Source organism: Micromonospora sp. NPDC002411 (assembly GCF_053592955.1).
The window spans coordinates 1-42,030 of the sequence record NZ_JBSFBM010000014.1 but is presented as its reverse complement, the minus strand read 5'-3'; the positions used below and the strand labels follow the sequence as shown (position 1 = coordinate 42,030).

Sequence of the window (42,030 nt, the reverse complement as noted above, 5' to 3'; positions counted from 1 at the left end):
GGGGCGCAGTCGACCGGTGCGCACGGACCCGCTGATCTGGTCGCAGAGCTGCTGTTGCAACGGAATCGAACTGTCGCGGTCCAGTGCGACGAGCCAGGCCGCCGACCAGGCGGGCGACGCTGTCGCCGAGCCGCGCCAGGTCTGACCCCGCGCCCACCGGCACGCCGGAACCGGCCTCGTCGGCGTACGCTGGCGGCACGGTTCCGGCGCCGCCGGTGCCGGCCGGGGACGGCGAGCGTGGAGAGGGTGACGCGGAGGTCATGATGACCGACGAGGGCAGGGTGTCGCTGCGGCGACTTCTGCAACGGTTCACCGCCAGCGAAGCCGAGATCGACGCGCAGGAGCTGCGTCGGGAGAGCGCCGAGTGCGGCGGCATCCCGGCCCAGATGTGCTCCCGGGGCCAGTTGGTGTCGGTCGCCGGCCGGCTGCGCACCGTGGTCTACACGCCGCGCACCAATCTGCCCACCCTCGAAGCCGACCTGTACGACGGCACCGACGTGGTCACCCTGGTCTGGTTGGGGCGACGGCACATCGCCGGGATCGAGCCGGGTCGGCACCTGACCGCCCGTGGTCGGGTGGCCGTCCGCGACGACCGCAAGGTCATCTACAACCCCTACTACGAGCTGGACTCGCCGAAGTGACGGCGCTGCGGACGGAAGGCCGGCGATGACGACGGGACAGGACCGGGCGGCGCAGCCGGAGATCGACCCGCAGGACGAGCCGCTGCCGACGATCGCCGAGCAGATGGCCGACCAGCTCGGCGGCTGGCGGGGCCTGGTCGAGTCGAGCATCCCGGTCGTGGTCTTCGTCCTCGCCAACATCATCGGCGAGTTGCGGCCTGCGGTGATCGCCTCGGTCTCCGTCGCGCTGCTCATCGCCGGGGTGCGGCTGGCCCAGCGTCGGCCGATCCGGCACGCCGTCAACGGCCTGTTCGGCGTCGGTGTGGGCGCGGCCATCGCCTGGCGCACCGGCGACGAGCGTGACTTCTACCTTCCCGGCATCCTGTACGGCATCGGGTACGGCGTCGCCCTGTTGATCTCGGCGGCGATCCGGCAGCCCCTGGTCGGCTGGATCTGGTCGGTGCTGGTCGCGAAGGGCCGCTCGGAGTGGCGGGCCGACCCGAAGCTGGTGCGCACCTTCACCCAGCTCACCGTGCTCTGGGGCGTGGTCTGGCTGGCCAAGGTGGGCGTGCAGGCCGGGCTCTACCTGGCCCACCAGGACACCGCGCTGGGCGTGGCCCGGCTGGTGTTGGGCTACCCGCCGTACGCGCTGTTGCTGCTGATCACGGTCTGGACGGTCCGCCGGGTCACCCGGGAGGCTCCGCCGACCCCGGTGCCCGGCGCCTGAGCGCGGCGGGGCAGCCGGGGGCGGCTGCCTGTCGGGTCAGCGGGAGCTGCGGGTCCGTTCGACGCTGTCCGGCCCGAGGATCACCACGCGGACCTGGTCCTCCACCTCGGCGGTGCAGACGAAGATCAGTTCGTCGCCGGCCTCGATCGGGTCGTCCGGGCTGGGCACCAGGACCCGCTTGCCGCGCAGGATCGCCACCAGTGCGGCGTCGCGCGGCAGTGGCACGGCGTGGATGGGCTGACCGACGTACGGCGCGGTAGGCGGCAGGGTGATCTCGACCAGGTTGGCCTCACCCTGGCGGAAGGTCATCAGCCGGACCAGGTCGCCGACGGTCACCGCCTCCTCGACCAGCGCGGCCATCACCCGCGGCTTGCTCACCGCGACGTCGACGCCCCACTGCTCGGTGAACAGCCACTCGTTCTCGGCCCGGTTGACCCGGGCGACCACGCGGGGCACCGCGAACTCGGTCTTGGCCAACAACGACAGCACCAGGTTGGTCTTGTCGTCGCCGGTCGCCGCGACCACCACGTCGCAGCCCGCGACGTTGGCCTCCTCCAGGCTCGCCACCTCGCACGCGTCGGCAAGGACCCACTCGGCGGCCGGCACCCGGTCCGGGCGCAGCATCTTGGGTTGGCGTTCGATCAGCATCACCTGGTGGCCGTTGTCGATCAGCTCCTGGGCGATCGAGCGGCCCACGTTGCCCGCGCCCGCGATGGCGACCCGCATGGCTCAGTGCCCCCCTTCCGGCGGCGCCGCCGCCACCGACGTGACCGTCGCCACGATGTCATCGCTGACCAGCATGAACACCTGGTCACCCTCCTGCACGACGGTGGAGCCGGTGGGCAGCGTGCCGATGCCGAAGCGGATCAGGTAGGCCACCCGGGCGCCGGCCGCGTCCTCCAGGTTGCGCACCGACCGGCCGATCCAGTCCTTGTGCACCGGCACCTCGACGATCGACACCGTGCTGGTGGGGTCACGGAAGATCTCCACGTTGCCCTCCGGCACCAGGTGCCGGAGCATCCGGTCGGCCGTCCAGCGCACCGTCGCGACGGTGGGAATGCCCAGCCGCTCGTAGACCTGCGCACGGCGCTGGTCGTAGATGCGGGCGGCGACCCGGGACACGCCGAACGTCTCGCGCGCCAACCGGGCCGAGATGATGTTGGAGTTGTCGCCGCTGGACACGGCCGCGAAGGCGTCCGCGCGCTCGATGCCGGCCTGTCGGAGCACCTCGCCGTCGAAGCCCGCCCCGGTCACCGTGATCCCGGCGAAGTCGGGGCCGAGCCGGCGGAAGGCGTCGGCGTCCTGGTCGATCACCGCCACCGAGTGCCCTCGGGACTCCAGGCTGTGGGCGAGGGTCGACCCGACCCGGCCACATCCCATGATCACGACGTGCACGCTGTCCCTCCCAAGGTGCGTACCGCCCCCGCTGCCGGTGGCCCTCCGAGTGCGAGCCTGCCACGTTCCGGTGGGGAGCGGGGACCGACCGTACCCCGTCGTCGCGGGCAGCGGTGATCGCCCACCCCCGCGTTCCCGCCGTGGTGGTCGTACTCTTGGCGTTCGTGGCCAGTCCCACCTCGCTGGTGAAGCGACTTCTCCTCGGTCGACCGTTCAGGTCCGACCGGCTCCAGCACACCCTCCTGCCGAAGCGCATCGCGCTGCCCGTGTTCGCCTCCGACGCGCTGTCCAGCGTCGCGTACGCGCCCGACGAGATCCTGCTGACCCTCTCCATCGCCGGGGCCTCCGCGTACGTGTTCTCGCCATGGATCGCCCTTGCGGTGGTCGTGGTGATGCTCACCGTGGTGGCGAGCTACCGGCAGAACGTCCACGCCTACCCCTCCGGTGGCGGCGACTACGAGGTGGCCACTGTCAACCTTGGCCCGAAGTTCGGCGTCGGGGTGGCCAGCGCGCTGCTTGTCGACTACGTGCTCACGGTGGCGGTGTCGGTCTCCTCCGGGGTGGCCAACCTCGGCTCGGTGGTGCCGTTCGTGGCGACCCACAAGGTCCTGATCGCGGTGAGCGCGGTGGTGCTGTTGACCGCTGTCAACCTGCGCGGTCTGCGCGAGTCGGGCACCGCGTTCGCCATCCCCACCTACGGCTTCGTGATCGTGATGGGTGGGATGCTGTTCACCGGGCTGTTCCGGGTGTTCGTGCTGGGCGACGAGCTCCGCGCGCCGAGCGCCGACCTGGTGATCCAGGCCGAGCACAGCGTGACCGGTTTCGCGCTCGTCTTCCTGCTGCTGCGGACGTTCAGCTCGGGTGCCGCCGCGCTCACCGGTGTGGAGGCGATCTCCAACGGAGTGCCGGCGTTCAAGGCGCCGAAGAGCCGCAACGCCGCGACCACCCTGCTGCTGCTCGGCACCATCTCGGTGAGCATGCTGGTCGGGATCATCTGGCTGGCCCGGCTGACCCACCTGCAGTTCGTCGAGGACCCGGGTCTCCAGATCATCTCCGGCCCCGACGGGTACGTGCAGAAGACGGTCACCACCCAGCTCGGCGAGACGGTCTTCGGCTCCGGCTCGGTCCTGCTCTACGTGGTGGCCGGAATGACCGCCCTGATCCTCTTCCTGGCCGCGAACACCGCGTTCAACGGGTTCCCGGTGCTCGGCTCGATCCTCGCCCAGGACCGTTACCTGCCCCGCCAGTTCCACACCCGGGGCGACCGGCTGGCCTTCTCCAACGGCATCAGCTTCCTCGCCCTCTTCGCGATCGTGCTGATCGTCGGCTTCCAGGCCGAGGTGACGAAGCTGATCCAGCTCTACATCGTCGGGGTCTTCGTCTCGTTCACCGTCTCCCAGGCCGGCATGATCCGGCACTGGAACCGGCGTCTGCGTACCGAGCGGGACCCGGAGGCGCGCCGCCGGATGTATCGCTCCCGGGCGATCAACACCTTCGGCGCGGGTCTGACCGGTACGGTGCTGGTGATCGTCCTGATCACGAAGTTCCTGCTCGGAGCGTGGATCGCGATCGCCGCGATGGCGGTGATCTACGTGCTGATGCTCGCCATCCGCCGGCACTACGACCGGATCGCCGTCGAGCTGACCCCGCCGGACGAGGGCCGGGCCGTGCTGCCCGCCCGCAACCACGCGATCGTGCTGGTCAGCAAGCTGCACCAGCCGACGCTGCGGGCGATCGCCTACGCCCGGGCCACCCGGCCGGACACGCTGACCGCCGTCACCGTGAACGTGGACGAGAACGACACCCGGGACCTGCAGGCCGACTGGGAGCGGCGGGAGATGGCCATCCCGCTCACCGTGATCGACTCGCCGTACCGGGAGATCACCCGGCCGATCCTGGACTTCGTGGCCTCCACCCGCCGTAAGTCACCCCGGGACGTGGTCACCGTCTTCATCCCCGAGTACGTGGTCGGCCGCTGGTGGGAGAACCTGCTGCACAACCAGAGCGCACTGCGCCTCAAGGGCCGGCTGCTCTTCGAGCCGGGGGTGATGGTGGTCAGTGTGCCGTGGCAGCTGGCGTCGACGGCGAGCAAGAACCTGGACCGGCTCGACGCCACGCTGTCGCGGACACCGGCACGCGGGCCACGCGGCACGGTGCCGCCGGTCTCCGACCCGCCGCCGGTCTCGGCGGCGCCGGTCTCCGCCCCGCCCGGCGAGGGCGGCCCGGCGGGCGGCGGAACGGGAGGCAGTGGCCGTGACTGAGCCCAGCGAGCGTGGACTGGCCGAGGCGGAGCGGGTCGAGCTGACCGTCGACGCGGTCGCCCCCGGCGGGCACTGCGTGGCCCGGGTGGATGGGCAGGTGGTCTTCGTCCGGCACGCGCTGCCCGGTGAACGGGTGATCGCCGAGGTGACCGAGGTGCACCGCGGGTTCGTCCGGGCCGATGCGGTGACAGTGCTGGACCCCTCACCGGATCGGGTCGAGCCGCCCTGCCCGTACGCGAAACCGGGTGCCTGTGGTGGCTGCGACCTGCAACACGTCGCCCCGGACGCGCAACTGGCCTGGAAGACCGCCGTGGTGCGCGAACAGTTGGTCCGCCTCGGCGGGCTGACCGACGTCGAGCTGGACCGGCTCGACGTCCGGGTCCAGGCGTTGCCCGGCGGGCTGCTCGGCTGGCGCTCCCGGGTCCGCTACGCCGTGGACGCCGCGGACCGGGCCGGTCTGCTCAAGCACCGTTCGCACGAGGTGGTGCCCATCGACCGCTGCCGGATCGCCCACCCGGCCATCCAGCAGTTGCCGGTGCTCACCCCGACCGGCGCGCGCTGGTCGGCCGCCGAGGCGGTGGAGACCGTCGCCAGCACCGGCGGCGACGTGACCGTCACGGAGATCCGTGAGGGCGTACCCGCCCCGGTGAGCGGGCCGGCCGAGGTCCGCGAGGTGGCCGCCGGACGGGACTGGACGCTGCCCGCGTCCGCGTTCTGGCAGGTGCACCCGGCCGCGGCGAGCACCCTCTCCACCGCGGTGCTGGACCTGCTGGACCCGCAGCCGGGCGAGATCGCGTGGGACCTGTACGGCGGCGCGGGGCTGTTCGCCGCCGGGTTGGCCGAGCGGGTCGGTGCGACCGGCCGGGTGACACTGGTCGAGGCGGCGGGGCAGGGTGTCGCCGCAGCCCGGGAGAACCTCGCCGACCTGCCCGCCGTCGAGGTCGTGTCGGCCCGGGTGGAGACCGCGCTGGCCCGTCGGCGGATCACCGGCCCGGTCGACGTGGTGGTGCTCGACCCGCCGCGCTCCGGGGCCGGCGCCCCGGTGGTCCGCGCCCTGGCCGCCGCCGGCCCGCGCGCGATCGCGTACGTGGCCTGCGACCCGGCGGCGTTCGCCAGGGACGTGCGTACCTTCGCAGGGTTGGGCTGGCGGTTGGCCGCGTTGCGGGGCTTCGACCTGTTCCCGATGACGCAGCACGTCGAGCAGGTGGGGTTGCTGCTCCCGCCGACCGCCTGACTAGCCTGGCCCGATGAAGATCGTCGGGTTGATGTCCGGGACGTCGTACGACGGGGTGGACGTCGTCGCGGCGGAGTTCGAGGTCGAGGGGGACACCCTCTGGCTGCGGCCGTTGGGGCACCGTGGCCTGGACTACGACGAGGAGTTGCGCGCCGAGATCGCGGCGCTGCTGCCCCCGGCGACCACGACCGTCGAGGCGGTCTGCCGGCTCGACAACCGCCTCGGCGAGGTGTTCGCCGACGCGGCGGCGGTCGGCCTGGAACTGGCCGGTGGGCGGGCCGACGCGGTGGTCTCACCCGGTCAGACGGTGTTCCACTGGGTCGCCGACGGGGTGGCCCTGGGCACTCTGCAACTGGGCGCGGTGGCCCGGGTGGCCGCCCGGGTCGGCGTACCCGTGCTCAGTGATCTGCGCTCGGCGGACATCGCCGTCGGCGGGCAGGGCGCGCCGCTGGTGCCGGCCTTCGACGCGTTGCTGCTCGACGCCGCCGCCGGGCCGCGCGCGGCGCTGAACCTCGGCGGCATCGCCAACCTCACAGTGGTCGCCCCGGGCGCTCCGGTCCTCGGGTACGACGTGGGCCCCGCCAACGCCCTGCTGGACGCTGCCGCCCGGCGTTTCCTCGGCCAACCGTGCGACGTCGACGGCGCGCGGGCCGCGGCCGGTCGGGTGCACCCCGGGTTGCTCGCCGCGCTGCTGGCCGAGCCGTACTACGCGGCGGCGCCGCCCAAGTCCACCGGCAAGGAGCTGTTCCACGCCGGCTACCTAGACCGGCACCTCACCGCGCTCGGTACGCCCGTGCCGGTGGACGACCTGCTGGCCACGCTGACCGAACTGACCGCACGGGTGGTGGCCGCCGAGTGCGACAGGCACGGCGTGGCCGAGGTGATCGCCGCCGGCGGTGGTGTGCGCAACCCCACCCTGCTGCGGCGGCTCGCCGCCCTCGGCGAGGGCCGGTGGCAGCTGCGCGGCACCGACGAGTTGGGCGTACCCGCGCAGGCCAAGGAGGCGTACGCCTTCGCGCTGCTGGGTTGGCTGTCCTGGCACGGGCTGCCCGGGTCGATCCCGTCGGTGACCGGTGCCACCCGGGGTGCGGTGCTCGGGTCGTGGACACCCGCCGGGCCGGCGTACCCGGGCCGCCCGACCGAGCCGCCCCGGCGGCTGCGGATCCGGCCCTGATCAGGCGCTCAGCTCGCGGCCGCGGGTGCGCCGGGCTCGGCCCGGGCTGCGGAGTACCACAGGGCCGATAGACTCTCCGGTCATGAGTGTTGAAGAGGACACGGCCAACCACGGCCGGCTGCTCGGGACGGTACGCGGTCCGCAGGACGTCAAGCGGATGTCCGGCGAGGAGCTGGACGTCCTCGCGGCCGAGATCCGGGACTTCCTGATCGCCAAGGTCTCCCGCACCGGTGGGCACGTCGGGCCCAACCTCGGTGTGGTCGAGCTGACGCTGGCCATGCACCGCGTCTTCGACTCGCCCCGGGACCGGCTCCTGTTCGACACCGGCCACCAGGCGTACGTGCACAAGATCCTCACCGGGCGTCAGGCCGGCTTCGACAAGCTCCGCCAGCGCGGTGGCCTCTCCGGCTACCCCAGCCAGGCCGAGAGTGAGCACGACCTCATCGAGAACTCGCACGCCTCCACCGCGCTCTCCTACGCCGACGGCCTGGCCAAGGCGTACGCCCTGCGGGGTGAGCAGCGCAGCGTCGTGGCCGTGGTCGGCGACGGCGCGCTCACCGGCGGCATGTGCTGGGAGGCGCTGAACAACATCGCCACCGCCGGCAACTCGCTGGTGATCGTGGTCAACGACAACGGCCGTTCCTACTCGCCCACCATCGGCGGGCTGGCCGACCACCTCTCCTCGCTGCGGCTCAACCCGGGCTACGAGAAGGTGCTCGACACGGTCAAGGACGCGCTCGGCTCCACCCCGCTGGTCGGCAAGCCGATGTACGAGGTGCTGCACGCGGTCAAGAAGGGCATCAAGGACGCCGTCGCGCCGCAGGCCATGTTCGAGGACCTCGGCATCAAGTACGTCGGCCCCGTGGACGGGCACGACGTGGCGGCGGTCGAGGCGGCGCTGCGCGCGGCGAAGAACTTCGGCGGCCCGGTGATCGTGCACGCGGTCACCCGCAAGGGCTACGGCTACCGTCCGGCCGAGGAGGACGACGCGGACTGCCTGCACGGCCCGAGCAGCGCCTTCGACGTCGAGACCGGCGCCCTGCTGGCCGCGCCGTCGGTGAAGTGGACGCACGTCTTCGCCGACGAGCTGCTGGCCATCGCCGACGAGCGCCCGGACGTGGTGGGCATCACCGCCGCCATGGCCGAGCCGACCGGCATCGCGAAGCTGGCCCGCAAGTACCCCGAGCGGGTGTACGACGTGGGCATCGCCGAGCAGCACGCCGCCACCTCGGCGGCCGGGCTGGCGCTCGGTGGTCTGCACCCCGTGGTCGCGGTCTACGCCACCTTCCTCAACCGCGCGTTCGACCAGGTCCTGCTGGACGTGGCGATGCACAAGCTGCCGGTGACCTTCGTGCTGGACCGGGCCGGCATCACCGGCCCGGACGGTCCCAGCCACTACGGCATCTGGGACATGTCGGTCTTCGGGGTGGTGCCCGGTCTGCGGATCGCCGCCCCCCGCGACGCCGCCACGCTGCGGGAGGAGCTGCGCGAGGCGATGGCCGTCGACAACGGCCCCACAGTGCTGCGCTTCCCGACCGGTTCGGTCGCCGCGGACCTTCCGGCGCTGCGCCGGGTCGGCACCGTCGACGTGTTGGCCGAGTCGGCGCGTACCGACGTGCTGCTGGTCGCTGTCGGCTCGTTCGGCCAGCTGGGCATGGAGGTGGCCGCCCGGGTCGCCGAGCAGGGCTACGGAGTCACCGTCGTCGACCCGCGCTGGGTGCGTCCGGTCCCGGCGGAGCTGGTCGACCTGGCCGCCCGGCACCGGCTCGTGGTCAGCGTGGAGGACGGCGTGCGGGTCGGCGGGGTGGGCGACGCGCTCGCCCAGGCGATGCGCGACGCCGACGTCCGGGTGCCGCTCAAGGACCTGGGCGTACCGGCCGACTGGCACCCGCACGGCACGCGGGCGCAGATCCTCGCCGACCTGGGCCTGACCGCCCAGGACGTGGCCCGCGACGTCACCGGTTGGATCTCCGGCCTGGACGCCACGCCGGACCGCCTCACGCCGAGCGACGCGGCCGCGCAGAACTGACCCGACAACGACGGCGGGCGCCCCCTCCCGGGGACGCCCGCCGTCGCGTTGTGCGGGTCGGGGTGGGTCAGTTGGCTGGTTCTATTGAGCGGTAGTGGGTCTTGTCGGTGTTGGCGAGGCTGTAGGTCTGGGAACGGGACGGGCTGGGGACGACCGCCAGACCGGGTCGTTCGACCAGCAGGGGAGTCCCCGGCGGCACGGACAGGGAGCTGTCCCGGGTGGGCCGCCAACTGAGCACCACCAGCGGTTGACCGGGTACCGGCAGTTGGTACGCCTGCAACGGGGTGGCCCGGTCGGCGGGCGAGACGACGGGGGCGCCTCCGTCGGCCGGCCGGTAGACCACCGCGGTCATCGCGCCGGCGTCGGTGTCCCAGCTGAGCTGCTGCAACTCGGCCGCCTCGCCACCTCCGAGGGCGACCTCGCCGAGCGAGCGGACGGTGAGCTTCGCCATCGGCCAGGACGTCGGCACCGAACGCGGCGCGTCCCGGTCGCCGATCCGGCGGGGGATGCTGCCGAACGGACCCCGGTCGCCGGCCAGCACGCAGGTGTCCAGGCCGGTGAGTGCCCGCCGTCCCGTGCCCGACTCGTCGCGGACCAGCGGATAGCGCGGATCGACGGTGCCGGTGCCCAGGTCGAGCAGCCGGTCCGCAGCCCGCCCCCGAGGCAGCGACTCGGTGGTGCGCAGGGTCGCTGTCACCCCGACCGCCGTGCACGACGGCACGTTTACCGGCGCGCTGAGGCCGTCCGTGACGGTCAACGTCCGATCCTGTGGCCCGACCAGCGTCTGCACCCGGGCGGAGACCAGGTAGCGCCGGCCGGCGGCGGTCTGCACGGGCAGCACGTCGGAGTAGACGAGGTAACCCGGGTCGGTGTACTCGGTGGCGCGGGTCACCGCGTAGCGGTCGCCGTCGCGGGTGAGTTGCAGCAGCCAGGAGGCGCTCTCGCCGGGCACGTCGGCGGCGACGAGAGCCACCGGGGCGCCGTCGACCCGACCGGAGAAGAGGATGCCGGACGAGGGCAGGTGCGCCCGGTCGTCGTCCGGTGAGCGCCAGTCGCGGACGGCCCGGGTGACAGCTGTCGTCGCCGTGGCGTCAGTCGACAGGTCGCCCCGGGGCGGCCACACGGCCAACGACCCGTCCAGGCTGTCGTACCCGACCCGCAGGTCCTGCGACTTCCTCTCGGCCACAGGACCGCAGGCCGTGCTGGCCAGCAGTGCGCTGAGCAGGACGGGGAGCGCCCTGCCGTACCGACGGCCTGGAGTCACCTGGCCCGCCCCCGATCGCCTCACCGTCGCTGTCGGAAAGCGCCATAGTACGAGATGTCCGACGCGAGGCCCCAGTTGCCCGCCGCTGCACTCACCACATTGGACCACACCGGGGCTTTAGTGCGTTTTCGTTGCTCCGGTAGACTCCGCCGACTGTGACGCCTGCCGAGTCCCGCGCCCTGTCCGCGCCGCACCCGGAGGCCGCAGCCGGCCCCGACGAACTGGTGAGCTATCGCACACCGGTCGGCATCCTCGCCGGCCCCGCCGCCCTGACCGGAAGGTCCACCGCCCCGGCCGACTCCCAGGGCACCGCCGGCGGCGCACCCGTCGCCCCAGCCGAGGCCGCCGCACCGGCCCCCACCAAGACGCCCATCGAGCCGGACGTGCCGGACATGCCGGTCGAGCCGGAAGAGCCGGTCGAGCCGGCTCAGGACGCGGCACCGGTCGAGCCCGAGACGGCTGCCGACGACGCGGAGGCGGCACCGACCAGGCGGTGGTGGCATCGTCTTCCCCGGCGGAGGCAGCACCTCGCGGTGGGCGGGTTGTTCCTGCTCGCCGCACTCTGGGTCACCAGCCGGATCTGGCTGGACCCGTCCGGTCGGGTGGCCTCGCTCTACACCGGTGACCCGGCCCAGGTGCAGTTCTTCCTCGCCCACTCGGTACGCGTGGTGCTGCACGGCGAGTACCCGTTCTACACCGAGCAGTTCAACTATCCGGACGGCGTCAACCTGATGGCCAACACGGCCGTGCTGGCGCTGGGCATTCCGATGGTCCCGGTGACGCTGCTCTTCGGGCCGGCGGTCTCCTTTGTGGTGCTGGTGACGCTCGGCCTCGCCGGCACCGCGATGGCCTGGTACCTCATGCTCTCCCGCCACCTGGTGCGTACCCCGCTCGCGGCGGCGGTGGGCGGCTGGTTCTGCGGTTTCTCGCCCGCGATGCTGTCGCACGCGAGTTGGCACCCGAACATCATCAGCCAGTTCCTGCTGCCGTTCATCGTCTGGCGCGTGCTGGTCCTCACCCGGTCCCGTCGGCCGATCCGGGACGGGGCGTTGCTCGCCCTGCTGGTCACCGCGCAGGCGTTCATCAACGAGGAGATCCTGCTCTTCACGGCCCTGGCCTGCGGGGTGTTCCTGCTGGCGGTGCTCGCTCAGGAGCCGGCCCGCTGGCGGGCGGCGTGGCGACCGCTCGGCGCCGGCGTGGTGACCTGCGCGCTGCTGGCCGGGGCGCTGCTGGCGTATCCGCTGTACGTGCAGTTCGCCGGGCCGATGGCGTACCACGGGCTCAGCGACGCGGTGCGGGACTACGGCAACGACATCGCCGCGTTCTTCGCCCAGGGCTCGCCCACCCTCGGCGGCAACCAGCGGGCCAACATCAACCTGGCGCCGAACTACTCCGAGGAGAACGCCTTCTTCGGCTGGAGCCTGTCCCTGATCGCCATCGGCATCGTGGTCTGGCTGCGCCGGGAGTTGATCGTGCGGGCGCTCGCGGCGACCGGCGTGTTCTTCGCCGTGCTCTCCCTCGGCGAGCGGGTCTCCTGGTGGGACCGGGAGTTGTTCACCGGGCCGTGGCAGTGGCTGGTCCACCTGCCCCTGCTGGACGCGGTGGTGCCCACCCGGTTCGGTCTGATCACCAGCGTGGTGATCGGGTTGCTGCTCGCGCTCGCCGTCGAGCGGGCCTGGGCGCTGCGCCCGGCCGAGCGGAGAACCGTACGGACGCTCACCGCCGCCGGCCTGGCGTTCGCGCTGCTGCCGATCGCTCCGATGCCGCTGCGGATGGTCTCCCGACCGCCGGTGCCGGACTTCATCACTGCCGACCGCTGGCGGGCGTACGTCGGGCCGGACCAGACGCTGGTGCCGATCCCGGTGCCCAGCATGGGCAACACGCACGGCATGCGCTGGGCGGCGGCCACGAACCTCGACTTCAAGATCCCCGGCGGTTACTTCCTCGCCCCCCGCAACGGCAACACCGGTGACGCGGGCCGGTTCGGCGGTCGACCCAGCGGTGTGGGTCAGATGCTGGAGGAGGTGGCGACCACCGGGCGTACGCCGAAGCTCGACGACCGGCAGCGCCGCCGCTTCAGCGACGAACTGCGCCACTGGCGGGCCGCGATCCTGGTGCTCCCGGTCCGTCAGCAGAACTCCGAACCGCTGCGACGTGCCGTCGAGGACCTGGTCGGCCCCGGCCGCCAGGAGTTGGACGTCTGGGTGTGGGACGTCCGGGCGCTGACCGACCGTTCGGTCTGATGACCACCGGGACGACGTCCCCGACCACGTCGCCCCCGCCGACGGTCCGCCCATCCCGTGCGGGCCGGCTCCGGGACCTGCTGGTGGTGGCCGGTTACCTGGCCCTGGCGGTCGTGCTGACCAGCGCCCAGTGGGGGCACCCGTGGCGGCTGTTCCACCAGGCGGGCGACCAGATCCTCTTCGAGTGGATGCTGGCCCACGCGGCGCACGCCGTCGTCGACGGGCATAACCCGCTCTTCAGTGCCGGGTTGAACGCCCCCGACGGGGTGAACCTGATGGCGAACACCTCGGTGCTCGGTCTGGGTGTCCCGTTGACCCCGGTGACTCTGCTCTTCGGCTCGCAGGTCGCGTTCTGCGTGGCGGTCGTCTGCTGCCTCGCCGGCACGGCCGCGGCCTGGTACGCGTTGCTGCGCCGCCGCCTGGTCACCACCCGGTCCGCAGCTGCGGTCGGTGGCCTGATCTGCGGTTTCGCTCCGGGCATGATCGCCCAGGCGGGCGCGCACCTGCACATCGCCGCGCAGTTCCTGGTGCCCGCGATCCTCGCCCTGGTGTTCCGGCCCGCCCCGGAGGCGGCGCACCGACTCGCCGGAGTGTGGCGACCCGGAGTGGTCCTCGGGCTGCTGCTCGTCTGGCAGGTCTTCATCGGCGAGGAGGCGCTGGTCTTCCTGGCGCTCGCGGCCGGCGTGTTCGCGCTCGGCTACGCGCTCGCCGACCGGGTGGCCGCCCGGCGGCTCGCGCCGGCCCTGTTCGGCCGGCTGGCGGTGGCTGCCGGGGTGGCGGGCGTGCTGCTCGCGTACCCCCTGTGGTTCCAGTTCTACGGCCCGCAGCACTACGCCGGGATGGCGTTCGCCGCGCATGCGTTCCAGTTGGACGCCGCGTCGTTCACCGCGTCGGCACGGCAGACCGTCCTCGGTGACGACTGGTTACCGGGGTTGCTCTCGCCGAACCCGACCGAGGAGAACTCCTTCTTCGGCCCCGGCTTGCTGGTGCTCGCCGTGGTGATCGTGGTCTGGCTGTGGCGGCGGCCGTTGGTCCGCGCCCTGGCCGGTTGTGGGCTGGTGTTCGCGCTGCTCTCCCTCGGCGTCGAGGTGCGGGTCGACGGCACCGCCACCGGTATCCCCGGGCCGTACCGCCTGGTCGCCGGGCTGCCCCTGCTCGACCTCGCGGTGCCGGCCCGGTTCGCGCTGGTCTGCGTACCGGTGCTGGGGGTGCTGGTGGCGCTCTCCGTGGACCGGGTGTGGGCGGCGCGCAAGCTGTCGGCCGTCGCCGGGGTGCCGGTGCGGTTGCTGTGGGCCGGAGCGGTGGCCGCCGCGTTGCTGCCGCTGGTGCCGACGCCGATCCGGGTGGTACCGGTCATGCCGGTGCCGGGGTTCGTCGCGGACGGCGGGTGGCGGCCCCTGGTGCCGCCGGGCCGGACGGTGGTCGCCGTACCCCCGGTCACCGGCGCGGCGCGCAGCCCGGTGATGCTCTGGTCCGCCCGCACCGGCCTGGCGTTCAGCGCGCCGGGCGGCTACTTCATCGGTCCGAGCGGCCCGGACGACCCGGCCGCCCGCTGGGGCGCGCCGGACCGCCCCACGTCCGTGCTGCTGCGGCGGGTGGCGGAGACCGGTGCGGTGCCGGTGCTGACCGACGCCGACCGCCGCAGCGCGGTCGAGGACCTGCGGCACTGGCGGGCCGCCGTGGTGGTGCTCGGCCCGTTGACGAACGGCGACCCGGTCCGTCGCACCGTCGACGACCTGCTCGGCCCGGGCCGCCCGGTGGACGGCGGTTGGGTGTGGGACGTCCGGGACCAGGTCGGCTGATCAGCCCACCAGGGCGCGGACGTCCCAGACCCAGACGTCGTCGACGCGCTGCGGCGGCCCGATCAGACCGGTGACCAGATCGCGTAGCACCGCCTCGTCGGGGTGCGCACCGAGCACCACCACCGACGCCCGCCAGAACCGCAGGTCCTCGACGGCTTGACGGCGGTTCTCGTCGGTGAGCGCCGGGACGGCGTCCTTGTCCATCGTGGAGTAGATGAGCGTGCTGGTGGGCCGGTTCGGCGCGCCGAAGACGCCTTCGCCGACCTCGTTCGGGCCGATGAAGTAGCCGCCCGGGATGGGGAACTCCTGCCCGGTCAGCGCGCTCCAGCGCAACGTCGGAAGGCCGTGCACGTTGCTCGGGATCGGCACCGGCACCAGGGTCCGGCCCGCCGGCACGTACGGCCGCCAGCCACCCGCGGTGATGAAGTGCGGTGGCGGGTCGATCTGCTGGGCGGGCAGCGGCCGGGGGAAGAGCGGCAGCACGGCGAGGGCGACCGCCGCGTACCCCACCGGGCGCAGCCAGCGACGACGCGCCGCGACGGGCGCGGGATCGTCCGTCGCCGCCGGCTCGTCGGCGACCGCCGGGGCCGCGTCGCCCGTGCGCTGCGCCGGCACCCGCGGCTGGTCGACCACCGGCCGTCCCTGGCGGTGCGCGGCGTCCCAGGCGAGCGCGAGGAGTACGCCCACCGCGGCGCCCACCACCAGCGTCAACCGGGTCGGCATCATCATCTCGACCAGCGGAAGGTCGTCCGACACGTACGACCACGGGCCAAGCACGCCCGTCTCCACGCCGTTGAACCGGACCCGTGGCCCGATCGACGCCACGGTGAAGACGACGATCAGCACCGCGGCGATCCGGGCGGGAAGCGAGCGGCGGACGAGCAGCACGAGGGCGACCACCGAGAGCAGCACCAGCGGCCAGCCGAACCAGGTGTTCTGCTCGGTCAGCCCGATCGTCTTCTCCACCGCCGGGTCGCCGGCCCAGGTGTCGCGGGCGAAGGTGACGAAGGCGACCAGGTCCTCACCCCAGTTGTGGAAGACGCCACCCTGTAGGCCCCGGTAGGACTGGGGGCCGTTGAACTGGAACCAGATCGGGTACGCCGCGAGCGCCAGGGCCAGTCCGCCGGCGACGCCGAGCCCGGCCAGGAACGTGCCGGCGGCGGCCCGGGTGGCGGCCGGGCGCTGCACGGCGTACGCCAGCACGATGACCAGGCAGGCCAGGGCGGTGAGGAGCAGCATCTCCTCGTTGATGAAGATCTGGTACGTCACCAGCGCGCCGAGCACCAGCCCGTTGCGCCGCCACCGACCCGGCTCACCGAGGCGCAGCACCCGCACCACGATCAGCGGCAGCAGGAAGTTGGACACGAAGTTGGGTTGGCCGTTGGCGTGGTGGATGATTCCCGGCGCGAAGCCGAGGAACGCGCCGCCGACGAAGGCCGCCGCGCGCGAGCGCACCAGGTGGCGGGAGAGCATCCAGTAGCCGGTGCCGGCGGTGGCGGCCAGCGCCCCACCCAGGTAGAGCGCGTACATCACCTGGGGGCCGAGCAACATGGTCAGCGGGGCCAGCGGCAGGGTCACCCCGAGCAGCGAGGTGTTGGCGATCATGTTCACCCCGTCCGGGGCGTTCTGCCGGGCCGTGAACAGCGGGTTCTCCAGGTGCCGCACCGAGTACGCGCCGTGCGCGAACAGCCATTCGAACCAGCTGTGGTCGGTGGGCAGGTGCGAGGAGACCCGGCCGTTGATGTCACCCCAGTAGTTGAGGCAGACGAATACGCCCAGCAGCACATAGGCTCCGAGGGCCAACAGGTCGGCTCGGGCCGGGCGGCGTCGAGGCCGTCGAGTCGACTCGGCCTCGGCCGGGTCGGCGTCGGTCAGGGAATTCAGCGAAGGGTCTACCACCGGCACGGCCACGACGGGCCATCGTACAGGCGCGGTTCCGTCGCTTTTGCCGGCCCGGTGCACCCACGGCCGGTTTGCCGGACGGTGACCCATCGGTGACGGAAGGACGATCGTTGTCGATCATCGAGCTGGGCGAGGTTCGGGACGAGCCCGCGTCGACGCCTGTGGCTCGTCGACCGCGCGCCGCCGGTCGACCGCTGCGCAGCGCGGCGGTGCTGGTCCTCGCCCTGGTGATGCTGAGCGCTGCGACACCGCAGCCGCGGCGGGCGGTGAGCGTGGTGCCGGCGTCGCCGACGTCCACTGCCTACCTCGGCGGGGACAGCGTCTTCGTGGTCGACCCGCCGGCACCCGAGGGCGACCGGTACCTGACCGCGTACGCCCAGCCGTCCCCGACCCGCACCGGTGTGCGCCGACGGTGGCAGGCCCCGCTGGCCCGCCTCGGTGACTACCTCGACGTCCGGGTCGAGCAGGGGCTGGTGTTGGCGATGGCGGTCAACGCTCCGGGCCGGGTGTTCCAGACGATCGCCTTCGACATCGCTTCGGGCGAGCAACGGTGGCAGCTTCCCGGGGCGCCCCAACCGACCGCCGACGACGGCCTGCTGCTGACCGACGTCCGGGACGACGGGTCGGGCGCGCTGAACCGGATCGAGCCCGACACCGGCCGTGTGCTCTGGTCCGTGCCGATCCCCGCGGCCGCCAACCACTCCTACCACCTCCAGGAAGGCCTGGTCGACAGGTTCGTGCTGCTCCTGGCGACCGGCGAGGTGCAGGTGCACGACGCCGGCACGGGCCGCCTGCTTCGCAGCGTCGACACGCTGCCCGGTGACCGGGAGGCGTACCAGCGGGCACAGGTCGTCGACGACCTGGTGCTGGTCGTCCCACCCGGCAGCACCCGGCTGGTGGGCTACGGGCTGACCGAGCTGGAGCCACTGTGGACGGCCGAGGTGCTGTTGATCTCCTACGTGGTCAGCTGCGCCGGTCTGCTCTGCGCGGTACCGCAGACCGGTGGACTTCAGGTGCTCGATCCGGCCACCGGCGTCGTACGGTGGTCGGACTCCGGTCCGGACATCCTCGCGGACGTCCGGCAGGGTCAGCTGCTGATGGCCAAGCCCGGCCGAGGGTACGAGGTGTGGGATGCGGCGACCGGTCAGGTGCGCACCGGGTTGGGTGAGTGGGCTCTGATGCAGGTGCTCGGGCCGGGCACCCCCCTGGTCGGGGTGCGGCCGGGTGACGACGGGCGGGTGGTCGTCGCCGAGCTGGATCTCGTCGCCCGCCGGTCGCGGATCGTCGACGTGTTGCCGGCCATCGCCGGCAGCTGCCAGGCGTCCCTGCCGATGCTGCTCTGTCAGCGTCTCGACGGCACCACCGCGCTGTGGCGGTTGACCCGGTGAGCGACTCGGTGATCGACCTCGGTGTGCTGCGGCACGGCCCGGACCCGGACCCGTTGCCCCGCCCACCCCGCGCAGACGGTCGGCAATTGCGTGCCGCGCTGCTCGCGCTGCTTGCGCTGCTCACGCTCGCCGCCGCCGGCGCACCGCCGCCCCGGCGGGCCGTGGTGACGCTACCGGTGCGGTCCGGGGCCGACGTGCTCGTCGACGGCGACCTCGCCGTGGTCATCGAGCCGACCAGCACGTCCAATCCGCAACAGCGACGACTGGCGGCGTATCGGCTGCCCGGCGGCGAGCCGGTCTGGCAGCTGCCACTGTCGGCGGAGGCCCGGTACTGGGGGATCTTCCCGCTGGGTGAGCTGCTGATCCTCACCGGGTACGAGATCGGCCCGCAGGGCCGGGACACGACGACAATCGCGCTGGACCGGGCGACCGGCGCGTACCGGTGGCAGCAACCGGGGAGCGCCAACCGACTGGTCGACGGCAACCTGCTGCTGCGCTCCGGCGGCGAGAGCGAGCCGAGCGTCCTGCGGGTGGTCGACCCCTGCTGCGGCACCGTGCGCTGGCAGTTGCCCGCCACCACAGCCGGAATCAGCCCGCGCGAGACCGAGCGTGGGGTGGATCGGCTGATCCTCAGCCCGACGGACGGGCCGGTCGAGGTACGCGACGCGACCACCGGAATCGTGCTGGCCCGTGCCGACCTGCTACCAGCTGACGGTGGGCGATTCGGGCTGGAGGTGTTGGACGACCTCCTGCTGGTCATCGACCGAGGCTCGGGCACTGTCACCGCGTACGGCCTGGACCAGCTCGACCGGCGCTGGATCCGCCCGAACGTTACCGTCGACTTCGCGCTGGACTGCGGCCTCGTCCTGTGTCTGCGCACCGGTTCCAACGCGTTGCAGGCGCTCGACCCGGCCACCGGCGAGGTGCGCTGGCGCAGCAGTCGCTGGGGGTGGGCGTGGGCGACCGGGGATCGGCTGCTGGCCAACGTGCTGGGCGGCGGGGACTCGCCCGAGCATTTCGTTGCGCTCGACGCGCTCACCGGTCAGGAGGTGGCCGACCTGGGCCGGTGGGACCTGTACCAACTGCGCCAGGGCGGCCTGCTGATCGGCACCCGTAAGCATCCCGACGGCGGGGTGCTCGTCGGCGAGCTGGACGTCCTGGCCGGGGAGGTACGCGTCCTCGACGTGATGCGCGATGCCACCGGGGAGTGTCAGGTGATCGACCATCGCCTGCTGTGCGTGAATCCCGACGGCACGTACCGGCTGTGGCAGTTGCCCGACTGACTACCAGTTCGCCTGGGCGGGCGGCGGGGGCAGCGGCACCGACGGGGGCCGCAGCACGTACGCCACGCCGCCGCTGCCGCGCTGCCAGACCGCGCCGAACCGCTGCCGGGGCACGGTACGGCGGACCGCGTCGTCGTCCGGGGCGTACGGGTCGTTGAGCACCGGGTCGCCGTCGGCGGTGAAGCCGACCAGGACCATGAGGTGCCCCCGGGTGTCGTAGGCAAGCCCGGGCACCTCGTCGGCGCGGAACGCGGCGGACACGATCAGCGGGATGCCGGCCGCGACGAACGCCTCCGCCTCGGCCAGGGACCGGAGCCGGGTGACGAACGCGTCCACCCCGAACCGACCGGCGTAGGCGGTGTTGAACGGCCAGTTGCCGGCCCCGGCGTACGCGTGGTCGTAGCAGTGCCGGGCGGCGTGCACCACCACCGGGCGCGGGCCGGGCGGCTCCACCCAGGCGTAGTGCTCCTCCGTCGGCCCGAGACCCCAGTAGGCGAGCACCATTGAGGTGCAGGTGGGGCTGCACCAGGAGTCGCCGCCCCCGCCCCACTGCGGGTACTGGCCGGCGTGCAGCCGCTGCGAGTAACGGGGGACCTCCAGCACCCGCCCGCGGGCAGCGGACGAGGCGGGCGCTGGCGCGTCGGTCGGGCCGGTCAGTGCGGGGCCGGTGGCGACAGCGCCGAAACTGCGCAGCACCGGGCCGCTCGGGCTGCCGGTCGGTTGGCACACTGTCACCCGCGCCTGCCAGCCGGTGACCGTCGCCCCGTTCACGATCAGGGTGTCGGTGTCGACAGCGGCGTCGCCGTCGCGCTGCCCGGGTACCGAGGTGCGTCGTACCGCCCGGTCGTCGGCCGCCCAGCGGGCCAGCTGGTACCAGCCGGTGGCGGGGGCGTCGTCGTGCCAGCCGCGCAGCTCGACCTCGATCCAGCAGCCGTCGGGGGTGTCGGCGGTCCAGGACGGCACCACCTCGGCGACGGCGAAGCCCACCGGCACCGGAGGCGACGTCCAGGTGCGCCGCCCGTCGACACCGCCCTCGTCGCTGTCGAACGCGCCGTCGGCCGGCAGGTGGAAACCCCGGTAGGCGATGTCCCGCCGGGTGGGTGGTGCCGCGATGGTCATTGCAGGTCCGTCCGTCGCTCGGTGCCGCCGGACAGCATCGCGTACGCCGACCGGGCCCGCAACGCGGACCGGCACGGGCGGCGAGGGACGATGGTTGCCGGCCGGCACTAGGTTGTCGGTGGTCAGCAGCGAGGAGGCCGGGATGCGGGTACTGGTGGTCGAGGACGAGCGCAACCTCGCCGACGCGATCGCGCGCGGGTTGCGCAAGCGGGGGATGGCCGTCGACGTGGCGTACGACGGCGACGCCGGCCACGAGGCGGCGTTCGTCACGCGGTACGACGTGGTGGTGCTCGACCGTGACCTGCCGGGCGTGCACGGTGACCAGATCTGCGCCGACCTGGCCGCCTCCGGCGCGCTGACCCGGGTGCTGATGCTCACCGCGAGTGGCACTGTGGCGGACCGGGTGGAGGGGTTGCAGCTCGGCGCGGACGACTACCTGCCCAAACCGTTCGCCTTCGACGAGTTGGTCGCCCGGGTGCAGGCGTTGGGCCGGCGGGCCACCCCGGCCGCCCCGCCGGTGCTCGAACTGGCCGACCTGGTGCTCGACCCGGCCCGTCGGGTGGCCACCCGCGCCGGCGTGCCTGTCGACCTCACCAACAAGGAGTTCGGGGTGCTCAGCGAGCTGCTCAAGGCTCGCGGCGCGGTGGTCTCCAGCGAGGAGCTGCTGGAACGGGTGTGGGACGCCAACACCGACCCGTTCACCACGATCGTCCGGGTCACCGTGATGACGCTGCGCAAGAAGCTCGGGGACCCGCCGCTGATCGAGACGGTGGTCGGCGCGGGTTACCGCACCGCCGAGGTGAGCGCATGAGCCGCCGGTTGCGGCCCACCCTGCGGTTGCGGCTGACACTGCTCAACGGGGTGCTGCTGATCGGCGCGGGGGCGATCCTGGTGCTGCTGGCGTGGCTGCTGGTCCGGGACGCGCTGCGCCCCACCGACGAGCTGCTGCCCGGCACCGTCGTGCTGCTCGCCGACGGCGAGTCGATGGACGCCGCCCAGTGGCAGCGGCAACTGGTCGACGCCGCCTCCGGGGAGCTGCTGGCGAAGGGGCTGGTCGCGCTGTTGGCGGTGAGCGTCGTCGGGGTGGCCGGCGCGTACGCCGTGGCCGGTCGGGCGCTGCGCCCGTTGCACCAGGTCACCGCGACCGCGCAGCGGCTCGGTGAGGCGACACTGGACCAGCGGATCGGCTACTCGGGCGCCGACGACGAGGTGGCCGAGCTGGCCAAGACGTTCGACGCCATGTTGGACCGGATCGCGTCCGCCTTCGAGGCGCAGAAACGTTTCGTGGCGAACGCCTCGCATGAGCTGCGTACCCCGCTCGCCGTGATGCGGACCGAGATCGACGTGACGCTCAGCGACGACGACGCGGACGCCGCCGAGTACCGTCGGATGGCGACAGTGGTCCGGGACGCCTCGGAACGCGCCAACGGCCTGGTGGACGCGTTGCTGGTGCTGGCCCGCAGCGAGGCGCAGGCCGGGCGGCAACTGGGTCGGCGGACCGAGTGTGACCTCGCCGCCGGCACTGTCAACGCCTTGTCGGCGATGCGCCGCGAGGTGGAACGGATCGGCCTGCGGGTGCAGACGTCACTGGAGTCCGCGCCGGTCGTCGGTGATCCGGGGTTGCTCGACCGGCTGGCCGGGAACCTCATCGAGAACGCGGTCCGCTACAACCACCTGCACGGCCGGCTGTGGGTGCGTACCGGCACCGACGGCGTCCGGTCCTGGTTGGTGGTGGGCAACACGGGTTTCGAGGTGGACCAGGCCGACGTGCCGGGGCTGTTCGAGCCGTTCCGGCGCGGTGGCCGGGAACGCACCGGCGCCCGCGGCTCCGGGCTGGGTCTGTCCATCGTCCGGGCGGTCTGCACGGCGCACGGCGGGACGGTACGGGTGATCGCGCAGCCCGGGGGTGGTCTGGAGGTGACCGTCACTCTGCCGTCGGCGGACGCCCCGGCGGTGTCCGGGCCGGTGTCGACAGCCAGCTGAACGGGATTGCGTGCGGCGTTCTGCCGATGGCAAGATCACCGGGTCAGCTCGGTGAGTGAAGGGGGGTGCGTCGATGTCCACCAGTCAGGGCTCCGCACCTCGGGTATTCGCAGGCTGACCCCGGGCAGCGGAGCGTCCCCATCCGACCATGGAGGGACCACCCGTGTATCCACGGATCCGCAACATCAGTTTCGACTGCCACGACACGTACACCCTGGCCGGCTTCTGGTCGGCGGTGCTCGGCTACGCCCGGCACGGCGAGGACGCTCCGGGTGATCCGGAGGCAGCCCTGCTCCCGCAGGACGAAGCCACCCCGAACCTGTTCTTCCAAGAGGTGCCGGAAGGCAAGGTGACCAAGAACCGGGTCCACGTCTGCCTGGAACCGGCCGACCGGACCCGGGACGAGGAGATCGAGCGGGTGCTCGGCCTCGGGGCCACGATGGTCGTCGACCGGCGGCACGCCGATGGGACGGGCTGGGCGGTGCTCGCCGACCCGGAGGGCAACGAGTTTTGCGTGCTCGGCAGCGCCGGGGAACGTGTCGCCACCACCACTGTGGAGGACCAACCGTGAGTTCGATCATTCACAACATCAGCATCGACTGCCACGACACCTACGCCCTCGCCGGCTTCTGGGCACAGGTCTTCGACTGCCCCCGGCAGCCCGACGACTTCCCCGGCGACCCGGAGGCGATGCTCCTGCCGCCGGGTGGTCCGGAGGTGCTGTTCATCGCGGTGCCCGAGGGCAAGACGGTGAAGAACCGGCTGCACCTCGACCTGCAACCCGCCGACCGTACCCGGGCCGAGGAGGTCGAGCGGCTGCTCGGCATCGGCGCGACCCTCGTCGCCGACCAGGTCAGCCCGACCGGCAGCGGGTGGGTGGTGCTCGCCGACCCGGAGGGCAACGAGTTCTGCGTACTCGGTAACAAGGCTGAGCGCGCGGCGGCAGCGGCGGCGCGGGCCGCGGCGCAGGGCAACGAACCGGCCTGATCGTCGGCACGAGGCCCCGGCCACCCTCGGGTGGTCGGGGCCTCGGTCGTCGACGGTCAGGAGCGCTGCTCGACCTGGCCCCGGATCGTGACGAACTCGGCCTTCGTCTGCTCGGCGGTCTTGTAGTAGATGACCACCATGCCCAGGCTGCCCCGGTCGGCCCACACGCAGACCCCCAGGGGCACGCTCTCGGCCTTGCCGTCGCCGCACTTCGCGTCACCGCCGAGCGGACCAGGATCGACGGTCGCCAGGTTGGTCAGCGTCAGCTCGGTGGAGAGCCCGTTGATCGCGTCGTCCAGCTCCTTCTTCGGGTCCGTCATCAGGCCGGACGCGCCAACGATCATCACGAGGTCCTGCTTGGCCGGGTCGCCGTAGAAGGCGCCGACGGTGCTGGTCTCGTTCTGCACATCCGCCTTCATCTCGGTGACCATCTGGTCGGCGGCCGCCTGCAGGTCCGGCTCCGTGATCTTCGGCCGACCGGCGAGGGTGGCCGGCGCGACCAGCCGGGTCTTGGTGGCGTCGACGACGTCGCCCACGTCGTCCTTGACCGTGAACCAGATGGCCGCCGCGCCGCCGAGGCAGACCACCAGCAGCACGGCCAGCACGATCAGGACGATCTTGCCGACGTTCGACTTCTTCTTCGCCGGCGGCGGGCCCGCGAACTGCTGGGGATCGCCGTACGGCTGACCCGGCTGTGCGGGCGGGAACCCCTGCTGCTGCGGGGGCGGCCAACCACCGGGCTGCTGCGGCTGGCCCGGCTGGCCGGGCTGCTGCGGCGGGTTGGAGGAATCGTGCGGCGGGCCGTAGGGACTGGCCGGCGGCTGGGACATTCAGTCAGCTCCAAGATGGGGGTGCAAAGCGCGTGATCCTAACCCGCTGAGAAGCCCGGCGTTGTCCCTGCTGAAGGCACCTCCAGCCGTGATTGATCACAAACGGTCGCGGTGGCCGGGCCGCCCACGAGGGACGGTCCGACCACCGCGACCGGTGATATTGCAATCGGTCAGGCCGGCAGGCTCGCCGCCCCGCGCGGCAGGAACCGCTGACCGGTGACCCGCTCGGACGTGCCGGTGCGGTCCAGGTACGGCGTGACACCACCCAGGTGGAACGGCCAACCGGCGCCCAGGATCATGCACAGGTCGATGTCCTGCGCCTCGGCGACCACACCCTCGTCCAGCATCAGCCGGATCTCCTGGGCGAGTGCGTCCAGCGCGTTCTGTCGTACCTGCTCGGCGGTCAACGGCTGGTCACCGACGACGAGCAGCTTGGCCACCTCGTCGTTGACCTGGTCGTCGACCACGATCGGCTGCCCCGAGTCGGCGATCCGCTTGAGGTTCTCGCTGACCCCGAACCGGTCCGGGTACGCGGCGTGCAGCGTGCCGCCCACGTGGTACGCGACGGCCGGCCCGACCAGTTGGAGCAGGGCGAGCGGGCGCATCGGCAGACCCAGCGGGTCCAGGGCGCTGTTCGCCACGTCCAGCGGCGTGCCCTGGTCGACGGCGGCGAAGACGGTGCCCAGGAACCGGGTGAGCAGGCGGTTCACCACGAACGCCGGGGCGTCCTTCACCAGCACGCTCGACTTCTTGAGCTGCTTGCCTACCGCGAACGCGGTCGCGAGCGTGACGTCGTCGGTGCGCTCACCCCGGACGATCTCCAACAGCGGCAGCACCGCCACCGGGTTGAAGAAGTGGAAGCCGACCACCCGCTCCGGGTGCTCCAGTTCGGCGGCCATCTCGGTGATCGACAGCGAACTGGTGTTGGTGGCGAGCACCGCCTCCGGGGAGACGATCTTCTCCAGTTCGGCCCAGACCTGCTTCTTGACGCCCAGGTCTTCGAAGACCGCCTCGATGACGAAGTCGGCGTCCGCGAAGGCGGTCTTGTCGACCGAGCCGCTGACCAGCCCGTACAGCTTGGCGGCGGTGCCCTTGTCCATCCGGCCCTTGGTGACGGCCTTCTCGATCTGGGTGTGCACGTAGCCGACGCCCTTGTCCACCCGGGACTGGTCGAGGTCGGTCATCACCACCGGCACCTGGAGGCGGCGGGCGAACAGCAGCGCCAACTGGCTGGCCATCAGGCCTGCGCCGACGATGCCGACCTTGGTGATCGTGCGGGCGAGGCCCTTGTCCGGGGCGCCGGCCGGCCGCTTGGCCCGCCGCTGCACCAGGTCGAACGCGTACAGGCCGCTGCGCAGCTCCTCGGAGAAGACCAGGTCCGCGAGGGCCTCGTCCTCGGCGGCGGTGCCGGTCGCGAAGTCCGCGTCCTTCGCCGTCTCCAGCAGGTCCAGAGCCTTGTACGCAGCCGGGACCGCGCCGTGCAACCGCTGGTTGAGGGTCTCGCGGGCGAAGTAGAGCACGCCCGCCCACATGTCCTTGTCGACCTCGGGCCGGGTCACCGTGACCTGACCCCGGACCACCCCGGCGGCCCATTCGAGGGACCGCTCCAGGAAGTCGGCCGGCTCCAGCAGCACGTCCGCGATGCCCAGCTCGGCGGCCTGCTTCGGCTTGAGCATCTTGTTCTGCATCAGCGGGTTCTGGATGATGACCTGAGTGGCGGCGGGGATGCCGATCAGGTTCGGCAGCAGCTGCGTGCCGCCCCAGCCCGGCACCAGACCGAGGGAGACCTCGGGCAGCGCCAGGGCCGCGGCCCCACCGGAGAGCGTCCGGTAGTGGCAGTGCAGGGCCAACTCCAGGCCGCCGCCCATCGCCGCGCCGTTGACGAACGCGAACGTGGGCACGGTGCTGTCCTTGAGTCGGGCGAAGACCCGGTGGCCGAGCCGGCCGATCTCCAGCGCCTGTGCCCGGTCGGCCAGCTGCGGCAGACCGACGATGTCCGCGCCCACACAGAAGATGTACGGCTTGCCGGTCACCGCGATGAACGCCGGGTCGGCGGCGAGCGCGGCGGTGATCGCCTCGTCGAGGCTGGCCAACCCGCCGGGGCCGAAGGTGTTCGGCTTGGTGTGGTCGAAGCCGTTGTCCAGGGTGATCAGGGCAGCGGGCCGGTCCAGGCCGGGCACGTTCACCTGGCGCAGCAGCGCACGGGTGACGACCTCGTTCGGTGCCTTCACTTGTCGCCACCTTCCCAGTTCGGGTTCTCCCAGATGACAGTGCCGCCCATGCCGATGCCGATGCACATCGCGGTGAGGCCGTAGCGGACCTCGGGGTGCTCGGCGAACTGGCGGGCCAACTGCGTCATCAGCCGCACGCCGGACGAGGCGAGGGGGTGACCGATGGCGATCGCGCCGCCCCACGGGTTGACCCGCGCGTCATCGTCGGCGATGCCGAAATGGTCGAGGAACGCGAGCACCTGCACGGCGAACGCCTCGTTCAGCTCGAACAGGCCGATGTCGTCGATGGTGAGCCCGGCGAGGCGGAGCGCCTTCTCGGTGGACGGGATCGGGCCGACACCCATCACCTCCGGCTCCACCCCGACGAACCCGAACGACACCAGCCGCATGGCGATCGGCAGCCCCAGCTCGCGGGCGGTGGCCTCGTCGGCGAGCAGGCTCGCGGTGGCGCCGTCGTTCAGGCCGGCGGCGTTGCCCGCGGTCACCTTGCCGTGCGGGCGGAACGGGGTCTTGAGGGTGCCGAGCTTCTCCAGCGAGGTGTCCCGCGGGGCCTCGTCCACGGTGGCCAGGCCCCAGCCGCCCTCCGCGTCGCGGATCGACATCGGCACCAGGTCGTCCTGGAGCTTGCCGTTGGCGTACGCCTTGGCGGTCTTCTGCTGCGAGGCGAGCGCGAACGCGTCGGTGCGTGCCTTGGTGATGTGCGGGACCAGGTCGTGCAGGTTCTCCGCGGTGGCGCCCATGACCAGCGCGGACGGGTCGACCAGCTTCTCCGCGACGATGCGCGGGTTGGGGTCGACGCCCTCGCCCATTGGGTGACGGCCCATGTGCTCGACGCCGCCGGCGATGGCGACGTCGTACGCGCCCATCGCGATGCCGCTGGCCACAGTGGTGACCGCTGTCATCGCGCCGGCGCACATCCGGTCGATGGCGAAGCCGGGAACGGTCTTGGGCAGGCCGGCCAGCAGCGCGGCGGTGCGGCCGATGGTGAGGCCCTGGTCGCCGATCTGGGTGGTGGCCGCGACGGCGACCTCCTCGACGCGCTCCGGGGGCAGCTGCGGGTTGCGTCGCAGCAGCTCACGGATGCAGCGGATCACCAGGTCGTCGGCGCGGGTGTTGGCGTACATGCCACCCGCCTTGCCGAACGGGGTACGGACGCCGTCGACGAAGACGACATCCCGAACTTCACGGGGCACTTGAGCCTCCTTCTCGACCACCATTCGGCCTCGCGCCGCTGGGCGGCGCTCCGGACTGAACGAGGGTCGGCCAACACGGGCATGTTCCCCCGAATGCTACTCGCCAGTAACCAACCCGTCCCGACCCCCCGCTGTGGCCCACCCCACACCGTGACCCCTGGGAGCCCGCACCCCCTAGGGAGTGGGGTCCAGGGCCTCGGTCAGGTCACGGATGAGGAGACCGATCTGCCACTCCCGGGCGTTGAGACCGCGCAGGGTCTCCGCGACCGACTCCTCGGTCACCACCTCGGGTGGGGTCCAGGCCAACCGGCGAACCGAATCCGGCGTGATCAGGTTTTCCGGCGGCAGGTTGTGCTCGCCGGCGATGCGGATGACCACCTCCCGGCACCGGGCCAGCCGGCCGGCGGCCACCGGGTCCCGCTCGGCCCAGCGGTGCGGTGGGGGCGGGCCCTCGACAGTGGGGGAGACCGGCAGCGAATCCTCCGCTAGCTGCCGGGCGTCGTCGAGAGCGGCGAGCCAGGTGCGGGCCAGCCGACGCACCGACCGCCCGCCGAAGCCGGGCAGGGTCAGCAGGGTCTTCTCGTCCTTCGGGTCCAACTCCGCAGCGGCGATGATCGCCGAGTCGGGCAACACCCGACCGGGGGCGGCATCCCGCCGGGCCGCGATCTGGTCCCGGGCGTACCACATCGAGCGCACCCGGGCCTGGGCCCGCGCCCCGCGCAGCCGGTGGATGCCGGATGTGCGCCGCCACGGCTCCGCGCGCACCCGCGGCGGGCGCGCCCCGGTGCGGACCAGCGCGGCGAACTCCTCCGCGGCCCAGGCCGACTTGCCCTGCCGGGTCAACTCGGCGTCGAGCGCGTCGCGCAGGTCGGTGAGCAGCTCCACGTCGAGAGCGGCGTACGTCAACCACGACTCGGGCAGCGGCCGGCTCGACCAGTCGGCGGCCGAATGGTGCTTCTCCAGCGTGAACCCGAGCAACTGCTCGGTGAGCGCCGCCAGCCCGACCCGCTCGAAACCGGCCAGCCGGGCAGCCAGCTCGGTGTCGAACAGCCGGCGTGGGCGCAGCCCCACCTCGGCCAGGCAGGGCAGGTCCTGGCTGGCCGCGTGGAGCACCCACTCGGCCTCGCCGATCGCGGCGTCCAGCGTGCTGAGGTCCGGCAGCGGCAGCGGGTCGATCAGCGCGGTGCCCGCACCGGCGCGGCGGAGCTGCACCAGGTACGCGCGTTGGCTGTAGCGGTAACCGGAGGCCCGCTCGGCGTCCAGGGCGACCGGGCCGGTGCCGCCTGCGAAGCGGGCCACCACCTCGGCGAGCTCGGCCGGGGCGGCCACTGGTTCGGGAGTGCCGTCACGCGGGGCGGTCAGCGGAACGGGCCCACCGTCGGCCGGGTTGGCGCCCTCGCCCACCAGCTGCGGCTGGGCCGACGGCGGGTGCTCGGGTGCGTTTCCCGGAAGGTCTTCGGCGGGCCGACGGCGCAGGGGTGGTTCGTCGGTCACCTGCCAACCCTAGTGCGCGTGGAGATCGAGCGGGTGCAGCCGGTCCGGCGTGTGTCGATCACGTGTCCAGAGGATGTCCGAGCGCACCCGTTCCGGTGCAGTCGATCATGCAGTTGTGGTGTCCCACAAAAGCCGCGCCGAGGAGCAATCCACCCACCACAACTCCATGATCGACCCCTCGAAGGGGTGGGGGGTGGGGTCAGGCCGCGCCGGCGGGGCGGCGGTCGGACAGGGCTGTCACACCGGGTGGGGGGAGGCCGGCCGTGTCGGCGAGGAGCGCGCACCAGCCGAGCAGGTGTGCGGTGAGGTCGTCGTTGACCGGCGTCCAGGAGGCGCGGATCTCGATGTCACCGACGGTCGGTGGGCCGGCGAGGTCGCCGAACCGGGTCGACATGGTCTGCGTGACGGTGCCGCCGATCGCCCGGTGGCCGGCGTCCTGGGCGTCCAACGCGTCGGTCAGCCACGTCCAGCCGACCCCGGGCAGCAGCGGGTCGGCGGCCAGGTCGACCTCCAACTCGGCGGTCACGTAGGTGACCAACCGCAGGGTGCCCTGCCACGCCTCGTGCCCGGCCGGGTCGTGCAGCAGGATCAGCCGCCCGGTCGCGACCTCGTCGCCGTCGCGCAGCACTGTCGCGGCGAGCGCGAACGCGTACGGGGCGAGTCGTTGGGGCGCCCCGACCTCCTCAAGAGTGATCTCCGGGCGGGGCGTCGCCGATCGCAGCCCGGCGACCGCGCGGGCGAACGCTTCCGGGAGCGCGATCGGGGGGGCCATGTCGGCAGCCTATGCCGCCGTCCGTCGCCCGCTTCGACGGCGCGCCGACGCTCATGAAGGGCACCGGGGGTAAGGAACGGTGCCCTTCCTCTCACCCCCACCCGGTTTCCGGTGGTGGGCGTGGCACGATTGCGGCGATGACCACGGACACCACGGGCACTGTCGCCCGAGACGGAGAATCCCGCCCCGGCGGACCGGCCGACTCGCCCTTCATCAGGGCCTGCCGACGCCGACCCGGGCCGCACACCCCGGTCTGGTTCATGCGCCAGGCCGGCCGCTCCCTGCCGGAGTACCGGGAGATCCGGGCGACCGTGCCGATGCTGGAGTCGTGCCGCCGTCCGGACCTGGTCACCGAGATCACCCTCCAGCCGGTGCGTCGGCACGGCGTGGACGCGGCCATCCTGTTCAGCGACATCGTGGTGCCGGTGGCCGCGGCGGGGGTCGACCTGGACATCGTGCCGGGCACCGGCCCGGTCGTCGCCGAGCCGATCCGCACCGCCGCCGACGTGCAGCGGATCCGCCTGATCACCCGCGAGGACGTGTCGTACGTCGACGAGGCCGTCCGGCAGTTGGTGGCCGAGCTGGGCGACACCCCGCTGATCGGTTTCGCCGGCGCGCCGTTCACCCTGGCCAGCTACCTGGTCGAGGGCGGTCCGTCGCGGACCCACGCGAAGACCAAGGCCCTGATGTACGGCAACCCGGAGCTGTGGCACGCGCTCTGCGGCCGGCTGGCCGAGGTGACGCTGGCCTTCCTGCGGGTGCAGATCGACGCGGGCGTGTCGGCCGTGCAGCTCTTCGACTCGTGGGCGGGCGCGCTCTCCGAGGCCGACTACCGCCGTTTCGTGCTGCCGCACTCGACCGCCGTGCTGAGCGGGCTCGCCAACGACTACTCCGGGTCGGTGCGCGGCGACAGACGCGCCGAGCCGGAGCGGTCGCCCGCCGGGGTGCCCCGGATCCACTTCGGGGTGGGCACCGCCGAGTTGCTCGGCGCGATGGGCGAGGCCGGCGCGGACGTGGTCGGCGTCGACTGGCGTACCCCGCTGGACGTGGCCACCGGTCGGATCGGCCCGGACAAGGCGGTGCAGGGCAACCTGGACCCGACAGTGCTGCTCGCGCCGTGGCCGGTGGTCGAGACCGAGGTGCGTCGGATCCTGGAGCAGGGCAAGGCGGCCCCCGGGCACGTGTTCAACCTCGGCCACGGGGTGCTGCCGGAGACCGACCCGGAGGTGCTGACCCGGGTGGTCGCGCTGGTGCACGAGGTGTCCAGCCGCCGGGCCGACCAGGGCTGACCGGCGATGCGGCGGCCCTGGCGGGTGGCGGTGGTCGGCGGCGGGATCGCCGGGCTGGCCGCCGCGGTCCGCCTGCGCGACGGCGCGCCGGCCGACACCGAGATCACTCTGTACGAGCAGTCCGGCGCGTTGGGCGGCAAGCTGCGTACCGGTGAGGTGGCCGGCCAGCCGGTGGAGTTCGGCGCGGAGTCGTTCCTGATGCGCGACCCGACGGGCGCCGAGAGCGCGGCGGTGGCCCTGATCCGCCGGCTCGGGCTGGCCGAGAAGATCGTGCACCCCACCGTGGGGCAGGCCGCGCTCGTGGTCGACGGGGGGCTGCGCCCCATCCCGGGCGGCACGCTGGTGGGCGTACCCGGGGATCTGGATCGGGTGACCACTGTCGCCCGCCCGCTCGCGGACGCCGACACCGACGGTGGTCGGCCGCTGATCGGGCCCGACGCGGACGTGTCGGTGGGTGCGCTGGTCCGGTCCCGCTTCGGCGACGAGGTGGTCGAGCGGCTGGTCGACCCGATGCTCGGCGGTGTGTACGCGGGCCGCGCCGACGACCTGTCCCTGGTCACCACGATGCCGGCGCTGGCTCGCACGGCCCGGGTGGAGCACACCCTGACCGGCGCGGTCCGGGCCGCCCAAGCCGCTGCGCCACGGGCACCCGGCACTCCCGTCTTCGGCACCCTGGTCGGTGGGCTGAGCAGCCTGGTCGAGGCAGCGGCGGCAGCCAGCGGCGCGACGATCCGGCGCGACGCGGCGGTGCGCGAGGTGACCCCGGCCGGCTCCGGCTGGCGGCTCACCGTCGGCCCGACCCGCGATCCCGAGTTCGTCGACGTGGACGCCGTGGTGTTGGCGGTGCCGGCCCGGCCGGCGGCGCGGTTGCTCGCCGGCCCGGCCCCGGAGGCCGCCGCAGCCGTCGGGGAACTGGACTACGCGAGCGTCGCGTTGGTGACCCTGGCGGTGCCGCAGCCCCGACTGCCCGAGCTGTCCGGCTTCCTGGTGCCCAGCACCGAGGGCCTGCTGACCAAGGCCGCCACGTTCTTCACCACCAAGTGGGGGCACCTGCGCCGGCCGGACGGCATGGCGTTGCTGCGCGCCTCGGTCGGCCGGTACGGCGAGGAGGCGCACCTGCAACGCCCCGACGCGGACCTCGCGGCCACCGTGCACCGGGAGTTGTCGGCGGTGCTCGGCACCCCGCTGCCCGCCCCGGTCGACGGACACGTGCAGCGGTGGGGCGGGGCGCTGCCCCAGTACGCCCCGGGGCACGCCGGCCGGGTCGGCGCCGCACGCGCGGCGTTGCGGGCCGCGTACCCCACAGTGGTCCTCGCGGGCGCCGGTTACGACGGCGTCGGCATCCCGGTCTGCGTCCGCTCCGGCGAGACCGCGGCCGAGGAGATCATCACAGCACTGGGAGGATCGGCGAGATGACCGAGCAGACCAACGCGGCCCGGTTGCGGGAGCTGAACGACAGCATCCGCTACACCATGTGGTCGGTGTTCCGGGCCAACAGCCCGCTGCCGTCGCTGCGGGACAACGTCACCGGCGAGGTCGTCGCCCTCTTCGACGAGCTGGCCGGCAAGGACGTGGTGGTCCGGGGCGTGTACGACCTCTCCGGTCTGCGCGCCGACGCGGACGTGATGATCTGGTGGCACTCGGCGTCCAGCGACGCGTTGCAGGACGCGTACCTGCGGTTCCGCCGCACCACGCTGGGTCGGGCGATGACCCCGGTCTGGTCGCAGATGGCGTTGCACCGTCCGGCGGAGTTCAACAAGAGCCACATCCCGGCGTTCCTGGCCGGCGAGGAGGCCCGCCCCTACATCTGCGTGTACCCGTTCGTCCGCTCGTACGAGTGGTACCTGCTGCCCGACGCCGAGCGGCGCGAGATGCTCGCCGAGCACGGGAAGATGGCCCGGGGCTATCCCGACGTACGGGCCAACACGGTGGCCTCGTTCGCGCTGGGCGACTACGAGTGGATGCTCGCCTTCGAGGCCGACGAGCTGCACCGGATCGTGGACCTGATGCGGGACCTGCGCGCGTCCTCCGCCCGCAGGCACGTCCGGGAAGAGGTCCCGTTCTACACGGGCCGCCGCCGCTCGGTGGCGGAGATCGTCAACTGCCTGGTCTGAGTCCCGCCGTCCGGCGCCGCACCCCCGCCCGGGCACCCCGGATGCGCCAGTTAGTCAGCTGCTGCTCCTGCGCTTCCCGCGCTCGTTACTGCCGTTGCCCCCTCGGGAGTTGCGGCGCCTGAGCGCAGTTCGCATCCCTGGCGCCCAAGGCATCGGCGCGTTATCTTCACAATTCCTGCTGCGCCTTGCCCGGCACATGGACGAACTTAGTCCGTTGGACGCCGCCCGGCTGTCCACCCTCACCATTGACGTGTTGACAGCGGCACTGGCCAACGCGCTGGACGTCCAAAGCGCGGTGCCCTCCCACACCCAACGGCGAGCGTTGATGGCTCAGATCCACGCCTTCGTCCGAGAGAATCTGGGCGATCCGCGCCTGACACCGGACGCGATCGCCGCAGCGCATCACATCTCGTTGCGATACCTGCACAAGCTGTTTCACGAGGAAGGGCGCACGGTCGCCGGCTGGGTCCGCGAGCGTCGCCTGGAGCAGTGCCGACGCGACCTCGCCAACCCCCAACTAGGCGCGCGCCCGATCCACACGATCGCCGCCCAGTGGGGGTTCACCAGCCCGGCGCACTTCAGCCAGGCGTTCCGCAGCGCCTACGGCCTTTCGCCACGCCAGTTCCGCGAGCAGTGCGCGAGAGTACGCGCAGACTAAAGACTTGTGCGCTTACCAGTAACGACAGACCCGGCTGTGGCCTGCACTCTTATCTTAGAAAGTCCGCTCAGTCAGGATTGAATCTGATTCCGCCTTACGGAAGAAGGTTCACTTGAGCGTGTTCCATCGGTCCGTGTTTTCGCGATGGAAGGAGCGCGAGGAAGTACATCGATCATTTCATGCAGCCAGCAGCATCATCTAGGCCGCAGCGGCGGCTGACAGGAGACCATTGTGAAAATGTGGTACAGAACGGCGTTTCGGATCTCGGCAGTGACCACGATCCTCGGCGCACTCACCCTGTCCGGGACCGTGGCACAGGCAAGTCCGGGCGCCGGCTCCCGCCTGTCCCAACCCGAAACCACCGCGGTTTCGGAGCAGGCCAAGCCCGGCAGCGAGGACGTCGCCGTGCAGGTTTGCGGCTACTACGAAGACGCGGTGACGGCCTGGTACAACCACTGCGGGAACACCCATGTGATCATCTACGTCGACGCGACGTGGCCCCGCAACGACTGGACCTGGTGCATCGGCCCGGGAACGTGGGACATCGGCGGCGCGAACGCCGTATCCAACGCCTGGTACTCGGGTCAAACTTGTTGAACCGCCAGCCAAGCGCTGCGCGATTCTCCACCTGCGTTCGGTGGTTGCGGATCAGGTCAGCGAGGCAAATGAGGGTGCGGTCGGACAGGGGAATCGCGGCAGGGTAGGACAACAGCGAGGCTTCCGGTTGGGGCATCGGATCTTGGTCGACTGCTGCCTTACCGGGAGCCTCGCCCTACGTCGATCCCTGCCCCCACCCCACCGCCGTGACCAGCCCCGTCACGATGAAAAGGGCTCAACGAACGACCTGCAGGACGGTCCGTCTCAGCCTGGCCGCAGCAGCCGCGTGAGCCCTGGTTCGGGGAGCAGGTGGGGAGCAACAGGGTGCCCTGAACGGCCCTCAACCGCACCGGATGGCGCGCAACTGCACCCACCCCTGCCTGCGGCTTCGGGTTTTTGCAGGTCAGAGTGGGTACGGCGGAGTGCTCCCCGGTTCGAGGCACCGGTCGACGGCGCTCTATGCCGGCCGGACCGGAAGATCCGCCGTTTTCCGGCCCTGGCCCGGATGGTGGCGCATTGGTGGTGGCCACTGCCGCCGCAGTCGCTGTGCGCAGCCGGTAGCTGAGGCGGCAGTTGCCGATGCGGTGCCCGAACGCTACCCCGTCGAGATGGGCGACCGGCTACGAACGTCCGCCGGGCGGTACACCGTGAGGTGCGCGGAGAGGGCGTCGAGGAAGTCCACGGCGTCGAAGGCCGCGCCCGCGGAGACGACACCTGTCGTCCGGGTACGCCCGGTGCGGATGCGGTCGACGGCCTCCACCGCGAGCGGCGCGCTGACGGCGTAGATGTCCTGACCGCTGGCGGCCAGTCGGCGTTCCGTGCCGCCGGACCGGACGACGACGTCGACGACGAACGTCTGCGCGGAGCGGCCCCGCTCGTCGACGGCAGTCGGCGCGGTGGGTTCGAGAGATCCCAGGTCTGCGGCCGCCTGGGTGGTCATGTAGGTGCGGACCTCGGGCACGGCCAAGTGGCTGGGGATGGTGACGACGTCGGCCATGGTGAACTCGCCGAGCACAGGCCGCGGGCCGAGCGGTGCGGGGAAGGGCCACTCCAGGGTGGGTGGCGCGTCGTCGTGGTGGCGCAACCGTCCGCCGGTGAAGCGGAGGCGGCGGCCACCGCGCCGCCGGGTCGAGACCGCACCCGAGGCCAGCGTGCCACCGGTGGGGTGCCAGCTCGTCAGGCCGTACGCGACATGCACCTCGTCCGCGGCCGTCCAGTCGCCCATCGCGGCGGTGGCCAGTAGGTCACCGAGGCCGCCGAAGAAGGCCATCGCGGGCACCACCAGGGTGCCTGCGGCGCGGGCGCGCTCGGCGTGGTGCGCGAAGGTGTCGAGGTTCGCCTCGATCTCCGCCGCCACGTCGACGTAGGGGATACCGGCGCGTAGGGCTGCCTCGACCACCGGGCCGGCGGTCAAGGCGAACGGCCCGGCGGCGTTGATCACGGCGTGCGCGCCGTCGAGGGCCCGGTCGAGCGAGGCCGGATCGTCGACCGACGCCGGTCGTGCCTCGGTATGCGGATGGTCCTGGGCCAGCGCCAGCAGCCGGTCCCGATCCCGGCCGAGCAGCAGCGGGACCAGCCCGCGCCTGCGCAGCTCGGCCACCACGAACCGCCCGGTGTGCCCGTACGCGCCGTAGACCGCGATGTTCCCGACCGTCGCCATGTCCAGCTCCCCGTGCCTCGAAGTGATCCACTGCCTGAGATCCTGGTCGGGCCGGATGATCGCCACCAGTGTCCGGAAGGACGCGCCCCATACAATTCCCGACATGGCTGTCGTCCCGCGCTCCGTCGCCATCGCCGCCACCGACGGGATGCTCCACTTCGAACTGGCCCTGGCCTACGAGGTCTTCGGCTCACCGCCCGACGCCGTCCCCGGTCCCTGGTACGACGTGAAGGTCTGCGGCAGGAGGTCGGTGCGGGTCGGCCGGTTCCTGCTGGAGCCGGACGGCGACCTGGCCGACCTGGCCCGCGCCGGCACGGTGATCGTCCCCGCGCTCGCGGACGTCGACGCCGACCCGCCGGCCGACCTCGTCGCGGCGGTAGGCGTAGCCCACCGGGCGGGCGCTCGGGTCGTCTCCCTGTGCACCGGGGTGTTCGTGCTCGCCGCCGCCGGGCTGCTGGACGGCCTGCGGGCGACCACGCACTGGGCACACACCGGGCAACTGGCCGCGCGTCATCCCCGGGTGACGGTCGACCCGGACGTGCTCTACGTCGACAACGGCGAGGTGCTGACCTCGGCGGGCAAGGCCGCGGCGATGGACCTCTGCCTGCACCTGGTGCGGCGTGACCATGGCGCGGCGGTGGCCAACATCGTCGCCCGTCGCCTCGTGGTGCCGCCGCACCGAGCGGGCGGCCAGGCCCAGTTCGTCACCACGCCAGTGCCGGTCCGGGACGACCATCCGCTGGCCGATCTGATCCCGTGGGTGATGCGGCAGTTGGACCAGCCGCTCACCGTGGCTGACCTGGCCCGGCAGGCGAACCTCAGCGCCCGCCACCTGACCCGGCAGTTCCACGCGGTCACCGGCACCACCCCGCTGCAGTGGCTGCTGACCCAGCGGATCCGGCGCGCGCAGGAGATGCTCGAGACCACCGACGACAGCGTGGACGCGATCGCGGCGGCCGCTGGCATGGGCACCGCGACGACACTGCGCCGCCACTTCCAACGCTCGGTCGGCGTGCCGCCGGACACCTACCGCCGCACGTTCAGGCTATGACCGTCACCGGTACGCCGGATGGGGCGGTCGGCGGAGAAAATGATCTCGCCGTCGTCCTTGTGCCGCCAATCCATGCTGGTCTCGTCGCGATCGCCGCGGGTGGTACGCCAGATCCGGCCCGACCAACCGGAGCCGATCGTCGTTAGAGCGGTAGCGCGGGTGACGGTCCCGACCGCTGCGGCCCGCTGCTAGATCGTCTCGATCCCGATGACGGTCGTCGGTTGTTCGCCCCGCAGGGCGAACTGGTCTGGGCCAGCACCTGACGCGATTGACGTCGTGGCACCCCGGATTGGTCTTCCCGCTCTGCCCGTCGTCGACTGGTCCGACGGTGACGAGGAACCACCTCGAGGCGTGCGCTGGAAACCCTCACCCTTGGCGCGATGTCCTCCTCTGGTTCCGCCGACCACGGGCCGTCGGCTCCGCCCTCGTCGGCCGGAACTGGCCCGCCGGCATCCGTAGGGGGTGCGGTTGCTGCGTCGGAGGCTGGTGACCTCTTCGGCATCCACGAAGTGCTCTCTCGGAGCACTGTTCGTTCGTGCTGGAGCGCGGTGACGCACGCCAGTTGCAGCACTCGGCACATCCCGCAATTTCACCCACTCGATAGCCATGGCCAGCTCTCAGGTCGTCAAGGCCTGCCTTTGCCTGGTGTCGAGACGCGACTGTTTGTCGATCAGCAGCATGAGAGACACGCGTACGGCTTCGATGGCCTGGCTAGGCTCCGTGTGACAGGGCCGTACCCGCGCTTCGCCCATCGGGCCAGTCCCGTGCGCGGGGAAGGCAGCCATCAATGCTCGCCTCGGCCCGGTACCCTCGGGCCTTGTGATATCCGACCTGGCGGACGTCGTAGCGGCGTGTGGGTCCGCGATCGCGGTTGTCGTGACGGTCGTATTCGCGGTACGCCAACTGCGCTCGGCGCAGACCGCCAACCAGACCCTCGTTGCGATCGAGCTACTGACCCGAGACCGATCCAGCGACGAGTTCATACGCGCCGAGGACTTCGTCCTCAACGAGCTTGCCGGCCGCCACCCGCCACCCGGTATCAGCGTCAGCACCCTACCGCTCGAGGCCCGCCACCACGTGGTCGGGTCTGCTGCACCGATAGGTGACAGTTTTAGTCACGCTGCCTGACTGGCAGGTGGGGTCATGATGATCTCGTACTCGATAGGGGTCAACAGGCAGATCAACGAACACGAGCCGAACTCGATCCGCCTACTGCCGTTGCAGTAAATCGGTGGTGTCGTCGCCCCAAACGTGGGCCCCTGCGTCGACACCGCCGTCGGGTCGCAATCCCGATAATCCATTGAAGACAAAGACAGCCTTCGATAGCGTCTCGAGCAGCGTACGACGGGGGCTTCGACGGCTGACTGCCGTCGCTGCACGTACGGATCGAAGAACGGTATGCCCCTTTCGGTCTCGCTCGCGGTGGTTGCTGCACGGGAGGGAGAAGTGAGGCGCGGCATGCCGGCGTAGTCGCCGCATATCGGCGTTCGAAAAGGATGTACGCCGCTGATGCGACAGCGACGGTGTCGCCTTCGCCCTCATCCCCCTCGGCCAGGTCTCGCGGACGCGCGAGCCGGGCACCTCAGCACACGCCGCTGCCACATGTCCGCCGGCACGATGTTGCAGGGAGAGTGGTATGCCGCGATTCTTTGCGCCACCGAGAGACAACCTCAGGCAAATTTCCAGAAGCCGCCGCAGCGTCTTCGTACGCCGGTTCGCTGTGGTGACAGCGGCCGGCGTGGCGTTCGGCCTGCCGGTGCCAGGTCAGGCGTTCGCCGAGCCCGGCCCGTCATCGACCACCGCGGAACGTTCCGCACCGACGCCGGTACGGAAGAACGGGCACAAGAACAGCGCCATGATCGACGGCGACTCCGGCGTCGTCGACGCGACGGCTGGCGCGGCTGCCGACGGCGGATCTGTGCCGCCGCGAAAGCAACCGAGCGGAGTGCCGTTCACTCAGAAGCAGCTGGGCGACCGTGCCAAGACGCGGGCGATTGCCGAGAAGCAACGGAGCTTCGTCGAATCGTCCACCCTGGACCGCCAGCCCAGAGCGACAACGGCCGCGGCGCCCGGCATCGACCTGCCGACGAGTCCCCTCGAAGGGGATCAGAACGAGTGTTTGAACGCAGCCGGTGCCGACTCGGACTACGGTCGAGTCCACAACCGGTTCCTGTACTGCCTGAAGAGCGACACGAGTGTCACCTACTGGGAGGTCGACAACAAGGGCAACCCGGTCGAGGAGGTCGGGACCAGCAAAATCAACTTCCTGGTCATGGCGTACGGGAGCAAGCAAAGTCGCAGCATTCGAGTGTTCCTCAAGACGATCGAGGACTCGGCCGACTACGACTGGGGTCCGATCGACAACATCACCAAGGCCCCCAAGCAGCACCTCGTCGTGGACGTGCGGTGCATCAACAACGTGTTGGACGACACCCGCTGCGTCCTCGGCGGCTACGCGGTGTCCAAGACGTTCAGCGACTGGGATGACGGTCCCGACTGGGTCTCCTGGGACATCACCTCCACCAAGCCCGCGCAGTCCGAGAGCGACGTCGACTACAAATGGCTGCACGAGTGGCAGATCACGTTCCAGGGCGGGGCGGAGGACGAGTACAAGACGATCGTGCCAGGCCACACCGCGTCACGATCGATGCGGTGCGACTCGGCGGCGTACTTCAACAGGCCGAAGCAACCCGAGGCGTGCATCTTCAACGACGTCGTTCCTCACCTGCAGTACTCCACCCAGGACAAGGGTCCGAAACCCACTGACGGAGTCGCCGAGGTGGCAGTGCACATCCGAGAAGCCCAGGACACCCCCAACGCGACGTACCCGCTCGTCAGTCCCCAGCGCGACAAGAGGATCCCGGGCAAGTTCACGGGCAGCCGCAACGATCCGCCGTTGCACCGTATCCCCAACGCGGATCCGCAGTACAAGGAGAACGGCGTCCACAAGAACGCCGCGTGCTACGGGAATGGAACGGAGCGCGACAACTACATCGGGCTCGGCCTGCCCACACCGCCGGACACCAGCTATCAGGACTGTGACGAGTACCCGTTCGCCAGCACGAGCGAAGGCGCCGCGAGCACGACCTGGGACTTCTCGGTGAAGGCGGTGAACCTCTCGCAGAACCGCCGTGCGGGTCGTCGTCTGGGTGAGTACTTCAGCAGCGACCGCATCCTGCAGTACGACCGCGACGCCTTCTACGTCAACATCACGGACACCCCGGTGTACGACCCGGGCAACGACAATGTCGTCGACGCCGGCCCGGACGTATCCGGCACGGAAGGCTCGATGATCCACCTGGCCGGTGCCGCCGACGCGGCCGAGGAGGGCTCGGTGCGCTGGAGCGTACGGCCGGTGTCCGGCACCGACGCCGGCGCGACCTGCACCTTCCAAGATGCCGAGGCGCCCGACACGTACATCACCTGCCAGGACGACGGGGTGTTCGAGGCCACCCTCACCTCCGACGACGGAATCGACGCCGCCCGCAGCGACACCGCGCTGATCACGGTGGGCAACGCCCCGCCGGTGCTACAACTCAGCGGGCCGAGGCCGTGGCAGCTGTTCAGGGTGAACACCCCGGTCGACCTGGCCGCTACCTTCACCGACTCCGGGGCGAACGACACCCATACCTGTGCCATCAACTGGGACGATTCCCGCAGCGACTCGTTCGGGGCGGCCGACAACTGCAACCGATCGCACATCTTCACCCGAGCCGGCATGTTCACCATCGGCGTGACCGTTACCGACGACGACGGCGCGTCCGACTCCGCAACTGTCATGATCATCGTCTATGACCCGCACGCGGGGTTCGTCAACGCCGACGGTTCCGTGGCCGCTCCGGCCGGATCGTTGACGACGACACCCGGCGCCTCCGGGGAAGCCTGGTTCCATCTCGCCGCCAGGTACTACGCGCCGAACGACACTGTGCCCGTGGGTGACGCCCGGACCTGGCTCACCGGGACCGGCTTCCGATTCGACACCTCCGGAGGCGACGGTTTGGACTGGCTGGTGGTCACGCCGGACGGGAAGATGGCGGCGAAGGGCCGGGGTACGGTCGACGGCCAGGCCGGCTACGGCTTCGTCTTCTACGGTTATGACGGATGCGACAACGGCGGCGCTCCGGGCTGCCGACCAGGACCGGACCAGTTCCGCATGGTCGTCTGGACCGGCGGGCCGAACAGCTATCCCACCGCCGCCACCACATTCGACACCAGCCGAGGCGCCGATTACGACGTCGACGCGGCCGGACCGAAGACCACAATCTCGGGGCGGGTGAACATCCAAAAATGATCACGGGGGGTGCGGCGGCTGCCGTCGCCGCACCCCGCTACGGAGGTACATTGACCGGCATGGCAGTGCCACTCGCGGTCCATCGCGCGTCGGTCTGGGTGCAACACGGTCAGGTGCTGGTCAGCGACGCGGAAGACGGCGACCTGGCAGGGCTCGACGACTCGTGGGACGACGCAGTCGAATCCGGGCACTTCGTGGGCACCGCCGACGGCATCGTGAACATCGTGACTCCCCGCGCGGACAGCAGCGGCACACCATTCACCGTCGAGGAATGGGCCGACGAGCCGCCGGATGACCGACACGACTGGGATCACGAAGTCGACATCGACATCGACGTGCCGAGTGCCCTCGGCCGCCCCTTCGTGCATGCAGTGCCGGGCGTGCCCGTCGAGCAGCCCGAGCGCCACCTTGTCGAGGGCGGCCTGGATCGCGGATATCT

At 71.6% G+C, this 42,030-nt stretch carries 33 protein-coding genes and 1 pseudogene; 22 read left to right on the top strand and 12 right to left on the bottom strand.

Annotated elements, in window-relative coordinates:
* The first annotated feature begins 260 nt into the window (after positions 1–260).
* Positions 261–641 carry an OB-fold nucleic acid binding domain-containing protein gene (locus ACWCO3_RS03690; RefSeq protein WP_145784893.1) on the top strand — a complete coding sequence of 127 codons (381 nt, stop codon included), beginning with the start codon at positions 261–263 and terminating at the stop codon, positions 639–641.
* Positions 642–666: 25 nt separating this feature from the next.
* Positions 667–1,347, top strand: a complete 681-nt coding sequence (locus ACWCO3_RS03685; protein WP_357833612.1) for a DUF3159 domain-containing protein — start codon at positions 667–669, stop codon at positions 1,345–1,347.
* Between the two features lie 36 nt (positions 1,348–1,383).
* Here the strand turns inward: ACWCO3_RS03685 and ACWCO3_RS03680 are convergent, their stop codons facing one another.
* Both ACWCO3_RS03680 and ACWCO3_RS03675 read right to left on the bottom strand, forming a co-directional pair.
* Positions 1,384–2,073, bottom strand: a complete 690-nt coding sequence (locus ACWCO3_RS03680) for a potassium channel family protein (protein ID WP_088990863.1) — start codon at positions 2,071–2,073, stop codon at positions 1,384–1,386.
* Positions 2,074–2,076: 3 nt separating this feature from the next.
* Positions 2,077–2,742 (bottom strand): potassium channel family protein, encoded by a 666-nt coding sequence (locus tag ACWCO3_RS03675; protein ID WP_145784891.1) that lies wholly within the window; start codon positions 2,740–2,742, stop codon positions 2,077–2,079.
* A 164-nt stretch (positions 2,743–2,906) separates the two neighbouring features.
* Between ACWCO3_RS03675 and ACWCO3_RS03670 the strand changes: the two genes are divergently transcribed.
* The 4 genes from ACWCO3_RS03670 (at position 2,907) to dxs (ending at position 9,440) form a co-directional block, all read left to right on the top strand.
* Positions 2,907–5,003, top strand: coding sequence for an APC family permease (locus tag ACWCO3_RS03670; protein ID WP_450008299.1), 2,097 nt, complete (start codon positions 2,907–2,909; stop codon positions 5,001–5,003).
* Positions 4,990–6,237, top strand: coding sequence for a class I SAM-dependent RNA methyltransferase (locus ACWCO3_RS03665; RefSeq protein WP_450008297.1), 1,248 nt, complete (start codon positions 4,990–4,992; stop codon positions 6,235–6,237). Before ACWCO3_RS03670 ends, ACWCO3_RS03665 begins: the two co-directional genes overlap by 14 nt.
* A 13-nt stretch (positions 6,238–6,250) precedes the next feature.
* Positions 6,251–7,411, top strand: coding sequence for an anhydro-N-acetylmuramic acid kinase (locus ACWCO3_RS03660; protein ID WP_145784888.1), 1,161 nt, complete (start codon positions 6,251–6,253; stop codon positions 7,409–7,411).
* An 82-nt stretch (positions 7,412–7,493) separates the two neighbouring features.
* Positions 7,494–9,440: a 1-deoxy-D-xylulose-5-phosphate synthase gene (dxs, locus tag ACWCO3_RS03655; protein ID WP_088990859.1), complete on the top strand. Its 1,947-nt coding sequence runs from the start codon at positions 7,494–7,496 to the stop codon at positions 9,438–9,440.
* Between the two features lie 67 nt (positions 9,441–9,507).
* On the opposite strand, the gene ACWCO3_RS03650 is transcribed toward dxs, so the two are convergent.
* Positions 9,508–10,704 carry a hypothetical protein gene (locus tag ACWCO3_RS03650; protein ID WP_450008294.1) on the bottom strand — a complete coding sequence of 399 codons (1,197 nt, stop codon included), beginning with the start codon at positions 10,702–10,704 and terminating at the stop codon, positions 9,508–9,510.
* 392 nt (positions 10,705–11,096) lie between these two features.
* Between ACWCO3_RS03650 and ACWCO3_RS03645 the strand changes: the two genes are divergently transcribed.
* Entirely contained in the window at positions 11,097–12,947 is a 1,851-nt protein-coding gene (locus ACWCO3_RS03645; protein ID WP_425280586.1) for a hypothetical protein, read from the top strand.
* Positions 12,947–14,749 (top strand): hypothetical protein, encoded by a 1,803-nt coding sequence (locus tag ACWCO3_RS03640; RefSeq protein ID WP_244311837.1) that lies wholly within the window; start codon positions 12,947–12,949, stop codon positions 14,747–14,749. The genes ACWCO3_RS03645 and ACWCO3_RS03640 overlap by 1 nt, the downstream gene beginning before the upstream one ends.
* On the opposite strand, the gene ACWCO3_RS03635 is transcribed toward ACWCO3_RS03640, so the two are convergent.
* Positions 14,750–16,660 carry a hypothetical protein gene (locus ACWCO3_RS03635; protein WP_358162729.1) on the bottom strand — a complete coding sequence of 637 codons (1,911 nt, stop codon included), beginning with the start codon at positions 16,658–16,660 and terminating at the stop codon, positions 14,750–14,752.
* Between the two features lie 101 nt (positions 16,661–16,761).
* Here ACWCO3_RS03635 and ACWCO3_RS03630 point away from each other — a divergent pair, with 101 nt between their 5' ends.
* Together ACWCO3_RS03630 and ACWCO3_RS03625 are read left to right on the top strand one after the other, a co-directional pair.
* Positions 16,762–18,039: an outer membrane protein assembly factor BamB family protein gene (locus ACWCO3_RS03630; protein ID WP_450008291.1), complete on the top strand. Its 1,278-nt coding sequence runs from the start codon at positions 16,762–16,764 to the stop codon at positions 18,037–18,039.
* The gene (locus tag ACWCO3_RS03625) at positions 18,036–19,322 is read left to right on the top strand and encodes an outer membrane protein assembly factor BamB family protein (RefSeq protein WP_450008290.1); all 1,287 of its coding nucleotides are present in this window, start codon (positions 18,036–18,038) and stop codon (positions 19,320–19,322) included. Before ACWCO3_RS03630 ends, ACWCO3_RS03625 begins: the two co-directional genes overlap by 4 nt.
* Here ACWCO3_RS03625 and ACWCO3_RS03620 read toward each other — a convergent pair whose 3' ends face one another.
* Positions 19,323–20,441, bottom strand: coding sequence for a peptidase C39 family protein (locus ACWCO3_RS03620; protein ID WP_450008288.1), 1,119 nt, complete (start codon positions 20,439–20,441; stop codon positions 19,323–19,325).
* 142 nt (positions 20,442–20,583) lie between these two features.
* Here ACWCO3_RS03620 and ACWCO3_RS03615 point away from each other — a divergent pair, with 142 nt between their 5' ends.
* From ACWCO3_RS03615 to ACWCO3_RS03600, 4 genes are all read left to right on the top strand, one after another.
* Positions 20,584–21,252 carry a response regulator transcription factor gene (locus ACWCO3_RS03615; protein WP_139586209.1) on the top strand — a complete coding sequence of 223 codons (669 nt, stop codon included), beginning with the start codon at positions 20,584–20,586 and terminating at the stop codon, positions 21,250–21,252.
* Positions 21,249–22,424 carry a sensor histidine kinase gene (locus tag ACWCO3_RS03610; RefSeq protein ID WP_145784881.1) on the top strand — a complete coding sequence of 392 codons (1,176 nt, stop codon included), beginning with the start codon at positions 21,249–21,251 and terminating at the stop codon, positions 22,422–22,424. Before ACWCO3_RS03615 ends, ACWCO3_RS03610 begins: the two co-directional genes overlap by 4 nt.
* A 148-nt stretch (positions 22,425–22,572) precedes the next feature.
* Complete coding sequence (locus ACWCO3_RS03605; protein WP_450008285.1) at positions 22,573–22,995, top strand: VOC family protein; 423 nt, start codon at positions 22,573–22,575, stop codon at positions 22,993–22,995.
* On the top strand, positions 22,992–23,411 hold the full coding sequence (locus ACWCO3_RS03600; protein ID WP_145784880.1) for a VOC family protein: 420 nt from the start codon (positions 22,992–22,994) through the stop codon (positions 23,409–23,411). The genes ACWCO3_RS03605 and ACWCO3_RS03600 overlap by 4 nt, the downstream gene beginning before the upstream one ends.
* Before the next feature lie 56 nt (positions 23,412–23,467).
* On the opposite strand, the gene ACWCO3_RS03595 is transcribed toward ACWCO3_RS03600, so the two are convergent.
* The 5 genes from ACWCO3_RS03595 to ACWCO3_RS03575 form a co-directional block, all read right to left on the bottom strand.
* The gene (locus ACWCO3_RS03595) at positions 23,468–24,241 is read right to left on the bottom strand and encodes a hypothetical protein (RefSeq protein ID WP_357934007.1); all 774 of its coding nucleotides are present in this window, start codon (positions 24,239–24,241) and stop codon (positions 23,468–23,470) included.
* 170 nt (positions 24,242–24,411) lie between these two features.
* Entirely contained in the window at positions 24,412–26,472 is a 2,061-nt protein-coding gene (locus ACWCO3_RS03590) for a 3-hydroxyacyl-CoA dehydrogenase NAD-binding domain-containing protein (protein WP_145784878.1), read from the bottom strand.
* Positions 26,469–27,665: a thiolase family protein gene (locus ACWCO3_RS03585; protein WP_145784877.1), complete on the bottom strand. Its 1,197-nt coding sequence runs from the start codon at positions 27,663–27,665 to the stop codon at positions 26,469–26,471. The genes ACWCO3_RS03590 and ACWCO3_RS03585 overlap by 4 nt, the downstream gene beginning before the upstream one ends.
* 174 nt (positions 27,666–27,839) lie before the next feature.
* Positions 27,840–29,159: a ribonuclease D gene (locus ACWCO3_RS03580; RefSeq protein ID WP_145784876.1), complete on the bottom strand. Its 1,320-nt coding sequence runs from the start codon at positions 29,157–29,159 to the stop codon at positions 27,840–27,842.
* 199 nt (positions 29,160–29,358) lie between these two features.
* Positions 29,359–29,931 carry a DUF3000 domain-containing protein gene (locus ACWCO3_RS03575; RefSeq protein WP_145784875.1) on the bottom strand — a complete coding sequence of 191 codons (573 nt, stop codon included), beginning with the start codon at positions 29,929–29,931 and terminating at the stop codon, positions 29,359–29,361.
* A 137-nt stretch (positions 29,932–30,068) separates the two neighbouring features.
* On the opposite strand from ACWCO3_RS03575, the gene hemE reads away from it, so the two are divergent.
* The 5 genes from hemE to ACWCO3_RS03550 all read left to right on the top strand — a co-directional run bounded on the left by hemE (position 30,069) and on the right by ACWCO3_RS03550 (position 34,589).
* Entirely contained in the window at positions 30,069–31,220 is a 1,152-nt protein-coding gene (gene hemE, locus ACWCO3_RS03570) for a uroporphyrinogen decarboxylase (protein ID WP_358162741.1), read from the top strand.
* Positions 31,221–31,226: 6 nt separating this feature from the next.
* Positions 31,227–32,636 (top strand): protoporphyrinogen oxidase, encoded by a 1,410-nt coding sequence (gene hemG / locus ACWCO3_RS03565; RefSeq protein ID WP_450008281.1) that lies wholly within the window; start codon positions 31,227–31,229, stop codon positions 32,634–32,636.
* Positions 32,633–33,334 (top strand): hydrogen peroxide-dependent heme synthase, encoded by a 702-nt coding sequence (gene hemQ / locus ACWCO3_RS03560; RefSeq protein WP_358048777.1) that lies wholly within the window; start codon positions 32,633–32,635, stop codon positions 33,332–33,334. The genes hemG and hemQ overlap by 4 nt, the downstream gene beginning before the upstream one ends.
* Before the next feature lie 109 nt (positions 33,335–33,443).
* Positions 33,444–33,992 (top strand): helix-turn-helix transcriptional regulator, encoded by a 549-nt coding sequence (locus ACWCO3_RS03555; RefSeq protein WP_450008278.1) that lies wholly within the window; start codon positions 33,444–33,446, stop codon positions 33,990–33,992.
* 270 nt (positions 33,993–34,262) lie between these two features.
* A complete protein-coding gene (locus ACWCO3_RS03550) occupies positions 34,263–34,589 on the top strand; it encodes a DUF6355 family natural product biosynthesis protein (protein WP_167524734.1) in 327 nt (108 codons plus the stop codon).
* Positions 34,590–35,184: 595 nt separating this feature from the next.
* On the opposite strand, the gene ACWCO3_RS03545 is transcribed toward ACWCO3_RS03550, so the two are convergent.
* Positions 35,185–36,249 carry a saccharopine dehydrogenase NADP-binding domain-containing protein gene (locus ACWCO3_RS03545; RefSeq protein WP_450008275.1) on the bottom strand — a complete coding sequence of 355 codons (1,065 nt, stop codon included), beginning with the start codon at positions 36,247–36,249 and terminating at the stop codon, positions 35,185–35,187.
* A gap of 103 nt (positions 36,250–36,352) precedes the next feature.
* On the opposite strand from ACWCO3_RS03545, the gene ACWCO3_RS03540 reads away from it, so the two are divergent.
* The 3 genes from ACWCO3_RS03540 to ACWCO3_RS03530 all read left to right on the top strand — a co-directional run bounded on the left by ACWCO3_RS03540 (position 36,353) and on the right by ACWCO3_RS03530 (position 41,591).
* A complete protein-coding gene (locus tag ACWCO3_RS03540; protein ID WP_145783424.1) occupies positions 36,353–37,300 on the top strand; it encodes a helix-turn-helix domain-containing protein in 948 nt (315 codons plus the stop codon).
* Positions 37,301–38,176: 876 nt separating this feature from the next.
* Positions 38,177–38,428 (top strand): hypothetical protein, encoded by a 252-nt coding sequence (locus ACWCO3_RS03535; RefSeq protein ID WP_145783422.1) that lies wholly within the window; start codon positions 38,177–38,179, stop codon positions 38,426–38,428.
* 595 nt (positions 38,429–39,023) lie between these two features.
* Positions 39,024–41,591: a NucA/NucB deoxyribonuclease domain-containing protein gene (locus ACWCO3_RS03530; RefSeq protein ID WP_450008273.1), complete on the top strand. Its 2,568-nt coding sequence runs from the start codon at positions 39,024–39,026 to the stop codon at positions 41,589–41,591.
* 344 nt (positions 41,592–41,935) lie between these two features.
* Here ACWCO3_RS03530 and ACWCO3_RS03525 read toward each other — a convergent pair.
* Positions 41,936–42,030, bottom strand: a pseudogene (locus ACWCO3_RS03525) (metal-sensing transcriptional repressor); the annotation flags it as partial.

Excerpts from the sequence above, each read along its gene's own strand:
- ACWCO3_RS03620 (WP_450008288.1), bottom strand. The coding sequence starts at position 20,441 with ATGACCATCGCGGCACCACCCACCCGGCGGGACATCGCCTACCGGGGT.
- ACWCO3_RS03610 (WP_145784881.1), top strand. The coding sequence starts at position 21,249 with ATGAGCCGCCGGTTGCGGCCCACCCTGCGGTTGCGGCTGACACTGCTC.
- ACWCO3_RS03595 (WP_357934007.1), bottom strand. The coding sequence starts at position 24,241 with ATGTCCCAGCCGCCGGCCAGTCCCTACGGCCCGCCGCACGATTCCTCC.
- ACWCO3_RS03545 (WP_450008275.1), bottom strand. The coding sequence starts at position 36,249 with ATGGCGACGGTCGGGAACATCGCGGTCTACGGCGCGTACGGGCACACC.
- ACWCO3_RS03615 (WP_139586209.1), top strand. The coding sequence starts at position 20,584 with ATGCGGGTACTGGTGGTCGAGGACGAGCGCAACCTCGCCGACGCGATC.
- hemE (WP_358162741.1), top strand. The coding sequence starts at position 30,069 with ATGACCACGGACACCACGGGCACTGTCGCCCGAGACGGAGAATCCCGC.
- ACWCO3_RS03645 (WP_425280586.1), top strand. The coding sequence starts at position 11,097 with ATGCCGGTCGAGCCGGAAGAGCCGGTCGAGCCGGCTCAGGACGCGGCA.
- ACWCO3_RS03660 (WP_145784888.1), top strand. The coding sequence starts at position 6,251 with ATGAAGATCGTCGGGTTGATGTCCGGGACGTCGTACGACGGGGTGGAC.
- ACWCO3_RS03540 (WP_145783424.1), top strand. The coding sequence starts at position 36,353 with ATGGCTGTCGTCCCGCGCTCCGTCGCCATCGCCGCCACCGACGGGATG.
- ACWCO3_RS03605 (WP_450008285.1), top strand. The coding sequence starts at position 22,573 with ATGGAGGGACCACCCGTGTATCCACGGATCCGCAACATCAGTTTCGAC.
- ACWCO3_RS03690 (WP_145784893.1), top strand. The coding sequence starts at position 261 with ATGATGACCGACGAGGGCAGGGTGTCGCTGCGGCGACTTCTGCAACGG.
- ACWCO3_RS03575 (WP_145784875.1), bottom strand. The coding sequence starts at position 29,931 with ATGGCCCCCCCGATCGCGCTCCCGGAAGCGTTCGCCCGCGCGGTCGCC.
- ACWCO3_RS03640 (WP_244311837.1), top strand. The coding sequence starts at position 12,947 with ATGACCACCGGGACGACGTCCCCGACCACGTCGCCCCCGCCGACGGTC.
- hemG (WP_450008281.1), top strand. The coding sequence starts at position 31,227 with ATGCGGCGGCCCTGGCGGGTGGCGGTGGTCGGCGGCGGGATCGCCGGG.
- dxs (WP_088990859.1), top strand. The coding sequence starts at position 7,494 with ATGAGTGTTGAAGAGGACACGGCCAACCACGGCCGGCTGCTCGGGACG.
- ACWCO3_RS03685 (WP_357833612.1), top strand. The coding sequence starts at position 667 with ATGACGACGGGACAGGACCGGGCGGCGCAGCCGGAGATCGACCCGCAG.
- ACWCO3_RS03680 (WP_088990863.1), bottom strand. The coding sequence starts at position 2,073 with ATGCGGGTCGCCATCGCGGGCGCGGGCAACGTGGGCCGCTCGATCGCC.
- hemQ (WP_358048777.1), top strand. The coding sequence starts at position 32,633 with ATGACCGAGCAGACCAACGCGGCCCGGTTGCGGGAGCTGAACGACAGC.